Raw genomic sequence first — 54,045 nt, forward strand, 5'->3', positions numbered from 1 at the left:
ATTTCCGGCCCTGAGTTGCTCAAGATTTGTCTTGATCGCCTTCTGCAAGTCGCGTTTTTCAGTGAAAGAAAGGCTCATCAGTTAGCCTCCTTTTCCAACACTTCGGTGTAGTGATCTGCGGCAGCATTCAAAAGGTCATCATACCGTTCCATGAGCCCAGCTTGTTCAATGCTCGCCGCAGCTTCATCCAGAAGGCTGTCGATGCGGTCAGGGGTAGTATCATACTTCCCTGCGATGATGTCTTGAAGGATTGCCTCCGCAGCTGCTTCTGGGCCTGTTTGAGAGCCATTGCCAGTATCGCCAGTCTGGTCACGATCCGTTGTCTGATTGGTTCCCTGGGACTTCCCCTTACCAGGAGAGGGATCCTCTTCATGCTCTTTAAGCTTACGCAGAGCATCAATCCTAGCCTGAAGTTCGGCATTGATTCCTTTCTGCTTTTCCAGCAGCGCGAGGGTATTCGCCAACTTGGCCTCAAGCGATACTGCTTTGTCATTCAGTTCTGCGGCGGTATTCATCATGTCCGCCTGCTTCTGCTCAGCCTCGGAAACAGCCTGCTTGAGGGCTTCCAGCTCCCGTCTTTCTGCCTCTGCCTCTTTCTGGGTCCGCTGAAATCTTTCAGAGTTTTTCACGACCAGCTGAGAGATTCGCTTTGCCAAGGTCTCAAGCGAGACCTCACTCCCATCTTCTGGGGCAACGACATGCGTGATATCCCGGCGGTTGAGCAGCCAGCGGAATGCGATGATCGTATCGTTTTCCGAAATTCGCCGTTTATCCCCTTCAGGGGCATGGAAGATGACTGAGACGGACTGCCCATCAGAAAACGGGATTTGGACCGTTACGTAGGCCCAGCCGCCCGATTTTCGAGGCGTACCGATCTGAGGATCGAGCGCAGAAATTCCGCTATCGGCCAGGTGGCGGTTCAGGGTACGCACGACAGCCTTCATGCGGTGTTCGGTCTTGGAGAATTTGTCGACAACGATAGCTTCCAGGATAAAGCTCTCGTCCACTGGATCTATGCCTGGGTTAAGGTATGAATCCACTTCCTCGAAACTTGCTGATTCCAGCAGCATGTCCAAGTTGTGGTTGCTATCTGCCAAGGCCGCATAAGTTTTCGCCAGTTCAGCATCAGAAAAACCACGAGGAGCAAGGTCGTCCCGGTTATAGAATCTCATCCCAAACACCGGAGAAAGTGCCGCAACGCGCTGTGTATTGGGCATGGCTAGACTCCCTGCTTTTTCTGAATTTCTTCAAGTTCTTCTTGAAGTTTTTTGGTTTTATCGCGCTCTCTCGCCAGGCTTGTTTCAGCAGCAGCGAGTTGTTCTGACTTTTGATCCACATCGGACTGCGAGGAAGCAACCTGGCCTTCAAGATCCTGGTTGCTATCTGTAAGCTGCTGGAGCGCCTCTCGGGATTGCTTGAGCTTTTCCTTCCTGCTCAAGGTGATAGATGGCTTGGGAGGAAGCAGCTTCCTCTTCTCGCGCTGAATCTTTGCCCTCTCGTAGGCTCGGGCATTTTCCTGCACATAGTCCACAAGCTCGATAACCGCTTTGTCGAGGTCATCGACATGACGGATGGGAACGACTTTATTATTGAGCTTTACCTGGAATACGGTTCCATCAGCCTTCACGCGTACGAGCATCTTTTGGCCGTCTTCAAAGGTCAGCGTAAAATTTTTGACCAAGAAGCCGCTCTCGCGCTTAGCCTTATTTGGGGCATCGACGGAAGCCACGGGGCACTTCCACGTAGCAAACTTTTTCAAAAGCGGCTTGAGGCCGGCTTCTGTCAAAGTCTCGAATGGCAACCTGACCTGCTTTGATACTGAGGGCATGGGAAACCTCGCAGAATTTTTCCCTTATCCTGCCCTCTCAAAAATCTGCGAGCAAAGAAAAACAACCTAGATATGGCACATGTGGAAAGTATCCTGAGAAAAGAATACCCCCAAAGGATCATGACCTTTGGGGGATAGATTAGGAGTTATCCGCAGCTTCTATTAGCAAATGCATCTAGGAAAACTATTCTTCCGGCAGGATGGAGGGAAGGCGCTGGACGGCATCTCGCTTGAGGTGAGCCGTCACATGCTGGTAATGCTCTAGAATCATGCTCTTGCTGGTATGCCCCATGATCTCGGCCAGGCTGCCGATGTCCGCCCCATGCTCAAGCGCCATCGTTGGGAACGCATGGCGCAGAGAATATGGCACGATACGGCGCTGGATACCTGCCGCGCGACGGGCGCTATGCCACGCCGCGCCGACGCTCTTTACCGGCCTGCCATGGTAGTGGATGACCCAGGGACAGCCGATGGCGCTGTCCTCATCCTGCCAGCGGCGCATGAGCGCCACCAGATCGCCACGCAGGGGCACGAAACGTCCGTCAGGGCCATCGGCCTTGGAAGCCGACGGCATGTTGAGCTGGGCCGCGTCCAGATCCACGTCAGCCCAGCGCAGACGGAACAGCTCGCTTGGCCCGATACGCGGACCGCAGTACATGCCGATGGCGATGATGCGGCGGATATGCGGGGCGGCGACCTCCATCATCTTCCGTCCTTCCGCCGCTGTGGGCGGCGAGGCCCTCCGGCTGCGGACACGCGGTAGTTTCATGCCGTCCAGTGGGTTGGCGGCCAGACGCCCCGTTGTCACGGCCCAGCGCAGCGCGGAACGCAGAATGCCCAGGCGCAGCCGCACCGTGGACAATCCCACCTGCCGCAGTGCCTGGGCTTCGCGGAAGGCCAACACATCCTGCATGGTCAGCATCCTCGCTTTACGAGTGCCGAACATGGCCAGCAAGGGGCGGCAGTGATAGGCCGTAGCCTTTTTCGTCCCGGGCCGGGTTATCTGCAACTCAAGGTAGAGCTGGATTATCTCCCGCACCGTCAGGCTTTGCGCGCTTATCCGGGCACTGCGCTGCCGAGCCTGTTTTTTGAGCTGACGCTCCCGCTCGATGACCTGTCTCATGGTCGCCGCGAAGGCGTCACGTTCGGATTCCGAGGGGAACGTCCGGCGCCGCGTCCTGCCTGTCGCCGGGTCACGCCACGAGAATCGCCATTTTTCCAGTCTGTCTTTTTCCATAAAGAACCTCCAGGGTCCTTATGGCAAAAAGAACTCAGAAAAAAAGCTACCTTGGCACCATCCTGCTCTCAAGGCGAGCCATGAGGGCCAGAGCCTCCCGTTTTTCCATCCTGGCACCCTGGTGCCCCTGCAACCGGATCCACCAGTGGTTGGCATAACAACGGCAGGCGCTGACCTTCCCCCCCTGGCTGGCGGTCAGGCCGCGACACACGCCTGGCAGGAACCAGTGCAGAAGGTTCCAGTCTCGACGCTGCCAGCACCAGCCGATCCAATTTGCCAGATCCGCGACCAGCCCGCGCAGCCCGGCCTGCAGGAAGCGATCCTGCCAGAAAACACAGTCCTCGGCCCGGATGCTGGCCCCATCGTGGGCCCATGAGGCAAAGGCGCGCACTGAGAACCTGCCGCGGATGCCCCAGTTACGGATCACACAACGCCTCATGGTCACGCGAACGCCATCCTGCGCCTCCGGAGCGCGGCGTCCGATGTCGCGCACGATACAGTCCTCCAGCAGAAGCTCTCCACGGGCTGCATCTGATTCTGGGTAGTCGCCATTTCCCCAGAGGACGCCCTTGCCTACGCGGCAGACCTTAGTCATCCGGGCCTCGGCACGAGCCCCGTCCACGCCGGAGAGGCCTTCATCCAGCTTGTCCAAGGGCCAGCGGCCGAGATCGACCGTACAGTTGCGGATAACCACAGGGCCATCGCTGCCGTACACCGTGATGCCATCCCCTCCCCGGCTCACGGGAGCCGTGATGTACACATCCTCGATCACGCCCCCGATAGGGAGAGACAGCCCATCATCGTCCTGCATCCTGACCTCCCATGCCGTGCTTCACCCGTTCGCGCTCCTCGGCGCGCTTGGCGTTGTTGAAGCGATCAAGCGTGCCCACCAGATAGCCGGTGATGCGGCGGATGCGCTGAAAAAGGACGCCCTCACCGCGTTCCTTAGCCGATGCTTCGTGTGGTTTCATCATGTGCTCCTAGAACGACAAAACGTCCGCCAGCGAGGCCGGGAAGGCTGGCGGATAAAGGGCATCCCGGATACCCCAGAGCATGGCAGCGGCGGCCTCCCGGGGAGCGAGACCGCCCGTCCCTGTCCCCATGCCGGGGATGGCCACGCTTTCCAGACCGGCATCCAGTGCGCAACGCACCGCAGCCCGTGTGGCCAGATAGGCCGGGAGAGGCGTATCCAGCAAGGTGGGCACGCGCATGGTCGGTGCGCTGATGCACCAACGAATGTGCGGATGCCCGGTCTCCACCAGCAATGCCTGCCCCACCAGCAGCTCACCGCCAGCCTGCTCCCGGATCATACGCTGGAGACGCTGCTGGAGCTGCGGGCCGAAACAGCGCGTGTACACGCCATCCAACCCGCCATCCATGAAGCCAAAGCTGTTGGCCGGGCTGACCACAGCAGCCACGTCCAGGGAGAGGATGTCCCCCTCCACCACCCGCACGGTGGCCGCCAGCCTGGAGCCGATGCGATCTCGCCACGCCGTTGCCAGATGGGATTGCGTCGCGCAGAGCGTAATTTCCATGTTCCCCCCATCACAGAGGAGCCCGCAGCTCAGGCGGGAGCTGCCTCCGGGTTCGTTCTGATTCATACGATGTCCGGCAGTGATCCTTGTCTCCCAGCCATGCCGCCACTTTATCCAAGAAGCGGCATGGCCAGGAGCGCACACCATCGACATGCCAGCGCCAGAAACGGCTGGACAGAGTTTCGTCCGGCCAGCCACCAAGCACGGCATTGCATAGCTGGTCAAGGCTCACCAGCAGGTTGTGGATGTATGCAGTCATCAGATGGCTTCCAGTTCTTCCACGGTCTGTGCGGCCTCGACCGCAGCCTTGCGGGTTCCGCCTTCGGCCATTTTCGTTGCTTTGTGGTTCAGCGCGGCCGCATAGATAGGCAGGAAGGTCTCGGCGGTCAGCTGCAAGATCACCAGATCGCCTTTGCTGTCCGCCGTATGATTACGGTAGGCATTCCAGGGAGTAGTCGTAGGGATTCCCCCGGCAGTCGAAAGCTGCATGGATACGGCTGCGTCAGCAAAATTTTGCTGGTCAAAGCTGTCGTAGGAAAAGTGCAGCAGTTCCGGCTCGACGGCATCCGGCGGCGTAGCCTCGCACTCAAAGCCGGCCATAATGGCAGCAGACGTCTCAGCATCAATGGAGGCCAGCTTGCGGGCTTTGACATTGGGCAGGCTGTTGTATTCGGCTTCCGCCGCAGCCTCTTCATTGTCCAAACGTGTTTTTTCCTTCGTCCACAGGTCAACATAGGGAGCTACCTGATCCGCATAGCTGGCAGCTTCCAGAGGCTCATTGTGGGGCGGCTCATCATCGCTGCCCTGCCATTCAATGTGCCCCTGCTCCCCGTCCCATTGCAGGGCGTGCATACCCTTCGGAGCGCTAAAATTGAAGGTCAGGGCCAGACCGTCCACAATCATGAGCTTATCCGCAGGGACAACGGTTACTCTGGGCATGGCTTATCTCCTTGTTTTATGCCGCATTGCGGCGGGTTAAAAAATCTATCCGGCACTGTCGGCGCCACGACGTTGAGCGTTGAGCAGCTGGCCAGCCATACGCATGCTACTCCAGCAGGGAAGGAGCAAACAAACGCCGTCCATGGTAACGATCTAAATGTCATCCGTCTTGACGGGAAAACTGGGGCAACCGGCGGCTCTCAGTCCCATACGCATAGCCTGTCCGGGGTTAAAAGCGGCAGCGCCAGCAACCTGCCGCCATACTACGCCGGTCAGTATGTGATCCGTGTCTGAGTGGCGACAGACGCGGGGTTGAAGGTGGTGGCCGGGTGTATCCGGCACTGTCGGCGCCACGACGTTGAGCGTGGAGCAGATGCCGAGCCATACTCATAAAATTAGGATTGCTGGGAATACCGAGGCCGGGAATGGTATTGACGCGGGGAGAGGCAATCCCACCAATATGGAATCAAATCGAGTGGCCACGACTGGTGGAAGTCAGTCTCACAGCCACAGCCTGACTGGAGCCAAAAGCGGCAGCGCCAGCAGCCTGCCACCGTACTATGCCGGGCAGTATGTGATCCGTGTCTGAGTGGCGACAGACGCGGGGTTGAGGGTGGTGGCCGGGTGTATCCGGCACTGTCGGCGCTACGACGTTGAGCGTTGAGCAGCTGGCCAGCCACCGCCATCGTGCCGCAACAGGACGTGACAGTAGTGGCACCACATATATCGACGGTTCTGGAGAAAGCCCTTCGTGGTCTAACTCTGCAATTGGAGATACTGGAGGCTCTCAGCCTCATACGCATAGCCTGTCCGGGTCCAGCTCCGAGGCCGCCAACAGTTTGCCGCCATACTATGCCCTGCCTTTGGTTATTCGATGCGCATAATGTACGGGAACGAATAGTACGGCGGTAAGCTGCTGGCGGCTCCAGATTTAACCCCGGACAGGCTGTGCGTATGGGGTTGGCTGCCGCCGACAAGCCCGGTTGTGGCGCTTTCGCTTTTGCATTCGGTCCTCGCATTCGCGGACTGGGCATTTAGCACCGGCTTAGGCGCGGAATACGGGTGCCCATGGCTGGCCAGCTGCTCAACGCTCAACGTCGTAGCGCCGACAGTGCCGGATACACCCGGTCATCACCTTCAACCCAGCGTCTGTCGCCACTCAGACGCGGATCACATACTGCCCGACGTAGTATGGCGGCAGGTTGCTGGCGCTGCCGCTTTTGGCCCCGGACAGGCTATGCGTATGAGACTGACTACCACCGGTGGCACCGGTAGTTACTCCCTCTCCTTTAACCGTCCGCGAAATGTTTGAGCCTGCGCCATCAAGTTTAACCAGAAGCGGAACAGGGTGCGTGTGGCTGGCCAGCTGCTCCACGCTCAACGTCGTGGCGCCGACAGTGCCGGATATACTGTGCGTGTGGGTCGCAGAGCCGCCAGTAGAGCCAGCTTTATGGTCGTCATCGGCCCCATAAATGAAACGCCCCCTGAGATCCGGGACTTTTCCATCTTTACCGTCACTGCCTCCGTCACAAATGATCCAGTTTTCTCGCGCCTTCGATTCCCCCGGCATGATGGCACGACGGCCATCCGAGCCACCAAACTTGACCCCTACCACCGGGATGGGGATACCGACAGGAATGCAGTCCCAGGGGCTGGCGAGCTGCTGGGCGAGTGCATCGATCTGCGCCTGCAGCTCTGCAATCACGTCGCCGACGATCTGCCAATAGGTGCCATCGTAGACGAACCGGTACGTTTTGTTCGCCACGATATAGCCGGACGGCACAGCGGCATTTTTGTACCGGATGCCCTTGGCCCCGGTGCTGTTGACGTTGAGCGTCGGGCTGCTGGCGGTGTTCGTGACAGTGAAACGGACAGTCACCTCAGCGCCCGTGGCCAGCGCAAAACCAGGGATCGACACGACCTTGGCCGCCGTACCTGCGGCCGTGGAACATGTCCCGTAATTCAGGGGGAGGATATCCCCCCGGAGCAGGGGGCCTGCCCCGTTGTTGGCGAACAGGCGGCGGATGATTCCGGGAAACGACATGGCTGACCTCCTACTTGCAGCGGACCAGGATGTCCCGATCCGTGGCGATTTCGATGTTCCAAACGATTTTCGTACTGGTCTGGCCCTTGCTGCCGACCTCGGCGTACTGCTCGCCGATCATGCAGGCGACGCCGTCCAAAAAGACCTCCAGCGCCACGCTGCCCACCTCATACTGCGGCACCGTGAACTGCGTGCCGGCCTCGATGGCTGCCGAGCGGCTCCCGGCAAGGGAACGCAGCTCGGCAGCCTGGGCCACGCGGAGGGAGTCCGGCAGCATACCGATTTTGTTACCTTTGGCATCCTTGATGATGTACGACACAGGACTCCCTCCCTGCCCCTAGACGGCGGCCTTTTCGAACACGATGCCGTTGGGATTCATATCCGCGGGGATCTCGCCACCGTTTTCGATGATGGCCACCATGCGACCGGAATAGTACGTTTTGCCGTTGACGGTCATGGTGTCGCCGCTGGCGGAGATACCGTTGAGGATGTCGGCGTTGGCGTGCTCGTGGGCCTTGCCCATAGCCGCTTCAACAGCTTCCTTGCCCTGGATGTCGGCCCAGTTGACCACAAGATCCAGACTTTCGGCTTCGGCAATCTTCACCCACGCACTGCCGTCGTAGATGTACTGGGCCGCGCCGGAATTGACGCTTTCATCGGCGCTGGCGTCCTTAACCCAGCACAGATCGCCCTGCTTCGGGCTTTCCAGGCCATCACGAGCCGGAATATCTTCCACGATATGGCAGGGGACCTTGCCGCTGACAGCGCTTTCAAGGGTCTTGAGTTTGGTTTCCACATTGCTGCCGTCAGCCGTCTTGACCTGGTCGGCGCTGGTTTCGGGCAGGATGGGATTTTTCTGCGCATCAAGAAGTTTGACTTTGATGGGATCAGCCATGGGATTTTCTCCTGGTTAGAAGGTTAGACAGTTTCATCCGGCTGCTGCGTATCGACATACGCAACCTCGTCGGAGAGCTTGGCGACAGTTTTTTCCAGATTGGAAATCTTCTGGGAAAGATTGATGAGGGGCTTGGATGGCAAGGGAGATTCCAGGCTGTAGCCACGAATCGACACCTTGAACTCACTTTGAGCCGGCACATCGAACAGCATGGTCACAGAAGAGCTTTCCGTTTCCCCCTCCTGGGGAGCGCACTCCTCATACTGCTGCCCAGCAAAGCAGCTCAGACCATCCCAGCTGATATCAAGCAGATGCTGACCCGGGACGTACTTCAGGCCGTTGGGAAGATTCAGGCGCTCCCCTGATGCGACAGGTGCGTCCGTAATCCAAACGGCCTCCTGTACTTGGCGCATCGACTCAACGATTGCGGAGATATGGTCAAGACCGGGGTTGGTGATATCCGAGCTGTCGGTCCTGCAATCATCGGAAATCATCTCATCGGTGATGAGAACAGCCCCGCTGCCATCTTCGGGGACAGATACCTTACCGATAACGACATGATGAGGCTCGATTTTTTGGCGTGCGACGATGCGCTGATAGCCGACCTGCGTTTCGATGTAGAAGGCCTCAATGACCACATACCAGACGCCAGCCGTAGGAATATCGACATAGCCTGGGTCATCCATCACGATCGTGAGAGAGAAACCATCCCGTTCAACGACAGCGACACTACGATCAGGGTACGCGGCGTCGTGTTCGACTAGCACGGACATGATTCCGCCCGGTTTGATCCTGAAGCCATGATAGATGCCAGCAGGCAAGATCCCCGCAAACTTGCGATTCAGGGCGCTTGAGACATAACGCTCACCCCATCGCACACTTTGGCGAAGGGCAGGAGGTGTTTTAGACATTGCTGCCCCCCTCCTCTTCCGTCTCCAGCGGGAACGTGAGCGTGGGATACAGGCGATAGAGTTCTGTCGGCGTCACCCAGTCGGGCCACGTCGTACAGACAGCAACCAGGTCGCTATCTTGGTCAAAAATCCCCACAAGGTTGTACCGCTGGGGAGAATCAACAGCACCGATGGGAATCTCGCACTTACAGACCGTCATACCGTTGGAATAGACAGGCTCACAAAGGCCCCGGTAAAACTCGCGTGGGACTTCCGTCATATTGGGAGGGATGGTCAGCAGATGGGGATTGCCGGGATCCGACTCATCAACCAAGCCAAATCCTGCCCGGAACTCCACGAAGCGAGGGCACTGGCCCTGGCCTGCTGCGGCCTTTCCGACCTTCTCATAGTAGCGGTTGAGCAGCTTGGCTTGCTGGTAAGGACGTGGCTCAACAGGCATGTATGGTTCCTCCATAGGGATAATCTAACGGGCTGAAGTCAGCTGCGACATCATCGAAGGATGGATGCTGGTCGAGTTGGATATAGCCTTCCTCAAAGGGGAGTTTATTCACAGTTTCAACATGACACTTCCCGAGGCTGGCATTGATGGCATAAGCAACAGACAGCATCGTGATGTCTTTTGACGATTCTCCGCATTCAACATCCAGGCGAGGAAAAAGATTAATCCGCCTTTCTACCTCATAGATGACAAAAGACAACGGAGAGAGCTGCATCCCTTCATATCCGGGGAGAACGAAGTCGAGACATGCCAATTCCTCAGGAAACCCCTCAGGAAGGAACATATCAAGGCGCCATCCCCGATAGTAATCCGGTATAAAATCAACCCTGATTGTATTTTCAACGCTTTGCTTGAAGCCAAGTATGTCCGTATCCAGGGCACGCTCAGCATCCGGCGTGAAGTCAAAACGGCTTCCTGTCGTCCCAAACAAAAAGATGACACTTCCTTCTGATTCCCAACTGACTGTGAAATCGACCTCAAAAGGAAGGTAGAAATATATGAACCAAACTATGCCGTCATAGACGATGTGTAGCGGCTTGGTTCGCTTTACCAGGTGAACTGCCCGCTCCCGAAAGGCAGCCATGGAAAGTCCCATGCCATGCAGGTGTCCGAAATCGACGCCTAGACACCCACGAGAGGTCAGGAACATGCCCTCAGGTGGGATGTTTTTGCTGGTCTGGTCTCCTTCGGCTACAACGAAATATGAGCCGTATGGGGCATCCTTCGGAGCGAACAACGGGAACCAGACTACCGGCAGCTGTTGGTAATTTCTGCGGAACACTGAGCTGAGGATCAGCTCAAGGTCTTTGTACTGGAGCTCAAGCCGGCGCCAGGCCAAAGCGATGGGCTTATCCTCCTCCCGGGGCATGTCGTAGGAGAAATAGTCTCCCATTTCTCTCAGTTTTCTGGCTAGGTCATCGCTATCCGCAAGGTAGGACGACCGCAGGCGCTCCACTCTGGAGATCCGGGGATCGATAAATTCCTCCCAGATGCTTTCCAGCGTAGAGGCAAGTTCTGCCCAGCGAGATTCCGTGCGCTTGGCAGGAGTCAGTCGTTGAAAGAGCCAGTTAATCACAAGAGCCCCTGAAGACGTTCCGTCATTTTTCGTTCAGGGTAAGCGAAGGGGGAAGCCGAGGACAATCAGAATCGTCTCAGATATGGCAGATATAGAAAAAGGGTAAAAAAAAGCCCCACCAGTGTTCTAGTGGGGCTCTAGAGGCACGATCACAAGCCTTATGACGGGATCATTGTACTGCTTACAAATACGCCAGTTGCACTGCCGTCCTATCCATATTGATACTCACCATCTGGTAAATCAAGTCAGCATTCTGCTTCCCGTGTATTTCGACCTCGAACCAGGCCCCGGACTCCTTCTCAAAGAAGCCTGTCGAATAGATGGCCTCGTAGATTTCATGCAGGAGCACATTGTCTCGTCTCGACCGGGAGGCCTTGCCATAAAAATTGAGGAGCACATCTCGGATGGCTTCCTCGGCTTCAGACAACAGCCGGTCTTCCAGGATGCGGCCTGAGATGACAAGCCAGAACTCGATGTGCTCTGGCTCATACCACTGAAAATTGCGGCACATCATCGGCACATCATGGATGGCCTTCATAGCCAGCTCTCGGATATCTCTCTCCGGGCTATAGGCCGAGATCCAAATTCTGTTGATGTGCTCGACGTTATATCCCCACATCTTCTCTGCTTCTTCCTCCCCCCAAGCCCGAGTGAAGACGATCTCAGGGAAGCGGCGGCGCAGAAAATACTCGTAGTCGTTATCCCAAACCAGACGTTCATTGTACACCGGGGCGTAATGCAGGTTCCGGCGCATCTCCTCGGTGCCCTCCTGAGCTTCCCCGTTCTGGATGGTCTGGGAAACCGTAATCTGATATTGGGCTGACAGGCCATTCGCGTCCCGGATCTCTTCCACGGGCCACAGGCTCTGCTTCTCCAGCAAGATGGTATCGCCTTCTGTTAGCACGAGTTCCACCCGGACTTTCGTACCCTGCGGGAGAATCTTGCCAAAATCCCCGTTGCCAAAGCGAATCCCTATCTGGTCTGTGAAGTGATAGAACTCATCATAGACGTGCGACTCGGGGTAGGAGTTCGTCAGCAGCCGGCTGTATTCCCACTCCTCAAACTCCTGTCCCTCTTCCTGGACAAAGACTTTGAAGCTCACGATCCGGGGAGAGATATCCTGCCCCAGCAGAAGCTCATAGAAGGGCTTTTCCTCCGAGATGGAAAATTCCAAGATCGACTTGCTTCGCTGGCTCACGACGGCGGATACAGATTCCCTGGGCCCCACCACGACTGTCTCTTCCAAGGTATAGACAACCTGAGCATCAGACATGAGCTCATAGCCACGGAGCAGGGTAAAGGAATACTCGCCCTGATTGAAGAAAACGGCCTTGCCTGTGGCAGGTGATGGCTTACGTGGCATGTACTCCCTGCCCTCTCCATGAGCTAGGATGGAGCTTCGATTCAAAGCCGTGTCGATGAATCCTTCCTGGTGGGCGCGTTCGACCTTGTAGGCCGAATCCTCAATGGCCCAGCCCAGAAATATGGCCAGATGCTTTACGAACTGGGAGCCGGTCAGATCCTGCCATGAGGGGGCAAGGGATAGCAGTTTCTTGAATTTCTCCGCTACGGTATCGCTAAGAATCATATCGGTCTCCTACAGTTTGACCTGGACAGCATCCTTCCCAAACTGATGGACGATGGTCAGCAGGAACATGTCGATATCCAGGACATCGACCTTCACAGCGAGAATCGTGATATCCTCGACGTCCAAAGGTAGCTTGCGCGTGATGGACAGCTCTATCAGTGTCTCCAGGCCATTTCCCTTGGAAAGAGGCGAAAACTTGAAGGCATCAAGTCTGTGCCCCCATGATGGGTCATGGGCGACAGAACCTTCCGGGGTCGCAAGCCACTCCCTGATACGCTCAGACATGGCCTGCCCATTCTGATATCGAGCCAGATCTTCTTCAGGGGCGGAACGCATCCGGTAACTAGCTTCTTCAAGCGGCATGGTATCTCCTTAGGACTGGGCCAATTGCTGTGCTGCTGGATCATCAAACTCCATACTGATATACGGGGGGCTGTCACCACCACTACTCCCCTGCCCTCCTTGTTTTTTCATGGTCTCCAGGATGGCTTGCAGCAACTTTTCAATACCGGCTGTCTCCAGGGTATTGTTGCCGGTATTCTGCGGCGGTGCTATCTGCCCAACAGAGTCCGGTGCCCGCTCTACAGGCATTTGTGCCGCAGCGACCACAGCCCCCTGGGCCATGGATGCCGGCTGAGCCAGAGAGCCCGCAGGAGCTTGAGCCAATGCCGTCTGAGGAACCTTGGAGGCATCGGCAAGTTTCGTGACGTCCGTGCCGTAGAGTTTTGCCCGGTTGGACCATTTGGCATAGAATTCCTCATACGGAATGGTTTGCACCCCACGTCCGCCATTGGCGGTGCGTGATGTGGACTCTGTCACCATCATCTTGCCTGTCTGGGGATCGACATATGTCTGGGCGATATGGTCGATGCCCTTAAATCGCCCGCGTTCCCAGCCGCGCTCTCCGGTATCCAGACCGATCATCATACCAGCCCTGATCTTGTCTGGAGACAGATCCGCGTTGCCTAGCAGCTCACCGGTCGCCTGACTCACAGACTGGATCAGTCCTGCGGCTCCTCCATTGGCCCCACGCTCAAGCACCTTTCTGGCCTCGCCGCTATATATCTGCTCTCCCATGGCGGCATTAACGTTGTTCATGAGCGAACGATTGACTTCGGCGACCCAGCCTGAGCAATCAATCTCACCCCGCTGGCTGTTCTTGCTCCCCATCCGATAGCCCACACCACGGTCCAGAGCATCCTGGGTACTTGCCATCAGCGAGGCTGAGGCAGCAGCCTGGATGGCGCCAGCCGGCTTTGACATATCCAGGCTTGCAGCGATGTTTTTGCCAGCTTGCTCGGTCGTCCGCATGGACGCGATGAGATCCATCTCGGGGCCGAAACGCTTGCGGACACTGGTCTGGATATCCCCAGTGGACGAACCGAATCGCGTTCCACGTTCGGTATAGACGGCACGAAGCAGCTCTGCATCCGTCATGCCTTCGCGGTAGACTTTATTCCAAATGCTGGCAGCACCGGCATCCCCAATTTTTCCACTGCCGGCGCCATGCTGGACAGCCGTAGAAAACATGGCCTCCTGCAAAGCCTTGGACCCCTCTATCCTCTTGCGCAGCCCATCGCTGGAAAGACGATTCATCGCTGGGGCATAATGGCTCTCGATGAGAAATTGCCGCTGACTCTCTTCCATCAGCGAGGCATTGGCTGCGACTTCCTTTTGATACTGCTCGACCGCCGCTCCTTGCCGGCCGCCTGTATTCATCGGACCGGCTGCCGCGATCCTCTCCGCGATGGCCTTCTTTTCGCCGCCCTGCTTCCGCATCCAACGAAGATAGGCCTGCATGGACCCTTCTCCGCCCTTGGCCGTGGTAGATGACAGCTGCCACTTCCCATAGGACGTTCCACCAGTGCCATCATGCCCGATTTTCTTGACGCCTTCGGTGCCACTTTCGAACGTGGCTATGGCATCCCCAATTTTGGCATTTGGGTTGTACACATAGGAGCTTTTTGTTGAGCCACCTCCCCCTAGGGATCGTCCACCGCCACCTCCGGCAATGGATGATATTTTGTTGCCGATGACTTGGGCGATACCGGAAAAAGCCCCCGTCACTTCAGGGAAAAGTCCGTTTTCTTCTTTTCGGCTCTGAATCTCTTCCGCGATGGTATCGGATAATTCTTCAAGTGATGCTGAAAGAACATCAAACAGACCGGCTGTCTGGCCGTCAGGAGACAGACTGACCGTCTCTCCATCGGAAGAGCCTGTAAGCACCTCAGCCAAGTGTGACGCCACCGTACCGGTATGTTCACCAGTTTTTTTGCTCCCCTCGCTTTCCGAGGTATCCGAGGTCCCTGAAAAAAATCCCGTGATGCTGTTCCAGGCATTTGTGGCAAGGTTGCCGACGCTTTCTCCAACTCCGTAAATACCGGAGGCCAGATCAGCAGTATCCACGTCAAAGCCGACAAGATTGGCAGCTCCTGTAAGGAGACCTCCCATATCCAGGATATTGGCTGCCGCTGCTGAAGCCTTTTGTGCCGTTGTGGCTTCCTGGCCGTCCTTCAAGGCGAAAGCATCTTTGTGCATCTGGCTATCTGCCCAGCCCTCGACACCATCCACAACTGCCAGCCCAGCACTTACCACCTGACCTATGACCGGGATCATCCGCGTCATACCAGCGGCGCCTTTTCCCAAGACAGCGCTAGTCTTGCCAACGATGGATGCTGCTCCCTTCTCGGCTCCTGCTGCTGATGCGGCAGCAGGAGGATGAGCACCGACGGCCTTCACCGCTGCTGGAGCCTCCTGCCCCATAAGAGCTGATGCTGCCCCCTCAGCGCGTTGTGCTGAGGCACCAGCACTTGTAGCTATCAATCCAGCGCTAACGCCAGTCGCCACGGTCGCGGCTTTAGCAGCCTTTTGCCCGCTACCGCGCAGCAGATTTCCCAGGCCCTCCTTGGCACGGGCCAGGCGACCTTTCTCCTTGCGGGCTACTCTGCGATCGGGTTTACCGAGATCCAGGTCAACCTGCCTACCATCCCTTCCGGCGCGACCGCGGGAACCACGCCTGCTCAAACGATCCAACAGTCTGGATCCGCCATTACCAGACACGGAACGCACGGCTCTGATGAGCTCTTTATGGCGCCGATCTTCCTCCCTTGCTTCTGTGGTAGCCAAGGACAGAGACCTTGCCGCAAGATCAAGCTGTTCCTTCTCTTGGGCAGTTTGAGAGCTACGGAGGAATCGGCCGTTCTTGTCGCGGCGCGGGTCTTTTTTCCTTTCCTTCTTCTGGAAGATGAGATCATCTCCAAGGACGTCCGAAACCTCTTTCAAGGCAGTAAAAATGGGGCCGCCGGCAGCAATTCCTGCGGCCTCATCAAGCGATTCTCTGCCTTCAAGGCTTTTCCCGAGCCTGGAGAAATACGGCATGACACTTTCGGCAAAGCTCTTCCCTTGCAGCTGTGCCAAGGATTTTTGCCTGGCCACGGCCATCTGTTCCTGGGCCTTGGTCTGCTCCGTGCCCCCAGGGGCCCGGCTCTCCCCGACAACCTGAGGAACTACCTTCGTAGACAGCTTGCCGGCGGTATCAGGACGGTCTGGCACATTTAGGCTGGCCCCGCTGCGAGTACCGCCTCTTTTCTTTCTTTCGACACTCCCTACCGATGCCGCCGTCTGCTTCTTTTGCCGGGGGGCCCCCTCAACTACCTTGGTGGACCGGGGCTTAAAAGTGACACGCTGGTCTACCTTCCCGGCAAAGCCGCTGCCGCCTGACGGAGCAGCTCGCTCTGCGATAGCAACACGGCCCCCTCTGGGACCTTCAGGCGCAGTATTCGCGGCTATGACCTCAAGCGATCTGGCCATGTCCTCCCACAAGGACCGGCCCTGCTCGACGTCGTTCTGAATCTTCCGATCCAGGGTCAGTTGGCGTTCAAAGATGCGTGCCAGAATAGTCTCGGTCATCGTCGGAAGCTCCGCATTTTTCGCCGCTCCGCAGCAATGAGGCGTGCCTTGCGCAGCGCCCCTTCATTCAGGGCAATCACACGGCTTACGGGACAGGCCAGGATGCCTCCCATGTCTTGCCCATCGTACAGGCACAGGTTTTCAATGATGATGTTCCAGCCCTGCTCGCTATAGGGTAGGAATGATGCTGAAAGGCCGAAACGGATAGTGCAGGACGACCCCCGGAGCGTCCGGGACAGCCTCACAGCGTACCTCAGGAATCTGAAGGTAGATTCGCCCGTCGATCAAAGCAGACTTCAAGCCATGGCGCATTTCGCGCAGTTTTCCCTGAACATTTTGAAAAAACTCACCAAATTCACCGGCGGGCAACTGTTTGATATACGCCTCGACCTGAGGGCGCCGGGACTCAGGGCTCGCATTTGCATCCAGGAAAGGCAGATCGATGCAGCACATGATGCGGAAAATCCCCATGCGGACACGCTTCATGCGCACCTCCTCAGTCAGCTGGCGCAGCTCATGCGCTGTCAGGCCATCGTTCTCCAGCTTCTCCTCTGTCAGGCGCAGGTCGTAGCGGTAGGTCTCCAGAAGCTCCAAATCTCTCCCGAGCATGGGATGTACGATCACGTTATGCCCATAGTGGACGAACTCACGGAAGGCCTTGCCCTGGATGGGGGTGTAGGTATCCATGATGCGGGCCAGTTCAATATCGACCGTATGTTCTTCGCCACAAATTCCGCAGGTGTATTTCAGCGGGACACTGCGATCCCTGGCCGTATGCACGAAGTAGGTAAAGAGCGCGAATCTCCGGTCTTCTCCCGTCCAAAGCCGGGGGTCAGAATAGGTTTCACGTTCCTGTACCCGTTCGAGAAATACCGTCGTAGCCTGTTCCTCACAGTCAGGATCGATACCGGAAAAATCGATGGCATCGGATACGGTGGCTTCCCTCAGCCGGACTTTTTTCTCAGGGGACGAAGGGAGGGAAAATTCACACAGCATTATTCAGTCTCCTTGCTTCCCGGGCTACCGGAAAGTGTCGTACCAGATCCCTCGGCAGGTGCGCCGCTTGCAAAAACAAGCGTCGAAAACTGTACGAAAGTGGCCGTGAACTCCATGAACTCCCCTTTCTCGCGCGATCTTGCGACTTCGCCACATTGAATGGGGTACATCTCATAGGAACAGGTCAGGGACTCGCCGCCAGCCTCGGTCAGATTGTAGATTTTTACGTTTCTCACATAGCCGTCCGGGCCATAAGGAAGGCCGACGGTCCCATCAGAGTGAACCACCTTGCCGTTCCATGCTTTGAGGAACGCCTGGACACGCCCGTCGATATGGTCGCGGACTGTCATCGTGATCTTCATCGTCTGGTTAGCAGTCGGCCAGGCTATCGAAGCTGAACCATACTGCTCTTCATCCGTTGCGGTCTCGAAGACGCCATAGGAGATATCCTTGACGAAAAGATCGAACTCACTGGGTTCGCCATCGATGGCTAGACGAAACAGCCAGTCCTTTTGGAAGTCTGTCTTTACAAGGGTTTTCGTGAGGAGTCGGAGCTTGTTGAAATCCTCTGTCCCCCCTCCGCGCAGCCCACCGGACGTGCCCCATGAACTCCCGCCGTATTCACCTATCATCGCGGCCCTCCTCAAAAATGCGATGCAGGGGGAATCAGGGCCTTGTTCTCTTCCATGGCCTGCTCTATCTCACCGATCCGCATCCGAAGATCCTGGGCAGACGGCAGCTCTGAGGCACTCTGGCTCATACCAGCCAGCAAATAGGCGTGCCGCTCGCGCTGCGTATTAGGCAGAGCAATCAGGGCCTCAAGGTAGTCAGCAAGAAGGGGAACACAATCTTGGGGCAAGGCTTCATCGAGGGGCCATGACCGCAGGTCGGCAAAGTAGACCATGCAATATGGGGGCTCATGCTTGTCACGAGAGATGACGTGGATCTCTGGTTGTCCATCTTCCGCTGCTTCCACTCTAAAAGCGGCATACCGACGCTTAGCATCACAGCATGTCGCGACAGATTTGAAGTGGGCCGGCAAAGGGATAACCGGTGTCTCTGACCATACCTCCAGCAAGACTCCTGCCTTGTCCTGGAATTTGGCCATGGCCTGCCTCAGAAGCCTGTCGAGAGCTTCAGGGGCGTCGTGGTACAGGACCACGAACCGCCCCTTCACTTCCTCAAGAAGTTCTGACGGAGTCATGGCTACAGGCTCAGGCCAGCATCGAAGGTCTCATCATCGCACCATCCGACCCAGTTGGCGTGGATCGTGCCGGAAGGCCGAACCAGGGTAGCCCCATCTTCAACGGACAGGTCCACCCCCTCAAGCTCGATCCAGCAATCTTCGAGCTTCACGGTATTGCTGGAGTTCCCATGCGGGAATGACTCCCCAGCAAGCGACAGATAGATGGTGATATACCGCTTGTTTTTGACCAGCTCGCGCAGGAACTTGTAGGCGTGGCCCTTGACCGTCTCCTTGATAGTGATGGAGATGTCTTGGGCGTTTTTGAAGCGGCCCTGCTGGTTGAATTGCACGCCGATAGGGCCGTATGATTCGATGTTTTCACGCGCAAGGGCCGGAAGCTGCGTAGCCTGCACGAGCCAGCGGATATCATCATTGCCCTCAAAGCGCATGATGAACTCATCTGCTGAAACACCCTCCCCAAGGCCGAGCAGTTTTTTATAGCCCTGCTTGATCTTCGGGACATTCCCCGTAACGTCAAAAATATTGGCCATATATTACCTCGCACTATGCGTTTTCCTCGTACTGATACTCGGATTTGACGCCATAGCCTTTTTTGAGCATTTGCTTGCTTACCATGGTTAATGTAGACAGCGTCAGATTGACAGTGCAACGAACGAATCTTCCTTGAGAATCCATTTCCTTATCGAATGGAGCTGAAAGATTCTCCAGGACGAGGTACTGATAGATGATCCTGTTTGCGACATTCAGCTGCAACGCCTTGGCAATCTTGCCGCCAACGCCCCAAAAATCGTTCACATCAGGGGCAATCATGTATTCAAGAGCACGAAGAGGCTGCATGACCTCAAGATCTGGATCGCGAAGGGCATAGAGCATCAGCTCCACATTGAAGCGTGTCGGCTCATTTCCTTCCCAAGCCTGCCTAGTATTCAGCGTCGAGACCAAGGTCATTCCGGTCATGGTCTGAGCGAATGCTGCGCCTGTCCTGAGCGGAGTATTACCAAGTGTCGCGGCTTCGAACGGAGACATCCAGTTGGCTGTGATCTCCATGCTTGTGCCTGGTCCATAAGCCCCGACAATCGTTGTCTGGTCATCCGCGATCCAGATCTTTCGGGCATCACTGAGGCGTTTGTCAGTATTGCCAAGGACTGAGGCTCCCCCCCCGTCCTTTGTCGTTTTGACACTAGCCTCTTTGGCCTCTTCGGTGCTCATTACAGGCCCCGACGTTTACGCACACGCATGGACTTACGGCGGGCGAGATTTGCCGCCGCTGTATGGGCCTTGCGCCGCGCTTTGCGCAGAGCTGCCTTCTGGGCCGCAGACACACGCACCTTGCCACTGACCCGCTTACGCACGGTAACGACCTGGCCATCGCGCACGACCTTCTTGCGTTTGTACGTCGCTTCCAGAATGCCGATACGGACATCATCGCCCGCCGCAGACTCGAAGACAGCTTCTTCGCCAACGGCGAAACCGGTGATGATTTCATCGTCATCGGCTTCCACGGTATCCAGCTCTTCTTTCAGGTAATTGCCGATCTTGGCAGCGGCGCCATCAGCATCATCCTTGGTCCCATTGACACAGGTCTCGACATCTTTCTTGTCGCAGCCAAGGGAAAGCAGAGCATCGGGAACCTCAGCCCAAATCGCATTATAGGCGTTTTCTTCTTCCTCGGAGATCTCGAAGTCTCCATCGAGGTCAGCAACGACAAGCACCAGCTCGTCCAGGGCATTATAGGAGTAGTCCTCCAGGCTCACCCACTGGAGAACTGCCGTCATGGCGTTGATCCTGGCCTGGGTGCGAGCAAGATCTGTGACCTGATCCTGGTCGGTATCACTAGGCTCGGCAGACTCAAGAATCATACCGGCCTTTTTCATTCCCTGCGTACTGACGGGGAACATGAAGTCATCATCGAACTTAATATTCGGCATATCCTTGTCCTACTTGATGAGTTTCGGCTGACCAACGATCCTGCGCGCGGCGCCGGTGATGCAGACAGACCAGGTCACCTTCCACAGGTCAATCTCAAGCTGCTCGATGTTCAGCTCATAGGGAGAGACGCCATCGCGGTCAGGGTCTCGCGGCGTGACCAGAGCGCCGGACGTGACCAGCTGCTCCATGACATCCACCATCATGTTGTTCAGAGACGTCTTGGTCAGACCGTCCGGCTCATGCTTCACCTGAGATGCGCCCTCATAGAAGCGATGGTCGATGTAATCCAGCACATCGTTGATCCACCCGAAGCGCAGATAGTTTGTCTTGAACCACTGCGTCAGGTCGTCATCAGCTCCACATCCGCCAGAGCGCAGAGGCACCACAGGATTGATCCTGGCTTCATACAGCGCATCACGGTTAAGCAGATCTTCGGGGAACAGCTGGGCCAACCCCGTCCGCGACAGGTAGCCGCGGTTTTCCCCCGCAGGGGCGTAATGCACCCCAGGCGTGGATCCCACGGTGACGATTTTGTTGCAGCGGGCCTTCGCGGCGGCCATGGCCCCGGATACCCCCCACACCGTCTTTCCTCCCCGCCACTGGTCATTGGCGGAATACGGAGAATAGTAGGCCCGGGCATGACGACTCTTCAGGCCGATGTCCGAATTCCAGGCGATGGCCTCTGCGTACTTGAGCTGAGGCGGGACGTCATAGAAGAATGGCAGATGGCGTTCATTGGCCACGCTATCCAGGGACACGATGACATCCGGCTCATAGATCCCGGCAGCGAACAGCAGGTTCAGGGCGATCCGCTCATTGCGAAACACATTGACGCCCAACTGCCAGTCGCTGATGGTCGGATCTCCACCGGAAGTGCCACCTTCGAAGCAGAAATCCTGTTCCTTGACCCTGGTGCTTTCGACAGCCTTCAGCACAGGCTCGACCTGTTCCCAGGTCGTACCTTCAAGGAAATCGCATCGGAACAGGCTCGAATCCCGTTCCAGGACAGTTTCCGCATAGGCCGACATCCCCATATCGTCGGTATCATCCTCATCGACGCCAACGATGTGAGATTCCAGGACATAGTCCTCACCCATGGCGTCCTTGTCCAGGATCTTGATGGTAAAGCGCTTTGCCTCGCTATCCACATCCCAGATTTGGATACGACGATTTTTGGACTCATCGCCGTCGATAGGATACAGGGTCATAAAGGCCCCATCCTCGACAACGACAGCTTCGTCATACCGATGGGTGCCGGCTATGGAATGGCCGGTAAAAGGCAGCCACTCCTGCCCACCTTCGACGCCAGGAGCATTTTCAGCCGTGGCCGTATGGTCAGTGGCGCACAACCACTTCTGACCATCTTTGGACACGACCATACCCGCAGTGTAGGCAGCGGCGTCAGCCCATTCCTGCTCGGAGTCGTAGGCGATCAGGAAGGTCAAAGATGGGAAGCGGTAGCCCAAGGCGTTCACCACACGCACTACGTTGACATAGCTGCATTCTTCCGCAGCATCATGCACATGGCGCAGCCCTTCCATCCCCATGGCCTTCTTGGGCAGCGGAGAGCCGAATTTGTCTTCGAGGTTGGTGGTGCCTCCATAAACCGCCATAGGCGTGAAGGGCTTTCCTTTAGATGCCACCACAAGGCATCCCCCCACAGAGATATCACCACCACCGGTCTTGTAATTATTGTCGATCGGCTCAAGGACGGTGATTTCCGCAGCGTTAGTGATGGTCGATTTCATCGCTATTCCTCTTTGCCGCAATACTTGGCATAGGCGCGCTGGATAGCGTCAGAATCGCCCTCTTCAGCGGTAATGCGCACCGTCCACTTTTCCGTCATCCCGGGCAGGGTCACGGCGCACCATCCGGCACCAGTCCGCTCGACTTTGGCTTTTTGGGAGAACTCTTCCAGCGACATCCGTTCCTGAGAGACATCTTGGGAATCCTCGGGACCTGCGCCTTGATTAACGGGCTTATCCTCAGCCTGAGCTGTTTCTTGGGAAGCAGCTGGCTGCTCAACCGGAGAAAAGCGCAGCAGAGGATAACGTCGCTTCAGTCTGGCAACGGTTTCATCGGGAAGATCCACGATGACATTGCTGCCCTTCGGGAAATCAATGCGGCGCCGGCCGATAAGGCAGATGGACTGGCCGCTGTTATTGCTTACATGATAGCGCTTCATCGTAACCTCCTAGGCGTCGGTAAAGATGAGCTTGCAGAGATAGCTCGCACCATCGAACGGCTGCATGTCACGGTAGGCAAGATCCCACATGGTCCCCTTGGACACGAGATCGCCCAGGATGGGATGGCGGAAGGTCAGAGCGGGAACAGCATCACCGGCCACGTAGGCAGTCTGACCATAATCCGCACCACGGGCAAAACACAGGCAGGACCAGGGGTCTTCCATCTGGGGATTGCAGTACAGGTCGAACTGGCCGAAGACGCGGCCAACGTAGTGGGGCTGGGCAGAGGAACGATAGCCAGGAGCCGGCTGGAAGTAGGGGTTCGGCAGATAGCGGAAGGTATTGACCGCGCTGGTCCCGCCGACGATACCCACAAGACCAGACACGCCGTTGCCAGACATCAGCTTCGTATCCACTTCAAGCAGAGCCGCCTGCAAACTTTCGTAATGCTCGCGCAGGGTCAGACTTTCGCTGCACGTGCGATTCCACTCGACCACATCCTTGGCGTGGAACCACATGTCATTCAGATGCTTACGGTCTTTGTCTGCTGCCAGGATGTTGCGCAGGGCTTGCATGGTCAGGTTCTCGATGTCCTGACCAATTTCACGGCGCAGCGCCCAGATAGCCTGAACCGTCGCATTGCCAGCAATGGCGCTTTCATGGGGGTAAAGCGTGCGCGATTCCATACGATGATCGACGCGGGGAATCAGCTCAGGATTGGCTTCGATGTCCACGTCGAACCCCACATGCAGCTCCATTTCACTGGCCGGAGCCACCGAGAAATTCACGCTGACAACACCGGTGGGATATTCGACCGTGCCGGACACCACGCAGGGGGAACCACCAAGCGTGAAGCTGCCGGCAATCACGCCGGAGCCATTATCTTCCGCGACAAGCACCCGGTCAGCATAAATGCGAGTACGCTTCTGCTTGAAGGGGTAGGCAGAGCCGTATTTGGTGGTGGAGGTGAAGGTAAAGTCCTTGGTCGATCCATCGCCCTTCCCCAGCTCTTCACGTCGGTCCATGACCGAGTAGAGGCCGGAGAAGTTGTAGTCGATCTCCTGGCCCTTGATGAAGCTGCCGAACTTGGATCCGGCCACACGCTTGATGCGGAAGAACTCGGACTGGTTGAACTCACCGGGCATGAACGTGACCATGTTGGCGGTAATCGTCTGCAACCAAACCGGAAGGATGAGGGAGACCAGACGGTCGCGCATCATAATGCCCTGGGTCGTGGACATCATTTCCGCGCTTTCGAATACACCGCCGGCATCCTTTTTGTGCGTGCTGAGCATCAGCGCGTTCTCAACGGCCTTATGGCAGGAAGCCAGCAGGTCATCGGATGGCAGGCGGCCATATTTCTGCTCATACCCCTGAAGGGTACGGGCATGGATGGCGGCAATCATCTTGCCGTTTTCAGTCATGGAATAGTGGCTGTCGGAAATGGCACTTTCCAGGATTTTGTTGCGCCTTTCCTGCTCACCGCGCGTCGTGGGCATGATGAAAGAGCCATCGTCGTTCCTGAAGGGATCGACAAGGGTCTTCCGCATGGATGAGGCTCGACGTGCGATATCGGCGACGCGGTTCTCATAAGTTTCGGTCATGACACTCTCCGTGTTTTTGTTTCCGCAACACCTGCGGTTATGAAGAGTGTGACAAGCGATTAAAGTTACTGACAGAAAAACTTTACTAGATATGGCACATATAGATGCGACTAGTGTGAATGATGGTTGGAGTTACTGCCAGCCGCGATGATATCCCCACTGGAATGAATACTGTCCGCCTCCACATGCTTTTCACAGGTAAGATTGTCCCGCATGGTCGTATCGCCATTAAATGTCAGCCCGCCACCGCCTGTCATCTCCCCATGGGTCTTGGCTGATAGGGACAAGGAGCTCTGGGTACTGCCGAAACTTGCCTCTCCACCTGAAGAAAACGTCATCTGGCCTTCGACAGTCTGGGTAAAGCTCCCTGAAATCTTCTGCGTGTAGTCACCCTCCACAGCCTCCAGGACATTCCCTTTGACGGAGGCATACATATTCCCCTCGCAATGGACGACCATATCCCCACTTGGCAAGATTTCTATGGCCGACCCGGAATCCATCTGGGTCACGCGCAGATGGCCGGAACGACAGAATTGGATCAGCGCCCGGTTCTGGCAGAAAACGACATCCTCGTAGTACGGAGGGGTCTGAACAGGAGGCTCATCAGGGGTGCGCTTGTGCTCAAACTGGCCGGCCCCCTGGAATATCTCCGGCGGAAGGGTTGGAACGCCTCCAGGGCTTGCGTGGGCCCCTCCAACGACGACCGGCCGGCGAGTATCTCCACCAATGAACTCTACCCACACCATATCCCCGACCCGAACAGGGCATAGCATCCCTTCCCCTGCCCGTGAGCCCAACGGAAGGCTGAAGACAGCCCACGGCAAGTCCCTGACAGGAACACCGTCAAAGATATCATAGACGTTGACCTTGATACGGCAGCGCTTCTCGGGATCATCGACGGAGACGACTTCCGCAATGAAGCGACCGGCATAGTGCTTATCGTGGCTCAAGTGCTACAGCTCCTTTCACACGGCAGTAGTATTTCTGGCTTGAATACCAGTGCGCTACGGATTCGATAACGACCCTTTCCGGCAACCCTTCGTCGATAGGATTCTCCGGGTCAGGGAGGTGCCATACCAGCTTGGCAAGCTGCCCCGGCGTGATGCTCAAATTTCCTAGCGTCACAAAGTCGATAGCAGTCTGCTTCGTCACAGGCTTGTTCCCCAGTACGTAAGGAGCGGCGGCGCCAGTTATCATGGGTGGCGTGGATTTCGCGCCAGCCAGGAAAGGAATGGAGCTGGATGTCTTCACCCGGCCTAGGGTCTCATTCCAGCCAGTGAATGACCGGATCGCGCTCTCCTGAAGGTGCATCTGGGTAGATGGCCTGGTGTACTTGAGAATCGGGAAGCCAGAATCCATGGTAGCGTAATGGAAGGTCATAGCCGGATCCTGGGCAAGGAGCTCCGCAAACTTCCTGAGATGAAAGGTCCCCCGTGCGACCCACGCATGGGCCCCCTGCTCCTCCGCCAGCTGGCGCAACATCGTTGTCGGCCTTTCACCGGCGATGCAGTGATAATTCTCGACAACGGCGAACTGACCGATACTTCTCTTCAAACCACCAGCAAATGCCGCGGCAATCTCCTGCACGCCACGTTGATTAAACACCCTGGTCCTGTCCGCGATCTTCTTCATATCGAAGACGGGTTTTGCCAGACAATTCAACCTGACCGTTCCATCTGGCATGGGACGGCTTGTCAGAACGACAAACGTCTCCTGACTACTCACGCCATCTTCCCGCCATGTATCCCCCAAGCTGACAGATAACTCATCAAACTCTTGCAAACGAAGCTGATTTTGCAGGTAGGATCCATGATCCCTCAAAACCAGCATGAGCTTGGGGCTATCCAGAGACAGCGCCTCAATGTACGTCCCCTCTTGCAGCAGGCCAGGGTCTATCTCTTTTCCCGAAGCCACATGGACGATCTTGGTGAAAATGCAAACATTGCTCTGCATGTCAGGCCCCCAATATCTCCGCGACACCCCCCACTGTTAGGTAATCCTGGATTTGCGTTGTGACACCGTACAAGGCCTGCGTCGTGACCTCTACCATGGTACGAGCCCCCCAAAGACGCTTTCCATCATCCGCCATAGGCTCTGACGACGTGAGCACTTCCCGGGGAGCGCTTATGGAGGCTCTGACTTCTACCCTCTCACCGTCCAAAACATACGGCACGACGAACCGACTGTGCTTTCTGTACAAGGGAGCAATATATCCGAACCAGGCCAAGGTCATGCGGTCAAGCGTAGCCCTGTCCCATCCCAGCATGAGGATAGAGTACGTCAGGGCCACGGGAATGGTGGTGAGCCTCATGGCCTTGTCCATTCCCCAAACACGCTCCTCATTGACGAACCGGACAGCCTCAGAAAGCACGACCGGTTGGTTTGGATCCGCTGCTACGCCTTGCTCTCGATAATAAGCAATCAGTGGCAGATCTGGCTTCGACTTCCCTGGTTCATTTTCTCGACCCGCGACCCTGCGCAGCACCTTTTGGATGTCATCATTCTGTACGAAGTAGATTTTTTCTTTGACCGGGCGTGCCAGAAATCGGCGAAAGGCCTGGGGCCCCGCGTCAGCAAGACCTTCATAGGCCCCGGCAATCACCCCACCCAAAGCAAAATCCACAGCCTGCAAATCTGTGAGGTCTTCACCATTAGCCATTATAGCACTCCTATCTGCTGCGCCTGACTATCTGCGTTACTGTCTTCAGCTCCAGGGCTATCTTCCAGACTCGGGATCTCTCCTGATGCAGGCAGCGGATAGCACTTGTGAACCATGCCTGCTCCCAATGTCCTTCCCATCGGAATGTTCTCCGCGATGTATACGGTGCGCTCGACGGTCTCCTGAGAGGCCATATCCAGGTATTCCAGCCATTGGACCAACGAAAAGGTGCGGAGGCCCGGCACAGATAGCAGTAGGAGCATGGCCTCTTCATCGCTATGGAAACTTTCGTACAGCCCGGAATCGACAGCGCCAAAGGCCCATTCCCCATCGGGAACGAGCATTGCCCTGGCCTTGATAGGGGCTCCGTATCGTTGGGCCCTTTCATCCCGATCAAGAAGCGTCACAGTAGGGCTATCCACGGCAATGATTTCATTCTGCTCCGAAGGCTGAGCCGGAAAGATGAGACACTCAAATGCCTCAGGATGGCTCTGGAGCATCACAGAAAACGTATGGCTCAAAGCGGCAGCCGTTGCTTGGTAGCTGCGGGGAATGCGGGCATCGCTCACAACTTCCTCTCCTTGATAATGGCGTCGATTTGCTCACGGGTGACACCGAAATTCTTTGCTACCCCACCTAGCATGGCATCAGGGGACAGATTCGCCGCTTTGGCAGCCTTCAGGATCGTTTCCACCGCAGCCACAAGCGCCTTGTTCTCTACCAGCGTCTTTTTACCGCTCCCTCGTGGCTTCAGCTCTCTTTTCAGTTTCTCCGACTCCTTCCGGTGCTCTTCCAGGGCGGCCCGAGCCTCCTTCAAGGTCTTACGATCCATGACGGCCCTGAGATTCGCGTTGGAGAGCGTGCTCTTACGGACAGCACTCTTGAAGCCTGGTCGCCCACGTTCTTTTTCCAATTCGCGGGCCAAGACCATGAGAACTCGATTTTTCTTGAGTTCCTGGAGCACACGCAGGACGTGCTTGCAGCAACATCCTGTCAGGCGCGGGTTACGGATTTTGGGGAAATCTCGTTCCAGGGGCTCAATCGCATAGCCTCCCAATGTCGCCAGATACCGATACCAATATTGATGGCGCCCACAGGGGCATTCAAACGACAGGCGCCCACTGACAAGGGCTTTCGCCGCCTGAAAGGATGGCGTCGTAGCCATGACCGCCTCTGTCCACCCCTCAAGGCGGATTTGGACGCGATAGTATCGCTGCGTATTCCCGCTGACTTGGAAAAAGAGCAGGCCACCCTTGCGCTGATAGAACGTCGCGCTGCGCACTTCTTTGGCACGCTGCTTATCAACAGAGAGGGAGGCCCGAATCAGGGACGTGTACGGAACGCCCTGGATGGAGCTCTTGAACCTTTTCCCCTTGCTTTTCCTGGCCTCAAGAAAGGCGCGGAGCTCTTCAGGGGAATAGCTGACGGTCTTTCCGTTGCGCCCATAGGCCAGGACGAGATCCTGATCTCCAGAAGCATAGCGCTCCAGCAGTTCTGGCGTCAGAAGACCAACGGCATCATCACGCCTGATACTGGCCTCTTTCTTGAGCTGCTGAGAGAGTTTTTCAAACTCCTGGAAGGCTTCCCTGAGGTCATGCTTTTTCATGCGCGCATTCCACGGGCTTCATAGCTGCGGATACGCTCACGCAGCCACGACGTTTTGGGTAGCCAGATCGTCTGGCCGGCCTGCAACCGTTCACGAGGATCGTCCAGCGCCGCCGCCATCATCACGACCCACTTCAAGGTGTCCAGACCATAGACCTTGTAGGCTACGAGCTCCGGGAAAAGGCAGTCTGCTGGCTGAATGACATAGGATCCCCAGTCAGAGCTGCGTTTCGTTCTGTCCGTCTGGGCGGCCCGGATCTCTCTGTAGAGCTCGACCCGGAGCAGAGGATCAGGGATATTAAGAGGGGACAACCGAGAACCAGAGGAAAAAATATCAAACACAGCCGCCCTCCAAAGCCTCACGCTTCATCTCGTAGCGCATGGCGCGGGTGCGGTCGTGGCCACGAGTAATAGCGTTGATGGTCCGCATGACCGCCAGAGCATCATCATTGCGCTTCCGTGCCGAACACCGTGCCATCACGCGCAGCCACCGCTCGGAAAGGGGCTCTTCCATAACCGCCCCAGCCACGCACATCAGCAAGGCCTTGTGACCAGAGTTGAACTTGCGCCAGTCCACACGGTACACGAGCCGGCCCTTCTCATCGGTTCCGGCATCGATGAGCCCAAGCTCTCCGCTTAAGCGAATGGCATACCGTTCCATCCCCTCGCCGAGGATTATTCCTCCGCGAGCTTCCAGGGCAAAATACCAGTCCAACGCCCGTTGCAGGTTGGTCCGCCCATCCTCGGCAGGAGCGTCAAAGTTGAAAGAGGTAGCCAAGCTGGAAAACGAAGCCGTACGATCCTCGACCATGACGACCCAGCCGCCCTTAACCTTGGCTTCGATATCCCGCTCCATGACCTCGATCCAGTCTTCTGGATTTCCTTTGATGTCTCGCAGTTCAACGACGATCAAATGCTGTCCATCCCAAACTGCCATTGCCTGGACCTTGCTAGTACCCTCAAGAGCTATCGCCAGTATTCGTTTCCGTGACTCTTCCATAAGTTATCCCACCTAGGCCGATATCATGGCAGATTTACCACCTCTTGCGCAGCACAAATGGACTAGATATGGCAGATGTAGGGAAAACAGGTTATTCAGTTTTCAAGGGGGTAACAGTATGAAACATGTCCTGGTAGCTTTTCTGGTGATGTGCACAAGCCTTCTGTGTGTGAGAACTGTCCAAGCATTGACTGAACAGGAGTATCAAGAGCTGCTAGAAATCCCGTATTTCCAACAGGCTGACAAAGACCTTTCCTCGATTTGGAAGGAGGTCTATGCCGAATTGCATGGAGCCTACAAAAAACAGGTATTGGCAGATCAGCGCCAGTGGCTGAAAAAGGGACGTGAAGAAAACGCGAAATTTTTGATGGAAAAGAAGAATCTTGGAATCGCAGAGGCCTATACCGTCGCGACCTACCTACGAATCGGAGAGCTTTCCGTCATTCAGTACAACAATGGCTCAGGCAGCGGCTATCCACGGCCAGACGATTACTATGCTGACCAGATGTATGAGAAAGCTATGGATGTTATCCAGAAGCTTGGAGGAAAAAAATCTACAGGGGAAGAAGAAACAATCGCGGCTGACTGGAACTCTTTATATATAACCTATTTGACTTGGCGTGGCGCTCCGTACCCCTTGCAAATCACGGTTAAGCAGTTTTTAGCATGGGCAAAAATGAAAGGCATGTCATGCCAATGGGGAAGCGTTGATAACCATGTCGCGATACTGAATATTACCGCTATTGATAAAGTAAAAAATGTTGAAGAATTTTATCGTATTGTTTTTGAGACAGCCCCAAATATAAATCGTGCTGTCGTGACACGGTGCCTACAAGATGACTTTGAGTTTACGGGGCAATATAAGGATAACCTATTTTTGCGTACCTTTATCGCCGCCGAGTCTGAACGTAATAAAATTCCGGCGCATCTGCTTGAAAGTACACAGACTTCAGCGCCCCAAAAGCCAGCCACGACGACCCAGGTTTGTGGTCGCGTAGTCAAAGTAACTGGACTACCTGCTCCCCTATCAAGAATCACCATGGTTGATTTCGACGGGAATCCAATCGGAACCTTCTATATCAATGAAGATTTTGTCCCTGCCCAAGGCTATGCGGAATGCTCAGCCATTGCCAAGCCTGGTGCCTTCATCTGTGCTGATATTGTTGAAGTCACTCCCAATGATATTGGCTGTCAGACCTTTGGAGTAACGGAAGATAGCCTGCACTGGATCGGGAACTGTGCTGTTCCTAACTAACTGATAGAAAGTATCATATTTTTATATGCCTAAGTGACAAAAATCATCCTCAAATATTTAACTTGATATTATATTCCGCAAAAACATGAGAAAAAACAGTATGTACTTTTTCATTAAAATTATCATTCCAGCCTTAGCAGAATTTTATTACAATGACGTCGAATTAATCAGATTGGGCGTTAGCGAGATGACCATACAATTTAGGATAGCAAAATATCTATCTAATCTTATCGAACCAAAATGTAATCTCCGTATAGACTGTGAATACAATAGGAATATGTACAATATAAAAAAAATTAATGAAGATAATGTACGCCCAGATATTATCTGCCACAAAAGAAATAGTGATGAATGTAATCTATTCGTTATTGAGCTAAAAAAAGAAGATCCAAATACAGATTTGGAAAAAATAAAAAAATATGTAAATAATCCCACGTATGCATATAAATATGGCTACTGCATATCAAACATAACAGAAAACGACTTTAACGTTTATTCCTATCCACAATCAACTATATTCCCTGACGGTATATATAAATTTAGAGTTCAAAGGACAAATACTTCATGTAAAATAATAATCCCTAATAGTCCTACCTATCTTTTTACGTCCCCAGGGCCACGGCCACGTTAAGACTCAAGCGCAGATACAGGCCAGGCATCATCCAATGCCTGGCGGAAGCGTTGTTCGGCTTCCGTGCGGCTCTGGAACAGGCTGTCCAGCAGACATTGCGGGCTGAGCGAGGCCGCTCGAACAATCAGCATATTTCTACAGCCTGCCTGCGATCTTGCTGTGCACCAGCAAGACATCGACCAGGATATGCTGCTCATACTCCGTCAAAGGGACGTGTGCGACTAGCTTCTTTGCCATCTCTTCCAACATCTGAGGCTCGCTAGATCTCTCACGTGATGTAGAAAGGAGTTCCAAGGCGAAATCAAGCGTTTTTCCCGTCAGGGGAGCTCCACTGAATAGCCTCCTTTTGACGTGCCCGCACCTGGCACTATGGGCTTTCCTTTCGCGTGCTTCATCCCAGTCTTCCATATGATGACCTCCGAGCCTGCCATGCAGGTAGTTTTCCTCCCTCATAGCACGCCTCTCAAAGCCTGGCAAAGCAGATGCTGTCACCTAGCAATATACACCATCACGAAAAAATTTTACTCTCCCATCCAAGCCTTGGCCATTTCAAGGAACTTGTTCTGCCTGCTCTTGGCGCTATCTCCCACGCCAGCCGGGACGTAATCGACCAGGAAGGCAAAGCAGCACGTGTCTGAGAGGTCAGGCGATTTGATCCCCTCGGCCCGCATTTTTTCCTTCGGTGTCATGGCATAGCGCCCCCGCTCGTCGAGCTTGTACGGTAACTGCGAGACCTGATCCACGAATTTGCGCATATGCGGGCCACGGAATCGTTTCTCGAAGATGGCCTCTCTGAGCTTGCAATGGGCGAAAGCACGTAGGTTGCTGTATCGCCGCTGGGCAGCTGTAGTGTGGCAGGGAAGGCCCCAATGGATACTGACGACAGGGATCCCCTGCTCTTCCAGCTCCAGGATAACCGTCCGGCCAGCGCCGTCACCATCAACGGCCACGGTCAAATTGGGATACTCGTGGTACTTGCTGGCTATCCAGCGGGCGAACTCCTTTTCATTGAGATCCAGGAACTCTTCACAGAGGAGACTTTGGACGAGCCGCTTGTCATCCCTGCCGGCCATTTTGACAAGATGCCCGACAGATGAGTCCCGGTGTACACCTTCGGCGACGTCACAGAGCAGGACGTACCCCCAGTCATCGTCAGGAAATGTGATCTCCGTGTACTGGCAGTCCTCTGCCCATTGCCTGGGGATAAGGTATCCCCCCATGTTATCGGGGAAGCGCCCCAGAACCTTGATCTGGTACTCGGGAGAATGATGGCCGCCGTACTCGTACAGCTTCTCCCGGATGAATTGCAGGGAGACCAAAGGCGATTCTTCGGAGTTCATCGTAATGGCCGTGTATATGCCGCCGCTGCCATTCCCCTCTTTTCTGGCAAGGTTTCGCATGGCTTCCGCGAAATGCCCTCCGGGGCGTGTTGGCTGGGATGTCATCACATAGCGGTTACGACGGTGCGTCAGAGCACCACGAAGTACACCATGGATCGCATCGTCTACGCCCGACGCCTCGTCGACTACGATCAGGAGATTGTTGTTGTGCTGGCCTGCCATATTTTCCGGGGCACTTTTGCTGGCGGTCTTTGGCAGTACATACCAGCTATCTTTGAAAGGCCTGGCGTAGTACCGACGTGTTTCTTTGACGAAGAAGCCGCGCATCCACGGGTACATTGTCTCCATACGCTCGATGACCCCATCCAGGTACTTCCAGACGACAGACCGGGCCTGTTCGATGTTCGTTGCTGTGAGGATGGCATTCGAATGCGGAAAGGTCCTCAGGTGCCAATCCAGCAGCCAGGCGAGCACCCAGCTTTTGCCTGTCCCGTGCCCGCTGGCTACGGCAACCCTGGCGCCGGGCATTGAACACGCTTCGATCATCTCCATTTGTTGCCAGGTAGGAGTCTCGGGACAGTTCTCCAACACGTAGGCCGCGAAATCGTCATAGTACCGTTCCCGAAATTTGAGGTAGCGTGCATCGGACAAAATATTCTGACACCGAACAGCCATCACGCATCCTCTTCTGCTGCGGGTGTGATGGCCCTGGGCGTAGCTCCGACGGCGAAGGAATCAGCCATTTCTTTATGCAGCTCGTGCATTTCAGCACGGCGGGCCGGCAGCTGTTCCCGCTGCGCATCCTGGGCCTTTTTGCGCTCAGCAACCCGTCTCTCCATCTCCTCATCCGTCATGACACAGTATGCCCCTCCTGACGGATCCACGGGCTCGGGCTGTTCTTTTGCCAGCAGGATCTTGATGGACTCGGGCAAAGCAATCCCAAGAATCTCAAGATCAAGCGCTGCCCTACTTGCGCTGATATTGCCGTCCCGAAAATCAGCCATGATTTTCTGCGCATCAGGGGACATCTTCTCGTTCACAGACTGCGGGAAGGCCTCTACATAACCACGATGCCGTCCCTGAGTGCGTAAAACAAAAAAGGCCGCAGAAAGATTCCCGGCCTTTGCTTTTTTGAACACAACCTGCTCGATCTCGTCGAGGTTCGCGTCAACAAGATCCCGGTAGACCTCTCCCAGCTTTGGGTACCTGCTGATGTAGCTGTCAAGCGTCGTCCTGGAGCACCCAAGAGCACGTGCCGCGGCAATCTTGCATCCCCCGCTCTCGATGATCGCCGTCTCGACCTGATCCTTGGTAAATCTGCGCTTCCTGCCAGCAGGCTGGATTTTCTTCCTTGGCTTTTTTGCCGTCATGCTCCTGCTACCTTTGCTTGCTGCAAAATATCAGCTGCTTTCCGAATCGAGCTTGATATATCCATCTGGACCTCTACGGTCTCGTGGGAATAACCGCACAAATTACACCGCCTGATCCTGATGATACAAGAGGACAGAGACGATGTCTGGACGACGTGTGTCGTGGCCTTACCGCAGGAAGGGCATTGATATCCTTTTTCCTCACGCATCGTCTTATCCCTCCTCCTCTGCGCAGCACAGGCGACGGTTTCTCTCTGCAATCAGAGAGTTATAGAGCTCTTTCTTCTCCCGCCGGCACTGCGCCAGGATCAGATCAGATTCCACGAGCTGGCGCCTCAGCTCGTCATTCTCGCAGGGAAGACACAGGCCCTCGTCATTCAAGAGCAGCTTTTTCCCGCACAACTTGCAGCGACCGATGGCGCGACCATTCCAGCTTGATGACGACATCACAGCCCCCGGAAAATGAAAAAAACAGCAGCGGCAGCGACCACCGCCAGGGAAAGAACGGAAAGGACAAGCGGCAGGGGCCCCTGCTGCCCGGCCACAGCACACATACCGCTCCTCCAGGGGAAAAGACTTTTCCGGTAAAGAGCACAACGAGCTCCCAGACATGTCACGGGAATAAACGTCATTTCCCCACCATCGGGCATCTGCTGGATCACGAAATTAAAGGCTCCTGTCTGGACGGCATTGATCCGCCCGACCTCTCTTTGCTGGATAGAGACCCTGGCAAGCGGACACCACTTTTTCTCGGCTTGTTCAGGCATGGCGATTACCTACTGTTTACTTGTTACAATCTGCCCCGATGCATTCGTGAGAGGTGCAGCACTCATCCCCCTTGAATGGGCAGTTCTGTACGTGCTGACGACGCTGCTCCGGGCTCATCGTCTGCCGGATTTGATTGATGTCGCCGGGATCCATCAGGTCAACGATCTGCAAGCCATGCTTTTTGCGCATGTACGCATCAAACAGCTTCAGGCCGACGCCATTCACCACAAGGACGATGCCTATCTGGATCTCTGGCGTCACCCCAGGATAGCACAGCGGTGCAATCAGGGCGAAGCCCAGAGAAACGGCTGAGGAAACCACGGAAGACAAGATCGTGTTCCCAATCAGCTGCCATTTGTTCCGTTGCAGGTAGCTTCGCTTGATATGGCTGACACCAGAAGCCAGGGCGATCCCGAGACCAATCAGAAAGAGCGGCCACAGGTCCCTGGCGATAGTAACGTAGTTAGACACCTCTCCCGCATTTCCGGCCTGGTTCAGATTATTCACGCAACACCTCCTCCATTCCGTCGTAGTAGAGCCTGATAGCGGAAAGCCGGCTGTTGCACAGAGCCATAGCCTCGCGAACCGCGATAGCGTACCTGACATGGGCCAGGGCGGCTCCTTCGGTATCGCCAGCCTTGAGCAGTTCCAAGGTGGCGCCATTATTCTGGGGTTCAGCGCACGGCTCCAGCAGCACCCTCGGTGGCGTTATCACCGCCGGCTGCGGCGCCGGATGAGAGCACCCGACGATAGCAGTCATAGAGCTCATCACCAGACAGAGCTCGGCATTCCTCAAGCCTTTTTTCCAAGTCCATGCGAACACGGTATACCTCCTCCAAATCCTTCGTGTGCTGTACCAGGGAGGAGACAGTCTGCTCTTGCTGGGCAGCCAGGGCCTTGTTGACGCGAAGGGAGACCTCCGCGTCCACTTTGCTTTCTACCCAGGCATTCACACCGGCGACCAGAAGAAGGGCCACAAGCCCTCCACCTGCGATCTTGGCCTTCAGGTCGCCGCTCATATCGAGCCTCTCCCCCGCTTGGACAGCCAGCCATTCGTGAACACACGCCGACTGATGTTCTTGGTGCCGAGATTGATGTACCAGGCAGCTTGCAGGCCATTGATGCCGTTCTGCACAGCCTGGGCCCGCCCCTTTTCCACGATTGCCAGAAGTCGATTCCTGGTGGCCGGGCCGTAGGCCTTATCGACCACGAGATCACTGCCAAACTCTTTGGCACCGTTTTGCAGCGGTTTGTTAAGGCAGTTGAGCGTGAGCTGGAGGTAGTACGTCGTTCTGGAGATCCCCAGATTGACCGCCTGCTCGAAAAGCTCATACGCGAGCCCGTCAGGCAGTTTGTCGCAATCCAGGGGCAGCCAGAACGTATCCTCGTAAAATTTCTCCGTCAGTGCCTTGATCCGCTCGAAGTTCCGGTGCCGCGTCACACTGACGCCGTCCGCTTTCGCTTGGTCGATGAGCGACCAGCCATCCCAGCGGGGATGGTTTTTGCGGCTGATGCCGCTCCACGTCTCCCCTCCGGGATCCCTGGGATCATGCTCCAGGTGCCACAGCCCTTCATCGGCCATAAGCGCATAGAAAGCCTTGCTGAAGTCCATGTTTTCTCCTTGAGGCATCGCCATGCCTATCTTGGCAGTCTGAAGCCTCCCAGGAGCTATGGACAGGACTTTCCTGCTATATATGCCAAATAGCGGGGACCTCTCTCATTTTGGGCCTTCGGGAAACGCCGCATATGTCCAGAAATATTGCAGCGTGAGAAAAAGGCGAAAACCAAGGCAGAGTAAGCCTATTCGGGCTTCAACTTGGGGAAATGTCCCCCCGGCGCCATGTCCAGAAATGCCATTCCAGATTTTCGGCATATTTTCGTTCTAAGGCATTTTTTCTTTTTCACACGACCAAGCGAACGCGCAGGACATGTTTCGAGCCTTAGAATCGAACGGAGGCTGTTTTTCAGGACAACCAGGCTTCGTACTCTCGCATGATTTTGGCAACCAGCCAAAACAGCAGCGTGAGACAGATCAACCAGGCGCCCAAGAATACAGCCCAAAAACCTCGTCCCTGCATGGCTCTCCCCTACTGCATCCGCAGGCGTTCCATCTCGTTCTGGGCCTCGCTGTCTCCGTGCAATGCTTGCAAGAGCAGCTTGGCCATATTCCTGCCCGGCTGGTTGTAGGAGACGGTATCAACCGGCAACGCCATGGGGCTTTCCATGCTGGTCGCCCTACGGCAGCGGGGCAGCAGCCGCAGGATGTCCGCCGGGCAGGGGAAGCGACTGGACTCCTGCCGGTGCATCACGAAGGCTCGGCCAACGTCATCTTTGTCCTGCCCTTCCAGATCCTGGGCCCAGATGTCTGCCAGCAAGAGCATTTCCTCGGGGCTTCGCCCGGTGCGGTATACGGCTTCACACTCGACAAGGCGCAATGTCAGCCACTGCGTATCCACGGAGTTTCTCATGGCGACCTCCTCCGGTCTCGATTATCTTGCGTTCTGAATTTCGTGCGGCAAGAGCGGCTGCCGCCATTCCTCTGGCCTCCTGCTGGCGCTTCTGGAACTCCGTAGGGGCCCTAGGAGTGTTCCCCGGAGACACCACATCAGCCCCATTGCCCTGTCCCGGCTGCATATACGGCTCGTCGTTCCAGCCCTTGCCATGCAGCCACTTGGCCATGCGAGGAATCATCCCCCGGGCCCAACGGCTGTCTTCAGCCTGCAAGCGGGCAATGGATTCCCGGATGACATAGCAGGGAGCAAGAGTGCCGTTGTTGTGCAGGCGCATCCATTCGCACCACGCCTCCTCCTGTCCCTGCTTCACGGGCCAGAGTTCCCAGCAGGAGAGGAAGGCCCGCCATTCAGGGTGGCCCTTGCTGGGGGCGTCGGTTTTCACCGGGCCGTCAGGACGACGGCCGGACGGTCGGACGGCAGGGCAAGTCCGGGGCTCCACACTGTTCTGCCGAGAGGGGACATCCGGCGCTGCTGCCGTCCCACACACCTTGGCGGGAGGATCAACGCGCACGCGCGTGTTTTGATATTTAAATATATCCTTGGGTAAGGGGATATATTCTTTTTCCTTTTCCCTTTCCTCTTCCTCTTCAGCGGGGGGTATGCCTACGGTATGGATAGGGTATGGATACGGTATCGATACCCTATCCATAGGGTATCCGTACCCTTCGGATACCGTATGGATACCGTCCGCAGGGGTATCGCCTGTCGCGGGCCTGTCGGACATGGGACGTGCGGCGGCCGCGCCCATTCCAAAGATGTCAGGATAGGCGTGGCACAGAGCCTGGCGCAGCCTGTCCGAGCGCACGCCGGGCAGCATCCCCTTCAGCGCCTGGGCGATTTTGGGCGAGGTGGTTGTCTGGTGACGGATGAAGCGCGTCAGCAGAATGAAGGCCCCGTCCGTCACAATCTTGCCCGCCGCCTCCAGCTTTGCCAGCCCGGTATCTATGGCCTTCATGTCCAAGCCCGTTTCAAAGGCTATCTTGCGCCGCGAGACCTCCATCACGCCCAGATTACTGGTATGCGGGCAGGTGAACAAATACAGGTACAGGAGCTTTTCGCCTGCCTCCAGGTCTTCCACGAACGGATCGTTCCAGAATGCCATGCGTATGGTGCGATATTCAGCCATCAGCGGTCCCCTCCCCAGCGCCAGCTGGCGTAGCTCTCGAAGCCGTCGAACAGCTTGCGTACCGCCGGAGGACATTCTGATTCCAGCACCCACGTTTCCGAAAATTCATCCTCAGTCAGCACCCGTACCTCACCCGTCACGGGCAAGATCAGCTGCCACTTGTGTCTGGGCAAGGGCGCAGCATAGGCGCGTTGATACGGCATGGTCACCGTGATGACCCTCTGCGCCGACGCCGGGTAGTCAGGCTGTTTGGTGCTCATTGCAACTCCCTATTTTGTCTTTCCCATTCGGAAGCATACGCAGCTGATGTCTCGGCAATCTCCGTGGCCAGCTCCGTAGCCATTTGCTCGATAGTGTGGGGATTGGCCTTCCCCTCCCGGACGGCTCGATGGAAAGCAGCCAGGGCCTGTCCATCATCCAGACACTCATCGCGGACATCGTCTTTATCCGGTTGCACATCGTCAGAGACGAGCCGGAAGCCAAAACGCGCCGCGAGAACCACCAGCGGCAGCGGCGGCTCTTGCGGCGCATCCCCACAGCAAGCCCGAATCAGCAAAGGCAGCGTGTCCACGCCTATCTTTGCACCATCATCTTCGCTATCGAGCTCACGGTAGAGCGTCGTGTAGCCCTTGCCCGTCTCGGCAGCGATGGCCTTCAACGGCAGGCCGCTGTCGTCCACCATCCTGCGGACAGCCTCGCTCATGCTCATGGAGCCATTAAATTTTTTCATGGAGAAATCTCATGTAGTTCTGGCGTAAATGCTTGATGATGGGAGGTATGGAAACTCCACATCAGCATCCATCGCCGCCGGGGTTATTACCGCTGGCATTCTGACGGAGAATTGCTCAGTTGTTGGGGCTGGTCATGATTTGTCTTTGCTTGTTCACTGGGGAAATTTCTTCCATACACAAACGGCCAGAGAGCAATCACATAGTTAAAGCTCAGTCCCTGCTTGCCAGAAATGAATCTGGACAAAGACCCTTGTTCGACGCGGTAGGTCGTACTGAGACTTTGCTGCGTGACGCCAGTTTCGGCCTTCCTCGCCAAAAAATCTGAACGGAATTGGTCGATATTCATGTCGGCATGATATGATTCAAATCATAGAAAAGCAAGTCCTATGATTTATAACAATATGACATGCGTCATATTTTTAGGTAAAAGTGGAATATGGCAAACGATTTTTTTGAAATTATCCGTCATCGTATCCAGGCGACAGGAATGTCTCAGGCCCAATTTGCCCGGGAGACAGGCGTACAGCAGGGGTCTTTGTCCAGATTTCTGAAGGGGGAACAAAGCTCCCTCAGCGGAGATACTGTGGCGAAAATAGTCGCTTTTTTTGGTGCGCGGCTTGTCTTCCCTGGGGAAGACAGCTCCGAGCCTGCCCGCGACGTATGCTGGGTAAATGCCAGGATCATGCCCGCCGGCGAGCATGTGGCCCCTCCAGTTGCCGAGGACTATCTGGCCGCGCCCCTGGTGGGCGAGGTTGGCGCCGGGCCCGGCTACCTGCCGCAAGATGAGGTGCAAAGCTGGTTTTTGATCTACAAGCATGTGCCAGCCATCATGGGCCGCCGCAACCTGATCGCCGTGGAGATCGGGAAGACCTCCACTTCCATGCTGCCCCTGCTCTCCCCCGGTGACATCGTGCTGGTGGACAGGGACGATATCGACGTCAGCCACGCCGGGCACATCATGCTGGTGCGTGATCCTGAAGGTGCGGGCATGGTCAAGCGTGTCAGCGTCCAGTCCGCGCCCGGCGGCAAGGATTTTTCCATCCAGTTCTATTCCGATAACGCCGCCACCAATCCGCCCCTGCTCTACAGCCTACGCGAGGACTACGGCGGTGAAATCAGCAACGCTATCGTGGGCCGCGTCATCTGGGCCTGGAGCGATGTGCGGGGGAAGTAAATGAAAGAAAATATTGCCATGTTTGAGAGCCGGAACGTCCGGCGTCTGTACGATGAGAAGACCGAGACCTGGTATTTCTCCGTGGTGGACATCATCGGGCTGTTGACGGAAAGCCCAGATCCAGGCGCGTATTGGCGCAAGTTGAAACAGCGTCTGAAAAAAGAAGGAAGTGAGGTCGTGACAAATTGTCACGGACTGAAGTTAACTGCCCAGGATGGAAAGAAATATAAAACAGACGTTGCCGACGCCGAGACCCTTTTCCGCCTCATCCAGTCCGTTCCCAGCCCTAAAGCCGAACCCATTAAGCTCTGGCTTGCCCAAGTGGGCTATGAGCGTATCAAGGAGACGGAAGACCCTGAAGCCGGCATCGCCCGCGCCCGTGCCATCTGGGCCAAGCAAGGCCGTTCCCCGGAATGGATCAACCAGCGCCTTTTGAGTATCAAGATACGCAACGACCTGACCGACTACTGGAACGACCACGGTGTTAAGGGATCCGCTGAGTTTGCCGCGCTCACTGGCATCACCCATAAAGAATGGTCGGGAATCTCCGTCAAAGAACACAAAAAGCTAAAAGGCCTCAAATCCCAGAATCTGCGTGACCATATGAGCGACGCCGAACTTGTGCTCACCATGCTGGCTGAGGTTTCGACAAAGCAAATCGCTGAGAGCGTGAATGCTACCGGCTATGAAGAGAATGCCGATGCCGCCAAGAAAGGCGGAGGGGTTGCCAGAATGGCCCGTGAAGAGCTTGAGCAAAAAACAGGCCAGTCAGCACTAACTGGAAAAAGGTCTCTGCCGCCATCCTCAGAAGATGAAAAATAATTAGATGCCCCTCCTCGTGAGGGGCTTTTTTTATGCCTGCCGCCGGGCAATCTCCGGGGCTGTGGATTTTTTTTATCCGCAATTATGATTTATATCAACAAAGCCCTTGACGAACTATGATATAAATCATATCTTCAAATCACGGACGGCGGGAAGGCCGGACGGTGAAAATTGACGCGAAGAAGGCCCTACCGGGCAGTGAGAGGATTGCTACCTACGCTGTTCGGACAAGCCAGAGCAGACACGGACGGGGGTTGATATGCCGTCTGTGAAAAATATGGAAAAATCAGAACACCGAGAAATAATTGGGAAAATTTTCAGATTTCAAACCGCCGCGCAGCGATGGGCGGCGGAAATGAAACCTGAAAAAGGAGGGGTAAAAATGAGACTTACAGATAAGGAAAAGGCCATGATCGATAAGTTCATGGACGTTTCGGATGACGGACAGTTCTGCTGCACCTGCCTCATGTGTGACTCCAGGGCGGATAATGCCGTGGTTGGATCTCTGTGTAGGAAGGGGATCTTTAAGCACAATGGCCTGGAAGGAAAAGAAAGCGGCGTCTATTTGAGCGCAGAATATTCCCACCAGAACGGCTAATCAACAGCCACAAACAATCTCGGGATTCCCCGAATAGTTCCATCTCCCCTGACCGGCAGCGACAGTTACCCTATGTCGCTACCGGGACTGGGGCCGCGACGTGTCTGTTTTGTGCGGAACCAAACAGTCTGTTTTTACTTCCCGTCGCGGCGAGGCCGTGGCCATCGGGGCTACGGCCAAAAATTTCCGGCAGGTTACTTCCCGTACTGTGCTTCCCCTGCCGGGGGCCGTCAGCATCGTGTTGACGGCCATATCGGAGTGTAGCGCAGAGGCAGCGCACCTGCGTTGGGAGCAGGTGGTCGCGGGTTCGATCCCCGCCGCTCCGACCACAATTTTCCCACCGGGTCATTCTGTACTTTCCCCGGTGGCATCCCAGGCGGTCATCAGACCAGACCGCCTGGATCTGGGGCCATAGCTCAGCAGGGAGAGCTCCGTCCTTGCACGGCGGTGAGGCGGGTTCAAGTCCCGCTGGCTCCACCAAAACGGAGGGATGGCAGAGCGGCTGATTGCGGCGGTCTTGAAAACTGCTGAAGGTTCACGCCTTCCGGGGGTTCAAATCCCCCTCCCTCCGCCAAAAGAGGAATAATACATGGAAATATCAACCAAAATAAAACTTGCTCGCCCTCCCCCCATTTAGGGATTGAGGTAGATAATCACATTGAGAATGTTGCTTCATAGGGCCCGCGAACCTCGTGGGCCCGCTTGGAGCAGCAGGCCAGATACCCCTTCCCCTCACTGCGTATGTCTGGGGGGTGTCTGTCACGCTGCGGGCCGCTTCCATCGGGGAGGCGGCCTTTCTTTTTTCCCATCTGCTCCCGCTCCCCGTGGAGAGCAGGCGAAAGCCGCTGATAGCCTGCCAAAGCGCAACGGGGCGGCGCTTCATTCCGTCGTCAACCCCGAACAACAGCGGCAAGCGCCCGGTGGCCTACCTTCCCGCCGGGCGTCATTTTTTAAGGAGTCAGATATGCCAGACAACACAGCCCGAAAGCAGGCATACTTCTTCGCCTGCCTGGCCGCCATTACCACCATTGGTGGAGCGGTCGGGAGTTACGAGTATCGCGAATTGAAAGAGGCCTATCGTGCAGAACAGGCCCGATCCATCGCCCTGGCTGCACGGCTCCAGGAGGTCATGGCCGCACGGGACTCTGAACAGGACGAAGATCAGGCCACTGATAGCAGCGGAGAAACGGCGGTGGCTGCCATAAAAAAGACACTCGCCATCCGCAACAACAATCCCCTCAACGTCAAGAGCATCCAAGGAAGACCGTGGTTCGGACAGATCGCGGTAGACAAACATGGGCACGCGGTCTTCGATACGCCAGAACACGGCATTAGGGCCGGGGCCAATGTCCTGCTCAATTACTACACGCGTCACAATCTGGACACGTTGGACGGCATCCTGAGCCGCTTCTGTACCGGCAACAGGGAAGAGTATGCTGCGTTTCTTTCCAAGCGGCTTGGCATCCGCACCAATGAGAAATTCGATGTCCTGGCACGACTGCCGGAGTTGTTACAGGCCATGGCCCGCTTTGAAAGCGGCCAGGAGTGGCCCCGTGAGCTGTTCACAGGCTACAGCCTTGTGGCCACAGCGTACCGCAAGGGGCAACGATGATGTCCCGTCGCCTGTGCTTCGTTTACGTCGGCAAAGCAAAATATCTGAAACAAGCCCTCGCAACGCTCCGTATGCGGGGGCTTTCTACATCCAGAAGAGGAGACGGCTATGGAGATAGTAGCCATCCGGGCATCCAGCCTGCCTGAGTTGTTCGACTGCCCGGCCCGTTGGGAGGCAAAGCACATTCGCGGGCGGCGCCTGCCTCGCAGCGCTGCCGCCCAGCTGGGGACGGCGGTCCACGCCGGAGCCGCTGTCTTCGACGTCCAACGCATCCTGGGCAGCCCCATCACGCCAGATGATGCCGCAGGTGAGGTGGTGGATGCCATCCATCATCCCAAGGAGGACGTTGACTGGGGAGAAGACAGCCCCCGGGAAGCGGAGCGCATCGCCCTGGCCCTGCACGGGCTCTACTGCCGCGACATAGCCCCGTCCAAAAACTACGTCGCCGTGGAGGCCGAGTGCGAGCGGCTGGAGATCTCAGACCTTGGCCTGGCTCTTACCGGAACCACGGATCGTATAACCATCGACGCTCTTGGTGACCTCGGAATTGCCGATATAAAAACGAGCAAGGCTGCGGTTGCAGCTGACGGTACGGTCCGCACGGCAGGCCATGCCGCCCAGATCGGTGTTTATGAGCTGCTGGCTGGCGCTGCCATCGGTCGCCCCATAACCGCACCTGCTGAAATCATCGGCCTTCAAGTCGCCAAGACGGACAGAGGCCGCCGCGCAGCCGTAGGGATCATCACCGGTGCCCGCGAGCTGCTGGTTGGCACGGAGGATCAGCCCGGCCTGCTCCAGATAGCCGCCCGCATGATCCGCAGCGGCGACTTTTACGGCAATCCCAAATCCCAGACCTGTAACGAAAAATATTGCCCGGTGTTCAACGAATGCCGGTGGAGGAGATGACATGAGCCTGATAAACAGCACCCCGCGAGCCATGAGCCTCAATGCCCTGCAGAACGGAACTGATCCTGCCAAAGGGAACGTGGTCTGCGGTTTCGATACCGTGGCCGGATTCGAGGCCATCCAGCGCATGGCCAATCTGTTTTCCGCGTCCAGCATCGTCCCGGAAAACTACCGCAGCAAGGGGGCGAACGACTACACCAGCAAGGGCAACTGCGTCATCGCGCTGGATATGGCCCTACGCATGGGCGCCAACCCGCTCATGGTCATGCAAAACCTGTACGTCGTCCACGGCCGCCCGGCCTGGTCCGCGCAGTTCCTCATCGCCACGCTGAACAAGTCCGGCAAGTTCAGCGCCCTGCGCTACGCCTTCCAGGGCACGGAAGGCACGGACGAATGGGGCTGCCGGGCCGTCGCCACGGAACTCTCCACCGGTGAGAAGCTCCAGGGCCCGCTCGTCACCATCGGCCTGGCCAAAAAAGAAGGCTGGCACAGCAAGTCCGGCAGCAAATGGCAGAGCATCCCGGAGCTCATGCTGCAATACCGGGCCGCTGCCTGGTTCGTGCGCTCGTATGCCCCGGAGATCGCCATGGGCCTCAAGACAGCCGAGGAAGTGCAGGACACCATCGACCTCACCCCGCAGGCAGACGGCAGCTTCGGCCATGACGATCCAGGCCACGCAACCATGACCACGGCGGACATCGCCGCCCAGGCAGACGCCGCCGCTGGCCAGACCACGGAAAAGGACGCCCAGCCCTCGGCCGCCGCCCCGCAGGAGCCGGCCAAGAGACAGCGCCTGAGCGGTGAGGAACTGGACGCCCTGCGGCAGGAAGCCCTCCATGCCTACGAGGCCAAGGGCTACGACCTCAAAAAAGCGGAATGGGATGCTGGCAGGGCTCTGTCTTTCTGGACCATGACCGACTGCAAGCGCCTGATCCGGGAGGCTGCCAAGCTCCAGCCCAAGGCGACCTCTGGGGCTCAGGACGCCGCAGCGCAGGAGCAGCCGGAAGCACCGCAGGCCAAGGAATCCCCTGCCCATGACTCCACGCAGTCCAGTAGCGCCGATACAGCGCCGGAACCGGAACAGGTGCAGGCCTTCATCCCTCCGTATCAGACGTTTACCTGCCCTAACGACGGATCCAGAATCACTGAAGAAGACTGCTACGACTGCAAGCACCGCACAGGCTGCCCCCATTGGGAGGCTGCCCCGCCTGCGGATGCGTAGTTATCGGCTGGGCACAAGAACCTAAGGAGGGTCTATATGAATACTCCGAGCATCGATGAAGCCGCCCTGGTCATGTTGATCGAAGGGCATTGGGAAGAATTCGTCGAATATTCAGGCGGTGAAGAGTCGGCGGAAATGACCTTACGTACCCTCAAGGACGCGGCAGGAATGATATAGCATGGCGGCGAGGATAATCCTGTTCAATACGCAGCAGGATACATCGCACCCCTGCCAAAAATGCGTACACTACCAGGAAGCTTGTGGTGCTAGATGGCCTGATGTCTGTCGCGAGTGCGCTTGGAATGGGTCCACAAGCGGCGACAAAGACAACTGGATTGAGGCCGACGCCTCCACTGACTAAGCCGAAAGCAACCTCAATGCCTCCTGAGGCTCAGCCATCCCTCTCCTCCCCCAAGAGCCCCGCCGGGGGCCTCGTACCCGGCAATAAAAACCGTATGAATAATTTACCCTGCCCTTTTTGTGCGTCGGCTGCCTGCTTCATTGACCGGAGCATGGCTCCTGGCGCCTATTACGTCCGGTGTGGGCAATGCTGTGCAACTGGCCCTACTTTCGACGCGGAAGATAAGGCCATATCTGCCTGGGAAAATCTGCTGAACCGATTGGATCGCAAAACGATCTCGCTACGGATATCGCCTGAAATCGTTTCTGCGACCTCGCTGATTGATGGTTTCGGATACGCATTACAAAACATTGTTGAAGCCCTCGACCGGCAAGCCCAAAAAGAAGGGCTTACCCCTCAACAAAAGGATACAATCCAGCAGATAGCGGATGGCCTGCGTGAGCCTTGTATCTTGGAAGCATTCACGCAAAGTGAATGTGTGCAGCGGGCAAGAATTAAATCGCCCCAATAGCCCTTGCATCCGAGGGAATATCCATGCCACCTACCTACAATACCATCACCTGCCGTCAGTGCGGGCAAGTATTCCAAGCGCCATCACCACGCTGCCGTATCTGTTTTGGCTGCCAGCGCCAAAAGGCGCTACTGCGCAAGCGTGCGCGACGAGCCATTCTCAGGGAACAGCGCATCGGAAATCCTCGCAGACCCCTGGATGATCCGCGAGATCAATCAATGACACCAGTCACACCTTCTACCGAGGCATTTCTAGCCACCCACTCATCCCAGCTGCAAACCTGTCCCAGGATGCACCTGACAGCACTCTCCCTACCCTGCGGAGAGCGCATTGAATGCTTTGGAAGAAAACGATGTTCTAAGGTGCCCAGAGGAATGCAGGCACCAGATCCAAAAGTCTCTTTCTGTAATGTCTACTAGCCCGGCGTTGTCCGGGCTTTTTCGTATTTTGGAGAGATCAGCATGGGCAATATCTACAGCGCCAGCATCAGCTTTACCCGCTTCAGAGTCATCGACCCCATCCCTTCGGAGCTTTTGACGCAGATCCCCGAAAAGCTGCGTCAGTTCGCCTTCCGGGACATTGACGACCTGCCCGAGATGCAGGCCTATGGCTGGGTATGCTTCGAGGATATGCTGGACACCGAATGGCGAACGGCCCCGCCGCAGAAGGGCAATTACTTCACCTTTTCCCTGCGTCTCGATACCCGGCGCATCCCGCCGGCCATCATCAAAAAGCAGTTGTCCCTGGCCTTGAAGGCCGAAAAGGAAAAGATTCAGGCCCAGGGCAAAAAGTTCATTTCCCGTGAGCGCAAAAAGGACCTCAAGGAACAAGTCCTGCTACGCCTGCGCCAGCGTTTTCTGCCCACTCCAGCAGAGTTCAATGTCGTCTGGGAGCCGGATCACAATGAAGTCTGGTTTGCCTCTACCCAGGGAAAGATGATCGACCTGTTCATGGAGGCCTTCCTCAACACCTTTGAGCTGCATCTTGAACAAATCGAGCCGTACAGCCTGGCCGAAGGGCTGCTGGATGACGTGGATATGGGCAAGCTCGACCGTAGCGAATCCACCAGATTTACGGGTGAACCAGGGAGTGATGGCCTGATGCTAGGCAATGTCCTGGGCGAGGAGTTTTTGACCTGGCTGTGGTTCCAGAGCGACGTGGCGCCAGGCGCCTTCGTGGACAAGGATGGCCAGCCTTTCTCTGTTTCCATGGAGCAGCGCATCGTCGTTCAAGGAGGCCAAGGGGAGGCCAAGGAGACCGCCAGTGTCGCCGGTACGCTCTCCCCGCTCACAGAGGCCCGCTTCGGCCTGGGCAAGGGCAAAAAAGTGACCCGGGCCACCATCCGCCTGGAAAAGGATGAGCTGGCTTTCCAGTTTACCCTCTCTGCTGATGACTTCACTCTGGGCAGCATGAAGCTCCCCAAGGTGGAAAAGCCGGCGGAAGACGAAGATCCTGACGCCATGCTGCTGGAGCGGTTTTATCTGATGGAGGTTTGCCTCGGTCTGCTGGAGAGCCTGTATGCCAGCTTTTTGCGCCTGCGGCTTTCCGCTGACTGGAGCGAGACCGTCCAGGGGATCACGGCTTGGATCAGGCGGGAATCACACACCTTCGGCAAGTTACAGGCAAGTAAACATCACCAACAAAAACAGGCTGTTGCATTCGCATCGTGCTGGTCAGCGGCCTGTTTTGCAAGTAAGAGGTGAACACATGGAAGATAGCATCCGCCTCTCCATGGGCCGAGGCGACAGGGATGAAATGGTGGAAGACTGATGGACAAGAAAAACTGTCTAACCTGCAAATGGCAGCCTAAATGGGGGGATGTATATGGTGGTAAAGAGTTCCCCAGGCGAAGCGGGGAATGCCGCCATCCTCTCGCAAGTGCAAATAGAATCGCGCAGCAGGTGCCCGGATGCGTGGTCGTAACCCCTCGCTTCCCTGTAAACTACATCGGTAGCGATGAGGTCGAAAATGTAAGGATGCCATGCCCAAGGTGGGAAGAGGCGTAAGTTTGTGTCAACTAAAAGGCCTTTTTTTGAGCAACAAAGATTCTTGCTGCAAATTCAATAGCAACAAAGGGGTAAACCATGCCCGAAGATCAGAAAAAAAACTACATCGGGGTTAAGCGTATCGAAGCCTACCCCGAAGACCATGACGGTCAGCCAGGCTATGCCGTCATCTACCCCGACGGCTACAAAAGTTGGTCTCCCAAGGCCGTGTTTGAGGCGGCCTACTTCCCCATCGACCGGGCCGACAAGCTGACCGAAAACGACATCGACAGATTCCTGGACGCCGGTGGCTCGACAACCTACACGCGAGGCCAGAAGACCACGGTCATGTTCGTGACGCTTCCCACTGGCTTTGAAGAATTTGAGGCATCCTCCTGCGTCGATCCCAAGAACTACGACGAGAACCTGGGCGCTGAAATCTGCCGCGACCACATCAAGACCCGCCTGTGGAAGTACCTCGGTTTTCTCCTGCAATGGGCCACGCACGGCCTGAAAGCTAAGGAGGAATAGCGCCATGAAGAAGAAAGCCATGATCTCCCTGCCGATGTCCGGGAGAACGCCGGAAGAAATCGTCGCAGCCCGCAACAAGGCAATCCACGTCCTTGAAGGCATGGGCTACGAAGTGGTGAACACTTTGTTTTCCGACGAGTGGTACAGCCCTGATGCCATGACGCTGCGCGGCGTCGTCAACATCCCGCTGTGCTTCCTCGCGAAGTCCCTGGAAAACATGTCCAAATGCCACGTCGCCTACTTCTGCAAGGGGTGGGACGCAGAGAACGTGCGCGGCTGCAAGATCGAGCATGACGCTGCCAAGGCATATGGCCTGGAGATCATGTATGAATAGCGCCGCAGAAACATGCGTTTACCTGCTTCTCTTAGGGGTGGTAATTGCCTGCGCCGGTCTCCATTTTGGACTGGCAATCGGATTCAAGGCCCTGGGGGCAGTAATCTCAGGCATCGGGGTTCTCATTCTTTGCCTGGTTTGCTTCTGGTATGGAGCTGTCGGCCTCGTCCATTCCATCTCATGGGCAGAATTAACCCACATCGAAGACGGAAAGCGTGACGTTTCAATCATCCTGTGCCTTGGGAAATTCCGTTACCAGATAAAAATTCCTGAGAAGAAAGTCGAGGTGAAAAAAAATGGAAATGCGTCCTAAGAAAAAGACCAAGAAAGAAGTCGGATGGAATCCAAAGGCCCCGATCATCTGCTGCGGAAGATGCAAGCACTACAGCAGGTTGCTGGGCAACTACGAGGACAAGCCTACCTGCGAAAAAAATGGATTCCGAACCAAGGGCTTCGCCGTGTGCGATGATTTTGAGCGATTGTAGCCAGCGAAACGCCCCGCTCTGGGGCGTCGTCGTGGCGTGGCGGCCACGGCCTGATGAGCAGCCAATAAAGATCATGGATAACAAAACTACCGCCGAGCCAGGAAGACGGAGACGCCTTGCCGATGGTGCATCTACGGCCTGATGCGGGCAGAAGAAAACCTGGTGCAGTACATCCTGTCCGGCAGGAAGACCAGAAAAGGTCACACCTGCGATGAAGCCTAGGCCGTGCGGAAATGGGTTCCGATTGGGGGATAATATGCCACTGACAGAACAAGAACGCGAATGGCTGGAGCGGCGGAAGAATCTGTGCGAAAGATGCTTTTATGGCGAAGATGGGAGGCCGAATTTTTGCGGGAGATGGAGAGACGGAAAATGCATCGACTTTGATCCTGAGAGCTGCCTTTCTGAAAATGTGGATTATAAGGATGCAGCCGAGTTCGAGGCCCGCGTGGCGCAAAGGTCGGTTCAGAATATTTCCTGGCCATGCTATGTCGGATTGTGCCCAGAGGGTAAAGACATGGACTGGCAGATTTGCCCGAAAGAAGAATGGTGCCACATGAAATATGCCCGCCTCGCCGTCGAACAGGAGATGGATGATGCTGACCGAAGCTGAAAAGGACTGGCTGGCAACACGTGAGTTTTTCTCCTGCCGTAGATGTGAATTTGGAGATGAATGCCAACGCACCCCAAAGGGGTGTGACGACTTCCGACCCAAAGAAATGTGGGAAGACTACCTCTCCGCAGCGACTTTCGAGGCCCGCGTGGCCGAGAGGCTGGCAAAGCCAAGAAATGAACTCCGCCCCAAGGGCTGCTCGTGGTATGAGAAGAACGCTGACGGGCATCTGGTCAGAAAGACGGCCTGCCCGCCACACCACGACATTGACAACTGCCCAGGAGTTGCAACCTGCGCCATCTACCACGCCCGCCTCGCCGCCGAGGCTGAGATGGAGGCTTGACACCGGCCCCGGCCTGCGGCATGGTGGGGGCGTCAACAACCAAGGGCGCGTCCTCCTGCCCTGAATGGAGGTTTTCGTTTTTTTGAGCCGTTCGGAAAGCGTGGTCTTTCTGCACATATTGGCTCCAGACTCCTCATGTCGCGAGGCATGGGGGCGGCCCTTGGTTCGCTGACAAGTCTGGGGCCTTTTTTGTTGCTCAAAAACCGTCAAAACCAAGGAGCAATCACATGTGTACTCTTTCCCCCGTCACCTTTCACGGCGACACCATCTTCTGCATCGACTACCAGGGCCAGCCCTACACGCCCATGAAGCCCATCGTGGAGAACATGGGTTTGGATTGGCAGTCTCAGGCTGCGAAGTTCAGAGCCAACAAAGATCGTTGGGGGGTGGTGATCATCGCCACCCCTTCCAACGGTGGTGAACAGCAGTCAACATGCCTATCCGTCCGCAAGCTGCCCTCCTACCTCAACAGCATCAACCCCAAAAAGGTAGCGCCGGAGCTGCGGGCCAAGATAGAGCTCTACCAGGCCGAAAGCGACGACGCCCTGTGGAACTACTGGATGCACGGACGGGCCGAACGACCCGCCCCCCAACCCCAGCCCACCACCGACGGCCCCCTCACCCCGGCCCTGCGGGCCGAGCTCAAGGCCATCGTGGACGCCAAGCTCTCCACCGCCCCGGCGGATGTGCAGGGCAAGGCACGGGCCGAGATATGGACGCGGTTCAACCGGCACTTCAAAATCGCCGAATACGCCCAACTCCCCGCCTGCCGCATGGCCGAGGCGCGGGACTACCTCATCGAGTTGCAGATGAAAAGCTACCCTACCAAGACCGCAGCCGCCGTCCCGGCCAATGCGGAACACGAGATAGAGACCCACTGCGCCGCCATGCGCGGCCTTGTCCGCCAGCTCAACGCGCACATGGACGAGATCTTCAACATCGCCCGCAAGAGCAGGCCCGACCTGCGGACGCCCGGCGAGCGCCGCGAGCTGGCCCTTTCCTCCATCTACACCATGGAGGACGCCGCCGGGGCCATCGGCCACAACATCGCCGTCCTTGAGCGCACCGCAAAGACAACGCTGCTGGCCGCTCGTATGTAGCCCGCAGCATCATCCCCCCCAACCACCACAGGCCGCCCAGCGCGGCCTTTTTTGTTGCCCGAAGGAGGCCCCATGCAAATCAAATTCGTGAAAACCCATCCCGACGCCGTCATCCCCACCCGTGGCAGCGCCGGGGCCGCCGGTTTCGACTTGACCGCCGTTTCCCTCAAGCGTGCCGCAGACCTCTACATCTACGACATCGGCATCGCGATGGAGATCCCGGCAGGCTACTTTGCCGCCATCTTCCCGCGCTCCAGCATCTTCTTCACCGGGCTTGAGCTGACAAACTGCGTGGGCGTCATTGACAGCGACTTCCGCGCCCCCATTTCCGCGATCTTCCGCGAAGTCCCCGGCGACCAACACGCCCGCCGTCTGGCCCTGCATCCCCTGTTCCCCGGAAAAACGGGGCTCATGCACCCCTACAAGCCCGGCGACAGAATCGCCCAGCTCATCATCCAGCCGTGTGTGGTGCCCACGCAGAAGGTGCGTCAGGATATGGAGATAGCCTACAGGCTGCCCATGCAACTGGAACAGGTCGAATTCGTGGAAGTCCCCGAGCTTTCCCAAACCGAGCGCGGGGCAAATGGCTACGGAAGCACAGGAAGGTAGCGCCATGAAACAGACTTGCATCATCTGTGATCGCTGCCGCTCCCGAATCTATGGCGTCGGATATGCCACGACGTGGAGTAAAGCCAAGCGCCGTGGCTGGACGCATCCCGACGATAACCACCGGCGACACCTGTGCCAAAAGTGCAGCACCGGGGAAGCTGCCCAAAAGGAGGAAGACCATGCCCGCTAGATCATGCCAATGCCCAGAGCGCAGGGCGCCCATAGCCTCCCGCCGTTGGGAGGTCTGCAGCAAGCCCGGAGACGGCAGCGCGGTGGTCCGTTGTAAGGCCTGCGGCACGATCTGGACGACGAACGGCAAGTTTGTAGCCTCCCTGCCCTACGACATCGGGCCGGTGGCATTCATGTCGGAATCTTTCCAGCACTCGCGGTGTGACGTGGCTCTTACCTGTATCGCCTCCCTACTCCTTGGCTACCGTGAGCCATGTCAGAAGACTTCGGCGCTAAAACGACTCTGGGAAGAAACCTGGGCAGCGGTGGAGGCCTGCCGTCCCTGCCTGCGAAAACGAAAATATTCTCGCGGAGAAGATCTCTACATCAGGGCCCGTTACTCCATCATCGACCACTACCTGGACGACAAGACGGATTGGCACTTGGGATATGCAGAGATGTTCCTTGGCGCCGACACCTATCTGTGTAGCACCATAGGCCTGTGCCCCAAATTCACCAGCGGGCCCGAATGGCAGAGGCTGCGCAAGATGATGGACAGGTGGTCGGAGGGATGGCTGGAGACAAGGCCGGACGCCGAGGAAGGTGGGCAACTATTCTACGAGGAACTGGTGGCATGAGGTTGACAAAAACGCAAATCACAGCACTACAGGCCGTCGAGCGCGGCGCTGTCTGGGATGAAGAGCACACAGAATACTTCCAGCTACAGACCGGCGGCGCCCGTGCCCATACCATTTTTGACCTTGAAGGAGATGGGCTTGTTAAGCGAGGGCCAGAGGAAAAAATGGAGAAGATCTCAATCTATCGCTATTCCCTCACCGACGCTGGGAAGAAGGCTCTTGAGGAGGCAAGAAAATGAGCAACGAACACAAGCCCATGATCGACGATGAGCTGGACGCGATCAAGGGCAGGCTTGCGGCCATAACCGAGTGGCCGTGGATAGCCTTCTGCAGGACTGGCGTCCGCCATCGAATGGGGATCACGAATAAGAGGCTGTTTGATGATGGCGATGCTCCCGAAGTTTTGGATGTTGTCGAACTCGGAGATAATGCAGGTGGTATCAAAAGCGAGGCAGACGCCGTCTTCATCGCCAACGCCCCCACCGACATTGCCCGACTGCTGGCCGAGGTGGAGCGGCTGAGGAAGGAACACCACTGGCTGCTTTGGGAACTTGCAAAGACTAACACCAGACCTCTTTTTTGCCCTATGCCAGACGGATATGAGTGTCTGTACCACGCTGGGGATGAGTGCAAATCAATCGACGATAAAATGC

Annotated in this window: 65 protein-coding genes, 3 tRNA genes, 1 other RNA gene and 2 pseudogenes (2 of these 71 cut by a window edge); 25 read left to right on the forward strand and 46 right to left on the reverse strand. The window is 56.3% G+C overall.

Annotated elements, in window-relative coordinates:
• The 33 genes from ACQRBR_RS01005 to ACQRBR_RS01165 all read right to left on the reverse strand — a co-directional run.
• Positions 1 to 78 carry the 5' portion of a hypothetical protein gene (locus tag ACQRBR_RS01005; protein WP_427812056.1) on the reverse strand. 384 nt of this gene lie to the left of the window's left edge, so the window shows 78 of its 462 coding nt (coding positions 1–78); its start codon is at positions 76 to 78; its stop codon lies off the left edge, out of view.
• On the reverse strand, positions 78 to 1,217 hold the full coding sequence (locus tag ACQRBR_RS01010) for a hypothetical protein (protein WP_427812057.1): 1,140 nt from the start codon (positions 1,215 to 1,217) through the stop codon (positions 78 to 80). Before ACQRBR_RS01010 ends, ACQRBR_RS01005 begins: the two co-directional genes overlap by 1 nt.
• A gap of 2 nt (positions 1,218 to 1,219) precedes the next feature.
• Positions 1,220 to 1,828 carry a hypothetical protein gene (locus tag ACQRBR_RS01015; protein ID WP_304038182.1) on the reverse strand — a complete coding sequence of 203 codons (609 nt, stop codon included), beginning with the start codon at positions 1,826 to 1,828 and terminating at the stop codon, positions 1,220 to 1,222.
• Between the two features lie 184 nt (positions 1,829 to 2,012).
• The gene (locus tag ACQRBR_RS01020) at positions 2,013 to 3,065 is read right to left on the reverse strand and encodes a tyrosine-type recombinase/integrase (protein ID WP_427812058.1); all 1,053 of its coding nucleotides are present in this window, start codon (positions 3,063 to 3,065) and stop codon (positions 2,013 to 2,015) included.
• Positions 3,066 to 3,111: 46 nt separating this feature from the next.
• Positions 3,112 to 3,876: a hypothetical protein gene (locus ACQRBR_RS01025; RefSeq protein ID WP_006004900.1), complete on the reverse strand. Its 765-nt coding sequence runs from the start codon at positions 3,874 to 3,876 to the stop codon at positions 3,112 to 3,114.
• Positions 3,863 to 4,039: an anaerobic ribonucleoside-triphosphate reductase gene (gene nrdD / locus ACQRBR_RS01030; RefSeq protein WP_427812059.1), complete on the reverse strand. Its 177-nt coding sequence runs from the start codon at positions 4,037 to 4,039 to the stop codon at positions 3,863 to 3,865. The genes ACQRBR_RS01025 and nrdD overlap by 14 nt, the downstream gene beginning before the upstream one ends.
• Positions 4,040 to 4,045: 6 nt before the next feature.
• Entirely contained in the window at positions 4,046 to 4,600 is a 555-nt protein-coding gene (locus ACQRBR_RS01035; protein WP_427812060.1) for a macro domain-containing protein, read from the reverse strand.
• Between the two features lie 258 nt (positions 4,601 to 4,858).
• Positions 4,859 to 5,539, reverse strand: a complete 681-nt coding sequence (locus ACQRBR_RS01040) for a hypothetical protein (RefSeq protein WP_427812061.1) — start codon at positions 5,537 to 5,539, stop codon at positions 4,859 to 4,861.
• 1,159 nt (positions 5,540 to 6,698) lie between these two features.
• A complete protein-coding gene (locus ACQRBR_RS01045) occupies positions 6,699 to 7,583 on the reverse strand; it encodes a hypothetical protein (protein WP_427812062.1) in 885 nt (294 codons plus the stop codon).
• A gap of 10 nt (positions 7,584 to 7,593) precedes the next feature.
• On the reverse strand, positions 7,594 to 7,902 hold the full coding sequence (locus ACQRBR_RS01050) for a hypothetical protein (protein ID WP_006004892.1): 309 nt from the start codon (positions 7,900 to 7,902) through the stop codon (positions 7,594 to 7,596).
• Positions 7,903 to 7,920: 18 nt separating this feature from the next.
• The gene (locus ACQRBR_RS01055; RefSeq protein WP_427812063.1) at positions 7,921 to 8,478 is read right to left on the reverse strand and encodes a hypothetical protein; all 558 of its coding nucleotides are present in this window, start codon (positions 8,476 to 8,478) and stop codon (positions 7,921 to 7,923) included.
• Between the two features lie 23 nt (positions 8,479 to 8,501).
• On the reverse strand, positions 8,502 to 9,389 hold the full coding sequence (locus ACQRBR_RS01060; RefSeq protein ID WP_304008166.1) for a hypothetical protein: 888 nt from the start codon (positions 9,387 to 9,389) through the stop codon (positions 8,502 to 8,504).
• Positions 9,382 to 9,828: a hypothetical protein gene (locus ACQRBR_RS01065; RefSeq protein ID WP_304008163.1), complete on the reverse strand. Its 447-nt coding sequence runs from the start codon at positions 9,826 to 9,828 to the stop codon at positions 9,382 to 9,384. Before ACQRBR_RS01065 ends, ACQRBR_RS01060 begins: the two co-directional genes overlap by 8 nt.
• Complete coding sequence (locus tag ACQRBR_RS01070; RefSeq protein ID WP_427812064.1) at positions 9,818 to 10,963, reverse strand: hypothetical protein; 1,146 nt, start codon at positions 10,961 to 10,963, stop codon at positions 9,818 to 9,820. The genes ACQRBR_RS01065 and ACQRBR_RS01070 overlap by 11 nt, the downstream gene beginning before the upstream one ends.
• Before the next feature lie 181 nt (positions 10,964 to 11,144).
• Positions 11,145 to 12,551, reverse strand: coding sequence for a hypothetical protein (locus tag ACQRBR_RS01075; protein ID WP_427812065.1), 1,407 nt, complete (start codon positions 12,549 to 12,551; stop codon positions 11,145 to 11,147).
• A gap of 9 nt (positions 12,552 to 12,560) precedes the next feature.
• Positions 12,561 to 12,914: a hypothetical protein gene (locus ACQRBR_RS01080; RefSeq protein WP_303996523.1), complete on the reverse strand. Its 354-nt coding sequence runs from the start codon at positions 12,912 to 12,914 to the stop codon at positions 12,561 to 12,563.
• Positions 12,915 to 12,923: 9 nt separating this feature from the next.
• Positions 12,924 to 15,992 carry a hypothetical protein gene (locus ACQRBR_RS01085; RefSeq protein ID WP_427812066.1) on the reverse strand — a complete coding sequence of 1,023 codons (3,069 nt, stop codon included), beginning with the start codon at positions 15,990 to 15,992 and terminating at the stop codon, positions 12,924 to 12,926.
• A gap of 636 nt (positions 15,993 to 16,628) precedes the next feature.
• A complete protein-coding gene (locus tag ACQRBR_RS01090; protein WP_427812067.1) occupies positions 16,629 to 17,456 on the reverse strand; it encodes a hypothetical protein in 828 nt (275 codons plus the stop codon).
• Complete coding sequence (locus ACQRBR_RS01095; RefSeq protein ID WP_427812068.1) at positions 17,456 to 18,088, reverse strand: hypothetical protein; 633 nt, start codon at positions 18,086 to 18,088, stop codon at positions 17,456 to 17,458. Before ACQRBR_RS01095 ends, ACQRBR_RS01090 begins: the two co-directional genes overlap by 1 nt.
• Before the next feature lie 11 nt (positions 18,089 to 18,099).
• A complete protein-coding gene (locus ACQRBR_RS01100; protein WP_427812069.1) occupies positions 18,100 to 18,564 on the reverse strand; it encodes a hypothetical protein in 465 nt (154 codons plus the stop codon).
• A 98-nt stretch (positions 18,565 to 18,662) separates the two neighbouring features.
• Complete coding sequence (locus ACQRBR_RS01105) at positions 18,663 to 19,193, reverse strand: hypothetical protein (RefSeq protein ID WP_427812070.1); 531 nt, start codon at positions 19,191 to 19,193, stop codon at positions 18,663 to 18,665.
• A gap of 13 nt (positions 19,194 to 19,206) precedes the next feature.
• On the reverse strand, positions 19,207 to 19,872 hold the full coding sequence (locus tag ACQRBR_RS01110) for a hypothetical protein (RefSeq protein WP_304008136.1): 666 nt from the start codon (positions 19,870 to 19,872) through the stop codon (positions 19,207 to 19,209).
• A complete protein-coding gene (locus ACQRBR_RS01115) occupies positions 19,872 to 20,591 on the reverse strand; it encodes a hypothetical protein (protein WP_427812071.1) in 720 nt (239 codons plus the stop codon). The genes ACQRBR_RS01110 and ACQRBR_RS01115 overlap by 1 nt, the downstream gene beginning before the upstream one ends.
• Positions 20,592 to 20,600: 9 nt before the next feature.
• Positions 20,601 to 22,340, reverse strand: coding sequence for a hypothetical protein (locus ACQRBR_RS01120; protein WP_427812072.1), 1,740 nt, complete (start codon positions 22,338 to 22,340; stop codon positions 20,601 to 20,603).
• 2 nt (positions 22,341 to 22,342) lie between these two features.
• The gene (locus ACQRBR_RS01125; RefSeq protein ID WP_303995674.1) at positions 22,343 to 22,777 is read right to left on the reverse strand and encodes a hypothetical protein; all 435 of its coding nucleotides are present in this window, start codon (positions 22,775 to 22,777) and stop codon (positions 22,343 to 22,345) included.
• 9 nt (positions 22,778 to 22,786) lie between these two features.
• Positions 22,787 to 24,382 carry a hypothetical protein gene (locus tag ACQRBR_RS01130; RefSeq protein WP_427812073.1) on the reverse strand — a complete coding sequence of 532 codons (1,596 nt, stop codon included), beginning with the start codon at positions 24,380 to 24,382 and terminating at the stop codon, positions 22,787 to 22,789.
• A gap of 110 nt (positions 24,383 to 24,492) precedes the next feature.
• Positions 24,493 to 25,332 (reverse strand): phage baseplate assembly protein V, encoded by an 840-nt coding sequence (locus ACQRBR_RS01135; protein ID WP_427812074.1) that lies wholly within the window; start codon positions 25,330 to 25,332, stop codon positions 24,493 to 24,495.
• Positions 25,319 to 26,335 carry a hypothetical protein gene (locus ACQRBR_RS01140; RefSeq protein WP_427812075.1) on the reverse strand — a complete coding sequence of 339 codons (1,017 nt, stop codon included), beginning with the start codon at positions 26,333 to 26,335 and terminating at the stop codon, positions 25,319 to 25,321. The genes ACQRBR_RS01135 and ACQRBR_RS01140 overlap by 14 nt, the downstream gene beginning before the upstream one ends.
• 1 nt (position 26,336) lies before the next feature.
• A complete protein-coding gene (locus ACQRBR_RS01145; RefSeq protein ID WP_427812076.1) occupies positions 26,337 to 27,041 on the reverse strand; it encodes a hypothetical protein in 705 nt (234 codons plus the stop codon).
• On the reverse strand, positions 27,041 to 27,610 hold the full coding sequence (locus ACQRBR_RS01150; RefSeq protein ID WP_427812077.1) for a hypothetical protein: 570 nt from the start codon (positions 27,608 to 27,610) through the stop codon (positions 27,041 to 27,043). The genes ACQRBR_RS01145 and ACQRBR_RS01150 overlap by 1 nt, the downstream gene beginning before the upstream one ends.
• Positions 27,607 to 28,647, reverse strand: coding sequence for a hypothetical protein (locus ACQRBR_RS01155; protein ID WP_427812078.1), 1,041 nt, complete (start codon positions 28,645 to 28,647; stop codon positions 27,607 to 27,609). Before ACQRBR_RS01155 ends, ACQRBR_RS01150 begins: the two co-directional genes overlap by 4 nt.
• Positions 28,644 to 28,988: a hypothetical protein gene (locus ACQRBR_RS01160; RefSeq protein WP_303928002.1), complete on the reverse strand. Its 345-nt coding sequence runs from the start codon at positions 28,986 to 28,988 to the stop codon at positions 28,644 to 28,646. The genes ACQRBR_RS01155 and ACQRBR_RS01160 overlap by 4 nt, the downstream gene beginning before the upstream one ends.
• The gene (locus ACQRBR_RS01165) at positions 28,981 to 29,646 is read right to left on the reverse strand and encodes a hypothetical protein (RefSeq protein WP_427812079.1); all 666 of its coding nucleotides are present in this window, start codon (positions 29,644 to 29,646) and stop codon (positions 28,981 to 28,983) included. Before ACQRBR_RS01165 ends, ACQRBR_RS01160 begins: the two co-directional genes overlap by 8 nt.
• Positions 29,647 to 29,764: 118 nt before the next feature.
• Between ACQRBR_RS01165 and ACQRBR_RS01170 the strand changes: the two genes are divergently transcribed.
• Positions 29,765 to 30,901 carry a hypothetical protein gene (locus ACQRBR_RS01170; RefSeq protein ID WP_427812080.1) on the forward strand — a complete coding sequence of 379 codons (1,137 nt, stop codon included), beginning with the start codon at positions 29,765 to 29,767 and terminating at the stop codon, positions 30,899 to 30,901.
• Between the two features lie 627 nt (positions 30,902 to 31,528).
• Here the strand turns inward: ACQRBR_RS01170 and ACQRBR_RS01175 are convergent.
• The 13 genes from ACQRBR_RS01175 to ACQRBR_RS01235 form a co-directional block, all read right to left on the reverse strand.
• Complete coding sequence (locus ACQRBR_RS01175) at positions 31,529 to 31,663, reverse strand: hypothetical protein (RefSeq protein ID WP_427812081.1); 135 nt, start codon at positions 31,661 to 31,663, stop codon at positions 31,529 to 31,531.
• Positions 31,664 to 31,667: 4 nt separating this feature from the next.
• Complete coding sequence (locus ACQRBR_RS01180; protein WP_427812082.1) at positions 31,668 to 31,940, reverse strand: hypothetical protein; 273 nt, start codon at positions 31,938 to 31,940, stop codon at positions 31,668 to 31,670.
• A 113-nt stretch (positions 31,941 to 32,053) separates the two neighbouring features.
• Positions 32,054 to 33,550 carry a hypothetical protein gene (locus tag ACQRBR_RS01185; protein ID WP_427812083.1) on the reverse strand — a complete coding sequence of 499 codons (1,497 nt, stop codon included), beginning with the start codon at positions 33,548 to 33,550 and terminating at the stop codon, positions 32,054 to 32,056.
• Positions 33,547 to 34,242 carry a hypothetical protein gene (locus ACQRBR_RS01190; protein ID WP_427812084.1) on the reverse strand — a complete coding sequence of 232 codons (696 nt, stop codon included), beginning with the start codon at positions 34,240 to 34,242 and terminating at the stop codon, positions 33,547 to 33,549. Before ACQRBR_RS01190 ends, ACQRBR_RS01185 begins: the two co-directional genes overlap by 4 nt.
• Positions 34,243 to 34,688: 446 nt before the next feature.
• Entirely contained in the window at positions 34,689 to 35,009 is a 321-nt protein-coding gene (locus ACQRBR_RS01195) for a hypothetical protein (protein ID WP_419492383.1), read from the reverse strand.
• Positions 35,010 to 35,025: 16 nt separating this feature from the next.
• Positions 35,026 to 35,517 carry a hypothetical protein gene (locus ACQRBR_RS01200; RefSeq protein ID WP_427812085.1) on the reverse strand — a complete coding sequence of 164 codons (492 nt, stop codon included), beginning with the start codon at positions 35,515 to 35,517 and terminating at the stop codon, positions 35,026 to 35,028.
• Positions 35,510 to 35,779 (reverse strand): Rz1-like lysis system protein LysC, encoded by a 270-nt coding sequence (gene lysC, locus ACQRBR_RS01205; protein WP_427812255.1) that lies wholly within the window; start codon positions 35,777 to 35,779, stop codon positions 35,510 to 35,512. Before lysC ends, ACQRBR_RS01200 begins: the two co-directional genes overlap by 8 nt.
• Positions 35,685 to 36,029, reverse strand: coding sequence for a hypothetical protein (locus tag ACQRBR_RS01210; RefSeq protein WP_427812259.1), 345 nt, complete (start codon positions 36,027 to 36,029; stop codon positions 35,685 to 35,687). Before ACQRBR_RS01210 ends, lysC begins: the two co-directional genes overlap by 95 nt.
• Entirely contained in the window at positions 36,026 to 36,622 is a 597-nt protein-coding gene (locus tag ACQRBR_RS01215) for a glycosyl hydrolase 108 family protein (RefSeq protein WP_427812086.1), read from the reverse strand. The genes ACQRBR_RS01210 and ACQRBR_RS01215 overlap by 4 nt, the downstream gene beginning before the upstream one ends.
• Positions 36,623 to 37,097: 475 nt before the next feature.
• Positions 37,098 to 37,385 (reverse strand): hypothetical protein, encoded by a 288-nt coding sequence (locus tag ACQRBR_RS01220; protein WP_427812087.1) that lies wholly within the window; start codon positions 37,383 to 37,385, stop codon positions 37,098 to 37,100.
• Positions 37,386 to 37,425: 40 nt separating this feature from the next.
• Positions 37,426 to 38,625: a hypothetical protein gene (locus ACQRBR_RS01225; RefSeq protein WP_427812088.1), complete on the reverse strand. Its 1,200-nt coding sequence runs from the start codon at positions 38,623 to 38,625 to the stop codon at positions 37,426 to 37,428.
• Between the two features lie 23 nt (positions 38,626 to 38,648).
• Positions 38,649 to 38,909: a hypothetical protein gene (locus ACQRBR_RS01230; protein ID WP_427812089.1), complete on the reverse strand. Its 261-nt coding sequence runs from the start codon at positions 38,907 to 38,909 to the stop codon at positions 38,649 to 38,651.
• Positions 38,906 to 39,379 (reverse strand): phage regulatory CII family protein, encoded by a 474-nt coding sequence (locus ACQRBR_RS01235; protein ID WP_427812090.1) that lies wholly within the window; start codon positions 39,377 to 39,379, stop codon positions 38,906 to 38,908. Before ACQRBR_RS01235 ends, ACQRBR_RS01230 begins: the two co-directional genes overlap by 4 nt.
• A gap of 437 nt (positions 39,380 to 39,816) precedes the next feature.
• Between ACQRBR_RS01235 and ACQRBR_RS01240 the strand changes: the two genes are divergently transcribed.
• The 24 genes and pseudogenes from ACQRBR_RS01240 to ACQRBR_RS01355 all read left to right on the forward strand — a co-directional run.
• Complete coding sequence (locus ACQRBR_RS01240) at positions 39,817 to 40,554, forward strand: LexA family transcriptional regulator (protein ID WP_427812091.1); 738 nt, start codon at positions 39,817 to 39,819, stop codon at positions 40,552 to 40,554.
• Positions 40,555 to 41,376 (forward strand): BRO-N domain-containing protein, encoded by an 822-nt coding sequence (locus ACQRBR_RS01245; RefSeq protein ID WP_427812092.1) that lies wholly within the window; start codon positions 40,555 to 40,557, stop codon positions 41,374 to 41,376. It abuts the gene before it with no gap.
• Between the two features lie 277 nt (positions 41,377 to 41,653).
• Positions 41,654 to 41,974: a hypothetical protein gene (locus tag ACQRBR_RS01250; protein WP_427812093.1), complete on the forward strand. Its 321-nt coding sequence runs from the start codon at positions 41,654 to 41,656 to the stop codon at positions 41,972 to 41,974.
• A 254-nt stretch (positions 41,975 to 42,228) separates the two neighbouring features.
• Positions 42,229 to 42,303 (forward strand) — tRNA-Pro (locus ACQRBR_RS01255).
• Between the two features lie 76 nt (positions 42,304 to 42,379).
• Positions 42,380 to 42,454 (forward strand) — tRNA-Ala (locus ACQRBR_RS01260).
• Positions 42,455 to 42,458: 4 nt separating this feature from the next.
• A tRNA-Ser gene (locus tag ACQRBR_RS01265) sits at positions 42,459 to 42,548 on the forward strand.
• Positions 42,549 to 42,938: 390 nt separating this feature from the next.
• Entirely contained in the window at positions 42,939 to 43,586 is a 648-nt protein-coding gene (locus ACQRBR_RS01270) for a hypothetical protein (RefSeq protein WP_427812094.1), read from the forward strand.
• 108 nt (positions 43,587 to 43,694) lie between these two features.
• Positions 43,695 to 44,492: a RecB family exonuclease gene (locus ACQRBR_RS01275; protein WP_427812095.1), complete on the forward strand. Its 798-nt coding sequence runs from the start codon at positions 43,695 to 43,697 to the stop codon at positions 44,490 to 44,492.
• A 1-nt stretch (position 44,493) separates the two neighbouring features.
• Complete coding sequence (locus ACQRBR_RS01280) at positions 44,494 to 45,714, forward strand: hypothetical protein (protein WP_427812096.1); 1,221 nt, start codon at positions 44,494 to 44,496, stop codon at positions 45,712 to 45,714.
• Positions 45,715 to 45,750: 36 nt separating this feature from the next.
• Complete coding sequence (locus tag ACQRBR_RS01285; protein WP_304037633.1) at positions 45,751 to 45,891, forward strand: hypothetical protein; 141 nt, start codon at positions 45,751 to 45,753, stop codon at positions 45,889 to 45,891.
• Positions 45,892 to 46,169: 278 nt separating this feature from the next.
• Positions 46,170 to 46,586 carry a Lar family restriction alleviation protein gene (locus tag ACQRBR_RS01290; protein WP_427812097.1) on the forward strand — a complete coding sequence of 139 codons (417 nt, stop codon included), beginning with the start codon at positions 46,170 to 46,172 and terminating at the stop codon, positions 46,584 to 46,586.
• Between the two features lie 461 nt (positions 46,587 to 47,047).
• Positions 47,048 to 47,659, forward strand: a pseudogene (gene rdgC, locus ACQRBR_RS01295) (recombination-associated protein RdgC); the annotation flags it as partial.
• 27 nt (positions 47,660 to 47,686) lie between these two features.
• A pseudogene (locus ACQRBR_RS01300) lies at positions 47,687 to 48,181 on the forward strand (hypothetical protein); the annotation flags it as partial.
• A 489-nt stretch (positions 48,182 to 48,670) separates the two neighbouring features.
• Positions 48,671 to 49,102 carry a Gp49 family protein gene (locus ACQRBR_RS01305; protein ID WP_427812098.1) on the forward strand — a complete coding sequence of 144 codons (432 nt, stop codon included), beginning with the start codon at positions 48,671 to 48,673 and terminating at the stop codon, positions 49,100 to 49,102.
• A gap of 4 nt (positions 49,103 to 49,106) precedes the next feature.
• A complete protein-coding gene (locus tag ACQRBR_RS01310; RefSeq protein ID WP_427812099.1) occupies positions 49,107 to 49,436 on the forward strand; it encodes a hypothetical protein in 330 nt (109 codons plus the stop codon).
• Entirely contained in the window at positions 49,429 to 49,749 is a 321-nt protein-coding gene (locus ACQRBR_RS01315; protein WP_427812100.1) for a hypothetical protein, read from the forward strand. Before ACQRBR_RS01310 ends, ACQRBR_RS01315 begins: the two co-directional genes overlap by 8 nt.
• A 173-nt stretch (positions 49,750 to 49,922) precedes the next feature.
• An RNA gene (locus tag ACQRBR_RS01320) (hammerhead ribozyme type II) lies at positions 49,923 to 49,988 on the forward strand.
• Between the two features lie 189 nt (positions 49,989 to 50,177).
• Entirely contained in the window at positions 50,178 to 50,534 is a 357-nt protein-coding gene (locus ACQRBR_RS01325) for a hypothetical protein (protein ID WP_427812101.1), read from the forward strand.
• Positions 50,515 to 50,877, forward strand: a complete 363-nt coding sequence (locus ACQRBR_RS01330) for a hypothetical protein (RefSeq protein WP_427812102.1) — start codon at positions 50,515 to 50,517, stop codon at positions 50,875 to 50,877. The genes ACQRBR_RS01325 and ACQRBR_RS01330 overlap by 20 nt, the downstream gene beginning before the upstream one ends.
• Positions 50,878 to 51,104: 227 nt before the next feature.
• Positions 51,105 to 51,977 (forward strand): phage antirepressor N-terminal domain-containing protein, encoded by an 873-nt coding sequence (locus ACQRBR_RS01335; protein ID WP_427812103.1) that lies wholly within the window; start codon positions 51,105 to 51,107, stop codon positions 51,975 to 51,977.
• Between the two features lie 72 nt (positions 51,978 to 52,049).
• Positions 52,050 to 52,586, forward strand: coding sequence for a dUTP diphosphatase (locus ACQRBR_RS01340; protein WP_427812104.1), 537 nt, complete (start codon positions 52,050 to 52,052; stop codon positions 52,584 to 52,586).
• A 362-nt stretch (positions 52,587 to 52,948) separates the two neighbouring features.
• The gene (locus tag ACQRBR_RS01345) at positions 52,949 to 53,392 is read left to right on the forward strand and encodes a hypothetical protein (RefSeq protein WP_427812105.1); all 444 of its coding nucleotides are present in this window, start codon (positions 52,949 to 52,951) and stop codon (positions 53,390 to 53,392) included.
• Positions 53,389 to 53,631: a hypothetical protein gene (locus ACQRBR_RS01350; RefSeq protein ID WP_427812106.1), complete on the forward strand. Its 243-nt coding sequence runs from the start codon at positions 53,389 to 53,391 to the stop codon at positions 53,629 to 53,631. Before ACQRBR_RS01345 ends, ACQRBR_RS01350 begins: the two co-directional genes overlap by 4 nt.
• A protein-coding gene (locus tag ACQRBR_RS01355) for a hypothetical protein (RefSeq protein ID WP_427812107.1) crosses the window boundary here: on the forward strand, positions 53,628 to 54,045 show its 5' portion. It continues 71 nt past the right edge of the window; the window shows 418 of its 489 coding nt (coding positions 1–418); it begins with the start codon at positions 53,628 to 53,630; its stop codon lies off the right edge, out of view. Before ACQRBR_RS01350 ends, ACQRBR_RS01355 begins: the two co-directional genes overlap by 4 nt.

Origin of the sequence: Desulfovibrio sp. SGI.133, assembly GCF_050313955.1 — a bacterium.
Classification (GTDB): Bacteria; Desulfobacterota; Desulfovibrionia; order Desulfovibrionales; family Desulfovibrionaceae; genus Desulfovibrio.

Bases quoted from the DNA above. Each gene is read 5' to 3' on its own strand.
- ACQRBR_RS01010 (WP_427812057.1), bottom strand. From the start codon at position 1,217: ATGCCCAATACACAGCGCGTTGCGGCACTTTCTCCGGTGTTTGGGATG.
- ACQRBR_RS01015 (WP_304038182.1), bottom strand. From the start codon at position 1,828: ATGCCCTCAGTATCAAAGCAGGTCAGGTTGCCATTCGAGACTTTGACA.
- ACQRBR_RS01020 (WP_427812058.1), bottom strand. From the start codon at position 3,065: ATGGAAAAAGACAGACTGGAAAAATGGCGATTCTCGTGGCGTGACCCG.
- ACQRBR_RS01025 (WP_006004900.1), bottom strand. From the start codon at position 3,876: ATGCAGGACGATGATGGGCTGTCTCTCCCTATCGGGGGCGTGATCGAG.
- nrdD (WP_427812059.1), bottom strand. From the start codon at position 4,039: ATGATGAAACCACACGAAGCATCGGCTAAGGAACGCGGTGAGGGCGTC.
- ACQRBR_RS01035 (WP_427812060.1), bottom strand. From the start codon at position 4,600: ATGGAAATTACGCTCTGCGCGACGCAATCCCATCTGGCAACGGCGTGG.
- ACQRBR_RS01040 (WP_427812061.1), bottom strand. From the start codon at position 5,539: ATGCCCAGAGTAACCGTTGTCCCTGCGGATAAGCTCATGATTGTGGAC.
- ACQRBR_RS01045 (WP_427812062.1), bottom strand. From the start codon at position 7,583: ATGTCGTTTCCCGGAATCATCCGCCGCCTGTTCGCCAACAACGGGGCA.
- ACQRBR_RS01055 (WP_427812063.1), bottom strand. From the start codon at position 8,478: ATGGCTGATCCCATCAAAGTCAAACTTCTTGATGCGCAGAAAAATCCC.
- ACQRBR_RS01060 (WP_304008166.1), bottom strand. From the start codon at position 9,389: ATGTCTAAAACACCTCCTGCCCTTCGCCAAAGTGTGCGATGGGGTGAG.
- ACQRBR_RS01065 (WP_304008163.1), bottom strand. From the start codon at position 9,828: ATGCCTGTTGAGCCACGTCCTTACCAGCAAGCCAAGCTGCTCAACCGC.
- ACQRBR_RS01075 (WP_427812065.1), bottom strand. From the start codon at position 12,551: ATGATTCTTAGCGATACCGTAGCGGAGAAATTCAAGAAACTGCTATCC.
- ACQRBR_RS01080 (WP_303996523.1), bottom strand. From the start codon at position 12,914: ATGCCGCTTGAAGAAGCTAGTTACCGGATGCGTTCCGCCCCTGAAGAA.
- ACQRBR_RS01085 (WP_427812066.1), bottom strand. From the start codon at position 15,992: ATGGCCGTGGCCAGGCAAAAATCCTTGGCACAGCTGCAAGGGAAGAGC.
- ACQRBR_RS01090 (WP_427812067.1), bottom strand. From the start codon at position 17,456: ATGCTGTGTGAATTTTCCCTCCCTTCGTCCCCTGAGAAAAAAGTCCGG.
- ACQRBR_RS01095 (WP_427812068.1), bottom strand. From the start codon at position 18,088: ATGATAGGTGAATACGGCGGGAGTTCATGGGGCACGTCCGGTGGGCTG.
- ACQRBR_RS01100 (WP_427812069.1), bottom strand. From the start codon at position 18,564: ATGGCCAAATTCCAGGACAAGGCAGGAGTCTTGCTGGAGGTATGGTCA.
- ACQRBR_RS01105 (WP_427812070.1), bottom strand. From the start codon at position 19,193: ATGGCCAATATTTTTGACGTTACGGGGAATGTCCCGAAGATCAAGCAG.
- ACQRBR_RS01110 (WP_304008136.1), bottom strand. From the start codon at position 19,872: ATGAGCACCGAAGAGGCCAAAGAGGCTAGTGTCAAAACGACAAAGGAC.
- ACQRBR_RS01115 (WP_427812071.1), bottom strand. From the start codon at position 20,591: ATGCCGAATATTAAGTTCGATGATGACTTCATGTTCCCCGTCAGTACG.
- ACQRBR_RS01120 (WP_427812072.1), bottom strand. From the start codon at position 22,340: ATGAAATCGACCATCACTAACGCTGCGGAAATCACCGTCCTTGAGCCG.
- ACQRBR_RS01125 (WP_303995674.1), bottom strand. From the start codon at position 22,777: ATGAAGCGCTATCATGTAAGCAATAACAGCGGCCAGTCCATCTGCCTT.
- ACQRBR_RS01130 (WP_427812073.1), bottom strand. From the start codon at position 24,382: ATGACCGAAACTTATGAGAACCGCGTCGCCGATATCGCACGTCGAGCC.
- ACQRBR_RS01140 (WP_427812075.1), bottom strand. From the start codon at position 26,335: ATGCAGAGCAATGTTTGCATTTTCACCAAGATCGTCCATGTGGCTTCG.
- ACQRBR_RS01145 (WP_427812076.1), bottom strand. From the start codon at position 27,041: ATGGCTAATGGTGAAGACCTCACAGATTTGCAGGCTGTGGATTTTGCT.
- ACQRBR_RS01155 (WP_427812078.1), bottom strand. From the start codon at position 28,647: ATGAAAAAGCATGACCTCAGGGAAGCCTTCCAGGAGTTTGAAAAACTC.
- ACQRBR_RS01165 (WP_427812079.1), bottom strand. From the start codon at position 29,646: ATGGAAGAGTCACGGAAACGAATACTGGCGATAGCTCTTGAGGGTACT.
- ACQRBR_RS01170 (WP_427812080.1), top strand. From the start codon at position 29,765: ATGAAACATGTCCTGGTAGCTTTTCTGGTGATGTGCACAAGCCTTCTG.
- ACQRBR_RS01175 (WP_427812081.1), bottom strand. From the start codon at position 31,663: ATGCTGATTGTTCGAGCGGCCTCGCTCAGCCCGCAATGTCTGCTGGAC.
- ACQRBR_RS01180 (WP_427812082.1), bottom strand. From the start codon at position 31,940: ATGGAAGACTGGGATGAAGCACGCGAAAGGAAAGCCCATAGTGCCAGG.
- ACQRBR_RS01190 (WP_427812084.1), bottom strand. From the start codon at position 34,242: ATGACGGCAAAAAAGCCAAGGAAGAAAATCCAGCCTGCTGGCAGGAAG.
- ACQRBR_RS01195 (WP_419492383.1), bottom strand. From the start codon at position 35,009: ATGCCTGAACAAGCCGAGAAAAAGTGGTGTCCGCTTGCCAGGGTCTCT.
- lysC (WP_427812255.1), bottom strand. From the start codon at position 35,779: ATGAGCTCTATGACTGCTATCGTCGGGTGCTCTCATCCGGCGCCGCAG.
- ACQRBR_RS01210 (WP_427812259.1), bottom strand. From the start codon at position 36,029: ATGAGCGGCGACCTGAAGGCCAAGATCGCAGGTGGAGGGCTTGTGGCC.
- ACQRBR_RS01215 (WP_427812086.1), bottom strand. From the start codon at position 36,622: ATGGACTTCAGCAAGGCTTTCTATGCGCTTATGGCCGATGAAGGGCTG.
- ACQRBR_RS01225 (WP_427812088.1), bottom strand. From the start codon at position 38,625: ATGGCATTCTGGAACGATCCGTTCGTGGAAGACCTGGAGGCAGGCGAA.
- ACQRBR_RS01230 (WP_427812089.1), bottom strand. From the start codon at position 38,909: ATGAGCACCAAACAGCCTGACTACCCGGCGTCGGCGCAGAGGGTCATC.
- ACQRBR_RS01235 (WP_427812090.1), bottom strand. From the start codon at position 39,379: ATGAAAAAATTTAATGGCTCCATGAGCATGAGCGAGGCTGTCCGCAGG.
- ACQRBR_RS01240 (WP_427812091.1), top strand. From the start codon at position 39,817: ATGGCAAACGATTTTTTTGAAATTATCCGTCATCGTATCCAGGCGACA.
- ACQRBR_RS01245 (WP_427812092.1), top strand. From the start codon at position 40,555: ATGAAAGAAAATATTGCCATGTTTGAGAGCCGGAACGTCCGGCGTCTG.
- ACQRBR_RS01250 (WP_427812093.1), top strand. From the start codon at position 41,654: ATGGAAAAATCAGAACACCGAGAAATAATTGGGAAAATTTTCAGATTT.
- ACQRBR_RS01270 (WP_427812094.1), top strand. From the start codon at position 42,939: ATGCCAGACAACACAGCCCGAAAGCAGGCATACTTCTTCGCCTGCCTG.
- ACQRBR_RS01275 (WP_427812095.1), top strand. From the start codon at position 43,695: ATGGAGATAGTAGCCATCCGGGCATCCAGCCTGCCTGAGTTGTTCGAC.
- ACQRBR_RS01280 (WP_427812096.1), top strand. From the start codon at position 44,494: ATGAGCCTGATAAACAGCACCCCGCGAGCCATGAGCCTCAATGCCCTG.
- ACQRBR_RS01285 (WP_304037633.1), top strand. From the start codon at position 45,751: ATGAATACTCCGAGCATCGATGAAGCCGCCCTGGTCATGTTGATCGAA.
- ACQRBR_RS01290 (WP_427812097.1), top strand. From the start codon at position 46,170: ATGAATAATTTACCCTGCCCTTTTTGTGCGTCGGCTGCCTGCTTCATT.
- ACQRBR_RS01305 (WP_427812098.1), top strand. From the start codon at position 48,671: ATGCCCGAAGATCAGAAAAAAAACTACATCGGGGTTAAGCGTATCGAA.
- ACQRBR_RS01310 (WP_427812099.1), top strand. From the start codon at position 49,107: ATGAAGAAGAAAGCCATGATCTCCCTGCCGATGTCCGGGAGAACGCCG.
- ACQRBR_RS01315 (WP_427812100.1), top strand. From the start codon at position 49,429: ATGAATAGCGCCGCAGAAACATGCGTTTACCTGCTTCTCTTAGGGGTG.
- ACQRBR_RS01325 (WP_427812101.1), top strand. From the start codon at position 50,178: ATGCCACTGACAGAACAAGAACGCGAATGGCTGGAGCGGCGGAAGAAT.
- ACQRBR_RS01330 (WP_427812102.1), top strand. From the start codon at position 50,515: ATGATGCTGACCGAAGCTGAAAAGGACTGGCTGGCAACACGTGAGTTT.
- ACQRBR_RS01335 (WP_427812103.1), top strand. From the start codon at position 51,105: ATGTGTACTCTTTCCCCCGTCACCTTTCACGGCGACACCATCTTCTGC.
- ACQRBR_RS01340 (WP_427812104.1), top strand. From the start codon at position 52,050: ATGCAAATCAAATTCGTGAAAACCCATCCCGACGCCGTCATCCCCACC.
- ACQRBR_RS01345 (WP_427812105.1), top strand. From the start codon at position 52,949: ATGTCGGAATCTTTCCAGCACTCGCGGTGTGACGTGGCTCTTACCTGT.
- ACQRBR_RS01350 (WP_427812106.1), top strand. From the start codon at position 53,389: ATGAGGTTGACAAAAACGCAAATCACAGCACTACAGGCCGTCGAGCGC.